Source organism: Lientehia hominis (genome assembly GCF_021044755.1).
Classification (GTDB): Bacteria; Bacillota; Clostridia; order Lachnospirales; family Lachnospiraceae; genus Lientehia; species Lientehia hominis.
In genome coordinates this window covers 169834-227504 of sequence record NZ_JAJNOR010000005.1, presented here as the reverse complement: position 1 = coordinate 227504, position 57671 = coordinate 169834, and the positions used below count along the sequence as shown (strand labels likewise).

Below are 57671 nucleotides of genomic sequence, written 5' to 3'. Positions count from 1 at the left end.
GCTTGGCCATTTGAGCTGGGTCGAGATGACGATAGAAGCGATTATCGGCAATCTGGTCGGAATATACATTTCCCTGTTCTTCTTTGGCCTCGTGACTACGATTACGGAGTGGAAACAGATTCACTGCAGTGGACGGAAGAAGATCCTGTATATGTTCAGCTTCCCTATTTTCATATTCACATATGTACCTATTGCGATCGCGGCACTGTTTAAAAAGGTAACATGGGTGCCCATCCGCCATACGGTCGTAAAAAGCGTACAGGAAATTCGTGGCTGATGAAAAAATTGAAATGATTAACAGCGCCTGGATAAATTCCAGGCGCTGTTTTGCAATAAATACAATGGCAGTTTATTATTGACATATGCCAATAAAGATGATATATTGTTTTCAATGGCAATGAAAACAGATAATAGGATGTCAGAAAGGATGCACGCCATGCCAAGACCAAGCAAATGCAAGTGCGTAGGCAGGATGCCCAGGTTCAGCAGCTTCGGGCCGGTAGAGCGGGGGGACTCGTGCCGAAGAAACCGGATTATCCTCAGTGTGGAAGAATATGAAGTGCTTCGCCTTATTGATTATGAGGGACTTACCCAGGAAGCCTGCGCCGCACAAATGGATGTAAAACGGGCGACCGTTCAGGCGCTTTATGCGGAAGCGCGGAAAAAGACGGCCAGATTTCTGGTAGAGGGCTCTTCTCTTCATATTGAAGGAGGAAGCTACCGGATTGTGGAAACACATTTGGCTGAGGCAGGGGTGCAGAAAGGTGGAAAGAAAATGAAACTTGCAGTGACTTATGAAAACGGCCAGATATTTCAGCATTTCGGCCATTCGGAGCAGTTCAAGATTTATGAGACAGAAGACGGAAAGATCTTGTCTTCGGAAGTTGTAGATACCAATGGAACCGGCCATGGAGCCTTGGCAGGCTTTTTAAAGGAGCGGGGAGTAGAGGTGCTCATCTGCGGAAACATCGGCGGCGGCGCCAGGAATGCTCTGGCAGAAGCCGGTATTCGCCTGTTCCCTGGCGCAGCCGGGGAAGCAGACGCTCAGGTCAGGTCATTTTTGGCCGGCTCCCTGTCTTATGATCCCGATGCCATGTGCACTCATCATGGACATGAAGAAGGACATTCCTGCGGTCACGGAGACGGACACGAAGGCCACGGCGGCTGTGGCGGACATGATCATCATGGCTGCGGAGGAAATCACTGAAGGAGGGGATGGTATCCGGAGGTGGTATTAAAAAAGGCGTCTCACAAGCGGAATAGAAGCTTGTGAGACGCTTTTTTGCTGTCTCAAAGGGATTCAGATGCTTTTCTTTTGCTGTCTGGCAGAAACAGCTTTGACCGTCTCCCGGATCGTGCGTATTGCTTCTGCCAGAATATGGGAATCTCCTGTTAAGTTCAAAGCATCGCAAGATCAGATAAGTTGGCAATATTGGCCTTTGCACTGCTTTCCGGCATGAAATGGTCAAACAAGACACAATTTAAAGTTTCAGTGGTTCAGTTTCCTCCACAAGGTACTTCGGCTTATCCCGAGGCGCTCTGCGGCTTTTGTCTGGTGCATATTTTCTTCCATCAGGACGAGATTAATGACATCCTTTTCAATCTCATCCAGAGTTTTGGACAGATTCAGGTTCTGCAGCTGTACCGTGTCGGAGGTCCGCTCATTCAGCGCATATTTCACTTCCTTTAAGGTGATGTAAAAAGAAGTGGAGGAAACGGCCAGCTGTTTGACGACACTGTGCAGCTGAAACAGATTCAGTTTCCAGCTGCAGTTTTTAAGGTATTCCAGCGCATCCTGTTCAAATCCGATGATTTCCCTGCCGAGGAGACTGTTGAAATAGCTCAGACACAGTGTGGAGAGGACAGGAATGTCCTCTCTTCTTTCTGCCAGAGAAGGGACATGAAGGATGACACCAGCCAGCTGCTTATACAGGCTGGTGTTATATTCCCGTCCGGCGATCAGATCCTCCGCCGGCAGGGCGGAGGAAGAAAGGACCAGACAGCGGGAGGAGAGCGCTGTGTCCTTCAGATATTCATTCAGGATTCCCTGCATGGCAGAAGACAGCAGATGAACATCCTGAAAAAATATCGTGTAGCCGTTTCCGTTCAGAGGTGAAGCAGAATTCTCCACCAGAGAATTCCAGGCGGACGGTGTGATCAGCTGGCAGTTGATGGAGATCATACTGGAGCTTTTACTCTCTCCGGTTTTGTGGATGTGCTGGGCGATGGTCTCTGTGCCGGAGCCGTATTCCCCATGGATAAAGACAGGAAACTGCCGTGGGCCCAGCTGTCCGATCTTCTTCATGAGGAGGGACATGGAGGAGCAGCCGGTGGCGAGAAGCATCAGATCGTCTTTGTAGGTGTCAAAGGAATCGAAAAGGAGGGTGGGGGCAGAGTGGGATTTTGCGACGATACGGGTCATATAAAACGCATAATAGATTTGGGAATGGAGAGAGATCTTCTTCCCATATATTTGAAACAGCACTTTTTTCTGCCGTTTGATCATTCGCAGTTCCTGTTCCTCATCCAGCCTGGGGATGGAAGAACGAAGTGTTTCTTCCAGGGAAAGGAAAGAGGAATCCTGAGAAAAAATATTGTCATAGAACAGTCCGCCTGCCTGGTCAAAGAGCATGATGCAGATATTTCCATTGTCGATCACAGAACGGAAGATACTGCTGTCTGCCTGGGTCAGGACAATATTCTGATAGTAGTCGATGGCCTTTTGGTAGGCTTTTTCCACGCTTTCTCTGCCAGAAGTAATGAGGATATTCAGAAGTCCGAGCCGGGAAGCCGTTTTGACGGTAATGGAATCTCCCAGAACAAGGGAAACCCCAGACGACTTCAGATCCGATAACTTTTGCTGAACATCTTCTACGGACGTAATCTCCAATATTTCAAAATCCAGTTTCAGGATGTTTTTTAGGAGGGAGGCAGAGGTCGTTATGCTGGAAAAGCCGACTACCGCAAAGGGCATCTGGTACTGTCTGGCAGCCGTGATGGTACGCAGCATATCATAGGCGGAGGTCTCAACCTCCACAATGGGTACGCTGGCTGTCTTCTGAAGCAGCTCTGCCGTGCCTCCTCTGGAGATGATGACATCATATTTGGACGCGGGGAACTGATGAAGATAATGGAGTCCCTGCTCCAGATCCCCTACAAAGACATCAATATCGGCAGAATTTGAAAAAGAAAGGGAAACAGCCTGAAGGGTTTCCTTCAGGCTTTCGTAAGGAGCGATGGCTAAAATCGATGCTTTTTTCATATAATGGTCACCTCATGTTTCATTTTTAAACAGTTAAACCATATCATAAAAAAGCAAATCTTTCAATCTCACTCCAATTCAAACTGTCCGGTATAGAGTTTGTAATACCGGCCTTTCTGCTCCAACAGCTCTTCGTGGCTGCCGCGTTCGATGATCTCTCCGTGTTCCAGCACCAGGATGGCCTTGGAATTGCGTACTGTGGAAAGCCGGTGGGCGATGACGAAGACGGTCCTTCCCTCCATCAGGAAATCCATGCCCCGTTCGATGAGCCGCTCTGTACCGGTGTCAATGGAGCTGGTCGCCTCATCCAGAATGAGGACAGGCGGCTGGGATACGGCGGCCCTGGCGATGGCGAGGAGCTGACGCTGGCCCTGGGAAAGATTTCCGCCGTCGCTGTGAAGCAGGGTGTCATAGCCATTGGGCAGACGGCGGATAAAGGAATCCGCGCCCGCCAGGACGGCAGCCTCCCGGACTTCCTCATCGGTAGCGGACAGGCGGCCGTAGCGGATGTTATCCGCAATGGTGCCGGTGAAAAGATGAGTGTCCTGGATGACGAGGGACAGGGAACGGCGCAGGTCGTCTTTTCTTATGTCTCGGATATCCAGACCGTCATAGGTGATAGTTCCCCGGTCGATTTCATAAAATCGGTTTATCAGGTTGATGATAGTCGTCTTACCCGCTCCGGTGGAGCCGACAAAGGCGATTTTCTGTCCGGGCTTTGCGTAAAGGTCAATATGGGACAGGATGGTCTTCTCCGGCACATACCCGAAGGAGACATCGTGGAAGCGCACATCGCCCCGGAGAGGAATCAGGGTATGACCGCCTTCCGGAAGCGGCTGCTTCCAGACATAGCGTCCCCTGCCGTCAGTGCATTCCCGGAGCGTACCGTCCTCCGCTTCTTCCGCATGGCAGAGGGTCACCGTGCCTTCATCTATTTCCGGCGTCACATCCATCATTTCAAAGATTCGTTCCGCTCCGGAGAGGGCAGCCAGCAGGAAATTCACCTGCTGGGTGAACTGATTCATAGGCATGGCGCTTTGCCTTACGTATACCAGATAGGAAGCCAGACTCCCCAGGTCAATTAAACCGGACAGGGCGAAAAGCCCGCCGACACAGGCGGAGACCGCGTAATTGAAATAGGAAAGGCTTACAATGACCGGAATCATCATGCCGGAATATGTCAGGGCCTTGGTCGAGGATTTTCTCAGAGCCTCATTCCGGCGGCAGAATTCTTCAAAATCCTTTTCCTCATGGTTGAATACCTTTTCAACCTTCTGGCCGGTGACCATCTCTTCCGCGAAACCGCCGATGCTTCCCAGCCATTTTTGCTGTTCCGCAAAATATTTCCTGCTCCGTCTGCCGTTATATTGAATAAATAGAAACATCAATGCCATGAACACCAAAACAATCATGGACAGGCGCCAGTTGAGGATCAGCAGCATGGTGACGGTGCCGGTCACTACTATGGTGCTTTGAATCAGCATGGTGAAGCTGCCGTTTAAAGCCTCGGTGATGGTATCCACGTCATTGGTAAAACGGCTCATCAGCTCTCCATGGGTGTGAGCGTCGAAATAGGACAGAGGAAGGGACTGAGTGTGGACAAATAAGTCATGGCGGATTTCGCTCACCACTTTTTGGGACATCCGAACCATCAGCTGATTGTAGCCCCAGGTGGCCAGGACGCCGGTGAGGTACATGACCGCCATGAGGAGAAGCATCCGGAGAAGGCCGGATACATCGCCTGGCAGGATATAATTGTTGATGACCGGCTTTAGAAGATAAGTCCCCATGATATTGGCCAGGCTTCCAACGGCGGTCAGGAAAATGACAAGGGCCAGAAGGGCTTTGTGCCCGCCCAAATAGTGGAACAGGCGGCGTATGGTCTTTTTTGTGTCCTTGGGTTTTTTATATCCGACGTATCGTGCCATTAGAGACCAACTCCTTCCTGCTGGGAATAATAAAGCTCCTGATAGGTTTGATTGGAAGCCAGAAGCGTTTCATGGCGTCCGGTGGCCTGGATTTCGCCGTGTTCCAGGATGAAAATCTGATCGGCGTGCATCACCGAAGTGATTCTCTGGGCGATGATGATCTTGGTAGTGCCGTTCAGATACCCGGAAAGACCCTCCCGGATCTTTGCTTCCGTAGCAGTGTCCACGGCGCTGGTGGAGTCATCCAGGATCAGGATCTTTGGATGCTTTAGAAGAGCCCTTGCAATACAGAGACGCTGCTTTTGCCCGCCGGATATGTTTACGCCTCCCTGTCCGAGCTCTGTATCGTAGCCTTTGGGAAGCTGGTTTATGAATTCGTCGGCACATGCTATCCGGCAGGCCTCGCGGATTTCTTCTTCCGTGGCGTCTTCTTTTCCCCAGCGCAGGTTATCCAGGATGCTCCCGGAAAACAAGGTGTTTTTCTGAAGGACCATGGCTACGGCATCCCTCAGGTGAGAAAGCGGATATTCACTGACGGGGTGTCCATCGATGGAAAGGGTTCCGGAGGTGACATCGTACAGTCTGGGAATCAGCTGGACGAGTGTACTTTTGGCGGAGCCGGTACCGCCAAGGATTCCGATAGTCTGGCCCGCTTTTATGGAACACGTTACGTCGGATAGGACATATTCTTTGGCCTCGGGGCGGTATTTAAAGTAAACGTGCTCAAAAGAAACTGAACCGTTCGTTATCTGGATATCCCTGGCACCTTCTTCTGTGATGTCGATCTCCTCATCCAATACCTCCACGATACGGCGGCAGGAAGCGAGAGAACGGGTCATCATCATGAATACGTTGGATATCATCATCAGAGAATTGAGCACCTGGAGCACATAACTCAAGAAACCGGTCAGCTGTCCGACCTGCATGTCGCCGACGAAGATCAGATTGCCGCCTATCCAGAGGATGCTGAGGATTGTCGCGTACATGACTAGCTGCATGGCCGGCATGTTGAGGGCAGCCAGGCCGAAAGCCTTTTCCGAGGTGGTGCGGAGGGCCATATTCCCTTCGTTGAATTTTCCAATCTCATAATCTCCGCGGACGTAGGATTTGACTACGCGCACGGCGGTCAGGTTCTCCTGGACGATTCGGTTCACCAGGTCAATGGAGCCCTGCATTTTGGAATAGAGGGGACGTACATTCTTGATGATAAAAAAGAGGAGTGTTCCAAGAATGGGAGACGCCACGCAGAATACCAGCGCCAGTTTCCAGTTCATCAGGAACGCCATGATCAAGGAGATGAGCATCATGATGGGCGCTCTGCAGCCGGGCCTCATGCCGGTAGCCACGGAATTCTGGATGGTGGTAACGTCGCTGGTGAGCCTTGTCACCAAGGAGGAAGTCCGGAAATGATCGATATTGGAAAAGGAGAAGCTCTGCAGCTTTTTATACTCCGCTTTCCGCAGCTCTGCTCCCAGCCCCTGGCCGCAGGTGGCGGAAAATTTGGCGCTGCCGATTCCGAGAAACAGGGAGAGGAGCGCACAGAAGATCATGAGGATTCCTTTCTGGAAAATGATGGCCTTGTTTCCGGTGGCCACGCCGACATCGATGATATCCGCCATGATCAGAGGGATGATAAGTTCAAACGTGCCTTCCAGAGTAATACAGATGACAGCCAGGACAGCGTATGCTTTATAGGGCTTCATATAGGAAAAAAGTCGCTTTAACATAATAATCGTTCCCTTCTTAGGTGTCTTTTCTGAGTGATAGATCAGGACTCCCGTCATTCATTATATTGTAGGACGAAAGCAGAAAGACTTCAAGATTAAAATGCCGAAAAATAAGATACGCCGCGGCATAAAAAGCCGCGGCGTCCGGTTTCTGTTTTATTATTGCAGCTCTGAGATCCAGGTTCTTCCGGGTACGTTCTCCATTTCACAGAACATCTCCCAGACGAAGCCGAAGGGCATGGTCTTGAGTTCCTCATAGTAGGCCAGTCGTTTGGTCAGATTCCCTTCTCTTTCTATCTGGATCAGTTCCTTCGTCGGCTGAAGCAGGGCCAGAAGCAGGGCCTTTCTCGCGTTTCTCGCGCCGATGGCTGTGGCGGCGATCCGGTTGATGCTGGCGTCAAAATAATCCGTGCCGATATGGATCCTGTCCAGAGCGTCGTAGCGGACAATTTCTTCCATGATGGCTTTTGTCTCATCATCCAGCATGACTACGTGGTCACTGTCCCAGCGGACCGGACGGCTCACATGGAGCATGAGCTCCTGCCCGAAAGCCAGGTAGGAAGAAAATTTCGCGGCGATGCTTTCCGTAGGGTGGAAATGACCGGCGTCCATGCAGACGATGCAGTTCTTCTTAGTCAAGGCATAGTTGGTATAAAATTCATGGGAGCCCGGCACATAGCTTTCGCTGCCGAGTCCGAATACCTTGCTTTCCACGGAGTCGATATTATATCGGGAATCGATGGGGTCAGCGAATATCTGATCCAGGGAGTCCTTTAATATCAGGCGGGGAGTCAGCTTGTCAACGGTGTAATCTTTGTTGCCGTCACCAATCCAGTGATTAGTGATGCAGGGCTGATTCAGCTCTTTCCCGAAATATTCTCCGATGCGCCTGCAGCATTTTCCATGGTTGATCCAGAACTCTCGAACTGATTCATCACGGCTGGTCAGAGTATAGCCGCTGTCGGACATGGGATGGGAAAAATAAGTGGGATTAAAATCCAGACCAATATTCCGGCCTTTGGCGAAATCCACCCACTCGGAGAATTCCTCAGGGCCGATTTCATCCCGGTCAATGTCTTTTCCGTGTTTATCCAGGTAGATGGCGTGGAGCGCCAGCTTTGTGGCGCCGGGAATCAGATCCAGCGCCTGGTTCAGATTTGTCATATATTCTTCCCGGTTCTCCGGTTTGCCGGGAGCGTTCCCGGTGGCGGCGATACCGCCGGTCAGGACGGCGTCGGGATTTTCAAAACCCTGCAGGTCGTCGATCTGCCAGCAGTGCACGGAAATAGGTGTTTTTTTCAGGGTTTCCAGAGCCTTGTCGGTGTCCACACCGATGGAAGCGTAAAGTTCCTTCGCGGCCTGATAATTCTTTTCTGTCTGACTCATAAGAAATACCTCCATAATTATGTAGTGAAATTAAGATTCTGAGAAGTAAAACCATCCCCCATAATTAAAGTATCACAGGAACATTTGAAAGTAAATGGAAATATGGAAAGACCATGGAAAAAGCCCGCCTGCATTTGATTGACAAATGAGAAGCCTCCGGTTATAATACACGGAGATAAGGGAGTAATTGGCGCCTGCGGTGTAATGAAGTCAACATACTGATGAGCCTGGGATGCGGGCTGTCTGGCTTTGTTTTAAATGATGAGACTTATCTGTACATTTGTACAGATGGGTCTTTTTTGTATAATAAGAAGTCCGCAGGACTCCTATTATATGGAAAAACGCAAGGCGCCGGGTGCACACGATGTAAAGAGGAAGACGGCTTTGCGGGATTCTTTGGCCCCACAAGATTCTTTATCCTGCCAGTCGTACGTATATTTAAGATAGTATGGCTGCGGGCGAACAGGAAGGAGAACGATACATATGGCTATTTGGGAATTGTTTTTGATCGCGGTGGGATTGTCCATGGACGCGTTTGCAGTGTCTGTCTGTAAGGGGCTTACAATGCAGAAAATGTGCTGGAAAAATGCACTGCTGGCCGGCGTCTATTTCGGGGGCTTTCAGATGCTGATGCCGCTCATAGGGTATTTTCTTGGAACCGGATTTCAGGATAAGATCGTCCATATCGACCACTGGATCGCTTTTATTCTTCTGGGAGCCATCGGAGCCAATATGATCAAGGAGTCTTTTTCCAAAGAAGAAGAGATGGACTGTTCCTTCGGGTTCCGGACCATGCTCTTATTGGCAGTCGCCACCAGCATTGACGCTCTGGCGGTGGGCGTGACCTTTGCCTTTCTGAAAGTAAACATCCTGATGTCAGTGTCCCTGATTGGGATCACCACCCTCTGCCTGTCGGTGGCGGGCGTTCTGGTGGGAAATGTCTTTGGGAGCAAATATAAATCCAAGGCAGAACTCGCAGGCGGAATAATCCTGATTCTGATGGGGACAAAGATACTGCTGGAGCATTTGGGGATTCTATAATAATACCTTTGAAGTCCGCTTCCATCCAGACGGGTCACTGGAAGCCGTAACCAGAATCTTTGCGGCCTCCGGTCGGTCCTTTCCAACTAACATGGATAAATCGATATTTTTCCATGTCACAATCCAACAAAAATCCGCATGATATGCGATTTTTGCCTCCCTTCGGCCGGGAAGATTCTGCCAACGCCTTTGCGGCGCTCCCCTTACGATGGAGTCGGATTCTTCCTCCTGCTCCTCTTCCCGCACCGAAATAACCTCCAGTTTGTTTTGAAAGCCATTGGAGCGGCCACGGAAGCCCGCTGCCGTAAGGCGTGCGGGCCCTGGGGATATCCGATCCTTTTCTGGAATCAGGAAAATGGAAAACATTCATAACGGTGCGGCAGAAAGAAAACCGGCAGAACGATTCCGGGCCGGCCTAAAGGAGAGCGCCGCAGGGCAGCGGCCGGTGTTCCCCAGGCGGAGGGAGGCAAAAACGGAAAATCCGATTCCGTTTTTGAGCGAACAGGAGACGGGAAATCATAAAGATTTCCTGTCGACATGTGAGCGGTACTGCCAAAGCGGGGATAAAGCGGCCCCTGCATCGCCAGCGAACCGAAATCGTGACGGCTCGGAACTTCTGCCGGTGCTGAACTGGAGCTTGATTGGAGTTAACTATAAATGATTCCAAAAAGTATTTAGTATCATACCTTTTAAACAAACGTATTTCCATAACTAGAGGAGACAGGAAGGAATCCGTTTCTGGAATCAGGAAAATGATGAACATTCATAACAGTGCGGCGGGCAAAAAAACAGCAGAATGATTCCAGGCCGGCGAACCAAAATCGTGACGGCTCGGATTGGGAAAGGAATGCTTGTAATGGAATGGATTTATGCCAGGATGGCAGACGGAATCCGCATATGCGGAGCTTTGGGGGAAAAGGACAGGCTGGAGGTTCCGGAGGAGATCGGAGGATGTCCGGTGACGGAGATCGGTCCGTATGCTTTTTCCGCTTCGGAGACGCCGCGGAGGTTCCTGATGGAGGAAACAGCCCGCTGCCGGGAAAAGGATGAAGGCATCTTTGAGAAGGCAGATGCGGAGAAAACAGCAGGGATGCAGAGAGCGGTAAAAGGAGACAGGCTGTCAGCTGTTTCCCTGCCGGATACAGTGAAGGTAATCGGGGATTACGCTTTCTATGGATGCGGGAATCTGGAGACCATATCATTCACGGACTCGTTGAAACGGATTGGAAGCGGCGCGTTAATGGGATGCAGCGCGGTGAAAGAGCTGAGAGTTATCAGGAAAAGAGAGGGGGCCATGAGCCTCTGTCAAATGCTCTCGGAGCTTCGGTATGCTCTGGCGGTGACGATACAGGAACGGGACGGAGAAATCCGGCTGATATTTCCGGAATATTATGAGGTTTCTGTGGAGAATATTCCCGCCAGGATCTTTGAAACGCACGTTCATGGTACCGGCTACCGCTACCGTCAGTGCTTTCGGGGCGGAGAAGTTGATTATCGCACATACGACGGGCTGTTTTGCCTGGCGGTGAGCCAGGAACCGGCGCAGGTGGTGACAGAGCTGGCCTTGAGCCGCCTCCGATACCCGAAAGAGCTTTCGGCAGAGGCAAAGAACGGATATCTTTCGTATTTCAGCTCCCATGTCCGGGAAGCGGGGGAATATCTTTTAAAACAGGACGATCTGGATTCCATCCGTCTGATAGCGAAAGAGGGAGGATTTGGAATGGACGCCCGGGAAATGGAAGAGGTTTCCTTGCCCGCTTATGGGACAGAGGATGAGCCGCCCGCGGACGGCGCCGGGGATTTCTATATGGCTTCCCTCGGAGAAGGCGGATTTGGAGGAAGTCCGGTAGATAAGGCTGAGTCCTATAGGCTGAGAGAAACGGCAGAACATAAAGCTGCCATAGACGTCATGCTGGAAATGGCAGGGCAGATGGGGAGGACGGAATGCCTGGGATTTTTGATGGATTTCCGGCATAGAAAAGGAACAGGAGACAGGGCGAAGAGAGTATTTGAATTGTGACGGCCATATGGCGGACTGACTTGAAAGCGAAGAGAAAATAAGGCATAATAGAAGCAGACGGCGTTAAGATACTTTGGACAGAAAGAGGGAAAAAAATGCTTAAAGAGCTGAGGAAAACACTGCTTGATAAAGCGGACGGCGGATACAAAGAATTCAACGACAGGCTGGTTCCGGGCACGGGGAAGACCATCGGGGTCCGGGTGCCGGATGTGAGGAGTGCGGCCAAGGCCATAGCCAGAGAAGATTTCAGCCAGTTTTTGACAGAGATCGAGGAGGCGCTGCCGGAAAGCCTATATCAGGAAGAGCTGATGGTACAGGGGATGGTGATCGGATACGCCAAAATGTCCCTGGAAGAGCGTTTTTTACATCTGGACGTTTATGTTCCCCGGATCAACAGCTGGGCGGTATGCGACTGCGGAAACGACGCTCTTAAATTCATGGCGAAAAATCCAGAGGAGAGCTTTGCGTATGTCTGCAAATATCTGGAAAGTCAGAAGGAATATGAGGTCAGATTCGCAGTCGTGACATTAATGCAGTATTTTACCACAGAACCCTATATTGACAAAGTCCTGGAAATATACTGCCGGGTCAGCCATGAGGGTTATTATGTGAAGATGGCGGTGGCCTGGGCGGTCTCCGTTTGTTATGTGCGGTTTCCGGAAAAGACCCGGATGGTTTTGGAGCGGCGGGAGCTGGAATCCTGGACCCACAATAAGGCGATTCAGAAGATCAGAGAGTCGAGAAGAGTCTCTCCGGAAGAAAAGGAAATGCTGAACCGGCTGAAAGTAAAATAACGCACTGTAAAACGGTGTACTGGTGTGACCAGTACACTGTTTTAAGCTATGAACCGAGTTTAAACTGCCTGGAGGTAAAACGATGTCGAAGGAGCTTACGGAGAAATGGGACCGCATTGGGAAAGAGATTTTGGAAACAGCCAGGAATGAGCTGTATCTGAATATGAGATTTCTGGACCTGGCGCTTTGCAGCCTGTCCTTTCTTTTGGATACAGAAGTAAAGAGAGCCGGGACCGACGGCTGCGCTGTTCATTTTGAACCATACGCCCTGGCGGAGCTTTATCAGAGCGACAGGCGTTATTTAAACCGGTTGTATCTGCATATGGTGTTTCACTGCCTTTTCCGCCATTTGACCAGAAGGGGAAAGCGGAGGGAGGATTATTGGAATCTGTCCTGCGACATTGCCATGGAATCCATTATTGACGGACTTTTAAAACGCAGCGTCCGGCGGGCCGTCGATCCGGTGCGGAAAGAGACTTATGAGATGCTTGAAGGCCGGCTTGAGGTATTCACGGCGGAAGGGATCTACCAAGTGCTGATGGAGCAGAGGCTTACAGAAAAGCAGATGGAGCGTTTAGAGCAGGCATTCTGGGTGGATGATCACAGCTTCTGGCCGCGGGAGGAAAGCGGGGAGCCGCCGGAACTCAAAGAGCAGCTGGAACAGAAGTGGCAGGATATCGCAGAGCGGACAGAGACCAGGATGGAGACGATCGGAAGAGATCAGTCGGAGGAATCGGGGAATCTTTTGGACCAGATTAGGGCGGAGAACCGGAAACGCTGTGATTACCGGGCTTTCTTAAAAAAATTTGCCGTGCTGCGCGAAGAGATGCAGGTGGACACGGATTCTTTTGATTATGGGTTTTACAGCTATGGCCTGAGACTTTACGGCAATATGCCGCTGATCGAACCTCAGGAATTTAAAGAAGTGAAGAAGATACAGGACTTTATCATAGCGGTCGATACTTCCATGTCCTGTTCCGGCGAGCTGATAAAGAGCTTTCTTTTCGAGACCTATGGGATCCTTTCCGAGACGTCCAGCTTTTTTAAAAAGGTGAACGTCCATATCATTCAGTGCGACGAAGCGGTCCGCTCGGATGTGGAGATCACCTGCGGAGAAGAACTGGCGGATTATATGGAGAATCTTGAGATTCGTGGAGGAGGAGGCACGGATTTCCGCCCGGTGTTTTCTTATGTAGAAGAACAGAAGGAAAAAGGCAGGTTCGGCAGCCTGAAGGGCCTTCTGTATTTTACAGACGGCCGTGGGATATTCCCGAAGAAAAGGCCGGACTACGATGTGGCGTTCCTGTTTATGGAAGAGGACTACAGTGACGCTGCCGTACCGCCCTGGGCCATCAAGCTGATCCTGGAACCTGAGGACCTTAAGCCGGAAAGGAAACGGCTGGACAAACATATCAGATTTGTATAAAATGAAACTGTAAAGGATAAAAATCCGTATATAAGAGCAGAAAAGAAGAGGCAGAAACGTGAATATCAAGCGGGCAAAGGAAGAAATCAAGAACACCATCAAAGCATATCTATTAAAGGATGAGTTCGGAGAATATGTGATTCCGTCCATCAGACAGCGGCCTGTTCTTTTGATGGGGCCACCCGGCATCGGGAAGACTCAGATCATGGAACAGACGGCCAGAGAATGTCATGTAGGGCTGGTGGCATATACAATCACCCACCATACAAGGCAGAGCGCGGTGGGACTTCCCTTTATAAAGGAAAAAGAATACGGCGGAAAAGCCTGCTCCGTGACAGAATATACCATGAGTGAGATCATTGCGGCTATATATGATAAAATGGAAAGGACAGGCATTAAAGAGGGGATCTTGTTCATCGACGAGATCAACTGTGTTTCAGAGACGATGGCGCCTATGATGCTCCAATTTTTACAATGTAAGACCTTTGGCAATCAGCAGGTGCCGGAAGGATGGATTATCGTGGCGGCCGGGAATCCGCCTGAGTACAATAAATCGGTCCGGGATTTTGACGTGGTGACGCTGGACCGGGTGAAACGTCTGGATGTGGAGGCAGATTACGGAGTATGGAAGGAATATGCCTACAGGGAAAAGCTTCAAGGGGCTATTCTTTCTTATCTGGATATCCGTAAGGATCATTTTTACCGGATAGAGACAACGGTGGACGGCGTGTTTTTTGCTACGGCGAGGGGATGGGAGGACCTGTCACAGTTTCTTTCCGTGTACGAGGAGCTGGGTCAGCCGGTGGATGCCCAGGTGATCGGACAGTATATCCAGCATCCGAAGATCGCCAAGGATTTTGCCAATTATCTGGAGCTCTATCACAAGTATCACCGGGATTATCAGATAGATGAGGTGCTCGCCGGGCGCGTACAGCCGTCGGTCATTTCCAAGCTTCACTTTGCGGAATTTGATGAAAGGATCAGCGTCATGGGACTTCTTCTGGACAGGCTGGGAGAAGAATTTCGAAAAGCATACCTGCAGGACCGTGTGGTGACGGAGCTGTTCGGCCATCTTAGGTCGGTCAGAGTCAGGCTTGATAAAATGGTGGCAGATACCGGAAATCCGGCAGAGACGGACAGAGAGCTGCGGGATACTGTGCGGTGTCTGGAAGAGGAACGGCAGCTGGCGGAGAAAGCGTTTCAGAGGGACCGGGAGGCGGGGCAGCTTGACAAGCTGTCGGAGATCACGGCTTTTAAAGTCCAGGATAAACTGGAATATATGAAAAAATATGTGATGAACGCAGCAGAGGACACCAAGACAGATACGGGGTTTTCGCTTGTCAGGGAAGCATTTGCGGAGGAGACCCAGGGCCGGCAGGAGCTGCTTGATAAAACAGCGGAAAAGCTTGATTATGCGTTTGATTTTCTGGAGGCAGCCTTTGGACAGGGCCAGGAGCTGGTGGTTTTCGTGACGGAGCTCACGGCGGGATATTACAGCGCCTGGTATATTCAGGAAAACGGCTGCGACCGGTATTACAAATACAATAAGGGGCTTCTGTTCGCGGAAAGACAGCAGGAAATCAGCAGCCAGATAGAAGAAGCGAAGGATTGGATGACGGGGGCGGATCTCATATGACAGAAGCGGTTATCTTTGATATGGATGGTCTGATGTTCGACTCAGAACGTCTGGTGCAGCTATCCTGGACTCTGAGCGGCCGGGCTCTGGGCTATGAAGAGGAAGACCTGGGGCAGAATATCTATCAGACCCTGGGGATGGGAGTAGCCGGCAGGAGGGCTTATTTCCTGGAACATTACGGGGAAGCGTTTCCATTTGATACATTCCGCCGGTATACCAAGCAGTTTTTCTGGGAAAAGGCGGAGGAGGAAGGCATCAGCGTCAAGCCGGGCCTTTATGAGCTTTTGAAGTATCTGAAAGAAAACGGCTATAAGATTGGCATGGCCACTTCTTCCAGCTATGATTATGCGGCAGGAAATCTGGAACGCGCGGGAATCCGGGGATATTTTGACGCCATAGTCTGTGGAAATATGATAGAGAGGACGAAGCCGGCGCCTGATATCTATCAGAAAGCGGCCAGCTTGCTTAGGGAATCGCCGTCCAGCTGCCTGGCTTTGGAGGATGCCCCGAACGGGGTGCTTTCGGCTGTCCGGGCCGGCATGCCCGTGGTCATGATTCCGGACCTTCTGGAGCCGAAACCGGAAATAGAGAGGCTTTTATATGCCAAATGCGGTGATTTGTCGGAGATAATGCCTCTTCTTGAAAAGAAGAGATGTAATGCGGAGGTCCATCCGGTTATATATTGACCAGTTTCAAGGAGATTATGGGAGAAGGAGGAAATTGTATGGAGAAATCCAAAGTGTATTTTACCAGCATGAGAGCAAAGGTGGGGGAAAACCTGCAGATGAAGCTTCAGAGGCTTCTGAGGAGGGCGGGGATTGAGACCATTGATTTTGAGGACAAATATGTAGCGGTAAAGATACATTTCGGAGAAAGAGGAAATCTTTCTTATCTGCGCCCCAACTATGCCAGAACCGTTGTGGATATGATAAAGGAGCTGGGGGGCCGCCCGTTTCTGACCGACTGCAATACGCTTTATATAGGCGGAAGGAAGAACGCACTGGATCATATTGAGACGGCTTACATAAACGGCTTTTCCCCATTTTCCACAGGATGCCATATTCTTATCGGAGACGGCCTGAAGGGTACAGATGATGTGGAAGTGCCGGTAAATGGGGACTGGGTGAAGAAGGCTAAGATCGGCAGAGCGATCATGGATGCGGATATTGTCATCTCCCTGACTCATTTTAAAGGGCATGAAATGACCGGCTTTGGAGGAACTCTGAAAAATCTGGGCATGGGCTGCGGCTCCCGTGCCGGGAAGATGGACATGCACAGCACGGGGAAGCCATATGTGGATCAGGAGCGCTGTATCGGATGTCATCAGTGCGAAAAGATCTGTGCCCATGGCGCGCCGGAATTCCATGAAGGAAAAGCGTCCATTAACCATGAAAAATGCGTGGGCTGCGGCCGCTGTATCGGCGTGTGTCCGAAGGATGCGGTCTGTGCGGCGAAGGATGCCACCAATGAGATTGTGAATCAGAAAATCGCGGAATACAGTCTGGCGGTCGTACAGGGCAGACCACAATTCCATATCAGTCTGGTGGTGGATGTTTCACCCTACTGCGACTGCCACGGTGAAAACGACAGGGCCATCGTTCCCAACGTAGGGATGTTCGCTTCCTTTGATCCAGTGGCCTTGGATGTGGCATGTGCGGATGCGGTAAACGCACAGCCGGTTATTGCGGACAGCATCCTCGGCGAAAGCCATGGGCATGAGGATAGGGACCACTTCGGGAGAGTCAGCCCCAACACCAACTGGAAGGTGGGGATTGACCACGGGGTAAAGATAGGACTCGGAAGCAAAGACTATGAATTGATCGAGGTATGAGAGAATGCTCTATTTAGAATGTTATTCCGGAATCAGCGGAGATATGGCGGTGGCAGCCCTCCTGGATCTGGGGGCCAGCAGGGAAAAGCTGGAACAAGGGCTTGCCAGCCTCAAGGTAGACGGATATGAGATTAAAATCGGGCGGCGGATCAAATGCGGTATCGATGCCTGCAGCTTTGATGTGATACTTTCCGGAAAAGAAGACGGCCAAAGCCATGATTATGCGGAACACAGTCATGGAGAACACGGCCATGAAGGAGAACATATCCATGGAGAACATGCCTGCGGCCATAGCCATGAGGGAGAACACAGTCATGACGGGCACGGCCACGGTGCACATGACCATGTTCATCGAAACCTGGAGGAGATCGCCGGAATCATAAATGGGTCTGGCATGACGGAAAGGGCGAAGAAAACAGCACTCCGTATCTTCCAGATCGTGGCGGAAGCGGAAGGAAAGGTGCACGGAAAGCCGGTGGAGGAAGTACACTTCCATGAAGTGGGAGCAGTGGATTCCATTGTGGATATTGCGGCGGCGGCGATTTGTCTGGATGACCTGGACATAACGGAAGCGGTGGTCTCCGAGATCAGTGAAGGAAGCGGGCATGTCCATTGTCAGCATGGGATTCTTCCGGTTCCGGTGCCGGCGGTGACAGCCATTGCAGAGCGGTACGGACTGTTCCTGAGACCGACGGATACGCGGGGCGAAATGGTGACGCCGACAGGCGCGGCCGTTGCGGCAGGCATCCGTACCAGAGAAGAGCTTCCCTCCTCTTATCGAATTGTGAAGACAGGCATGGGCGCCGGGAAGAAGGACTTTGCAAAAGCAAATATCCTCCGGGCGTATCTGATTGAAGAGAAGAAACAGCCGGAAGCTATGTGGATGCTGGAGACCAATATAGACGATGTCACGGGAGAAGCTTTGGGATATGTGATGGAGAAGCTTTTTCGTGCAGGAGCCAGGGATGTATGTTATGTTCCCGTCTTTATGAAGAAAAACAGGCCGGCGTATTTGATGAAGGTTGTTTGTGATGAAAAGGACAGAGAGCCGCTGGAGGAGCTGATCTTCCTGCATACTACCACCATAGGGATCCGCAGATACCGGCTGGAAAGAACGGTGCTGTCCCGAAAGCTTTTGACAGTGGAAACACCATATGGCCAGGCAATGGTGAAACAAGTATCCAGAGGGGAGATGACGTTTTACTATCCGGAGTACGAGGACGCGGCCCGATATGCAGACGCTTCTGGCATTTCCTTTCAGGAGGCGTATGAAGAAATCCGGAGAGCTGCCGGCTGCATGTGACCGGGAAGGCTCTGGAAAAGCAGAGGGAGCCTGGCCAGAGGAAAGGAAGGGAACAAGAGAAAATGGATGAATACGAACAAAAGAAGCAGATGCTGACCAACATGATACAGAATGCAGTAAAGGAAGGCGTATGCATCGCGTTTTCCGGAGGGGTCGACAGCAGCCTGATTTTGGCAGCTGCCTGCCGGGAACAAAAGAAGAATGGCGGAGTGGTTTTTGGCGTGCTGTTCGATACGTTTCTCCATTCGAAGCGGGATGAAGAGGCGGCAGAAAAGGTAGCACTTGAATGCGGAGCGGATTTTGCTGTGATTCCCGTCAATGAGCTGGATAATCCGGCGATCCTCGATAATCCTGTGGACAGGTGCTACCAATGCAAAAAATTTCTGTTTACCAGGCTGAAAGAATTCGCGGCAGAGCATCAGTGCACTGTTGTGATGGACGGAACCAACAAAGACGATGGAACGGCATACAGGCCAGGGCTGCGGGCACTTTCTGAACTGAAAATCCTGAGTCCTCTTAAGGAAGCCGGCTTCAGTAAAGAAGAAGTACGGCGTTTGGCCGCTGAGTATGGAGTTTCTGTGGCGGAAAAACCGTCCAACTCCTGTCTGGCCACAAGGCTTCCCTATGGTACCAGGCTGGAACCGGAGCTTTTGGGACGGATAGCCGCAGGAGAAAATTATCTGGCGGAGCTTGGCTTCCGGAGTGTCAGAATCCGGGTCCACGGGAATATCACGAGGATAGAGATAGATCTGGACCAGATTTCTTCTTTTATCACATTAAGGGAGGACATCGTAGCCCGATTAAAGGACTTGGGCTTTGTTTATATTACACTGGATGCCGAAGGATTCCGTTCCGGAAGCATGGATTTACTGTGAATGGCAGCCCGTATTAGCTGGACAGGAGAGAGGACATGGAAATAAGAGAAGTTCTGGAACAGGTGAAAAGCGGAGAGCTTCCTTTGGAGGAAGCGGAGATCATGCTGGGCGGCCAGGAGTACGAAGATATCGGCTGCGCTAAGATCGATTTTCACAGAAACAAACGAAGAGGCTTTGGAGAAGTGATTTTCTGCAGGGGGAAAAAGCTCCCGCATCTGGTCCATATCTACGAGACCTTCCGCGACAGGCAGGTGAATGTCATGGGGACCAGAGCCTCAAGGGAACAGTATGACGCCGTGCGGCTTGCGGTGCCTGAGGTGGTATATGATGAGATTTCCGGAGTATTGAAATATGAGCCGTTTCCCATGGAAAGGATGGGCCTTGTGGCCGTATGTACCGGAGGCACCGCCGATATACCCGTAGCGGAAGAAGCGGCCCAGACGGCGGAATTTCACGGAAGTGAGGTCCTTCGGGTATTTGATGTGGGGGTAGCGGGAATCCACAGGCTCTTTTCGAAAATAGAAGAGATAAGGAAAGCGAACTGTATTGTCGCGGTTGCCGGGATGGAGGGCGCGCTGGGAGGCGTCATCACGGGACTGGTGGATAAGCCGGTGATCGCCGTGCCGACCTCCATTGGATACGGCGCCAGCTTCGAGGGGGTAGCTCCTCTTCTCAGTATGCTGAATTCCTGTGCAGAAGGAATGGCTGTGGTGAATATTGACAATGGCTTCGGCGCAGGATATATGGGAGCACAGATCAACAGGCTGATCGCAGAAAGGAAATGAATCACTTAGCCGGACAACGACGGCGGCAGAAGAAAGAGGTGTGCGGCAATGGCAGAAGAGACTGCATTTTTAAAAGAGCAGAAAGTAGATGAAGGGTTGATAGCCGATCTTGAGGCTTTCCGTAAATTATATGATGTGGAAGAGAGTGAAAAGCAGCGTGTGGTGATACCGATGATTCCTTTTTATGGGAAAGACATCCTGGAGCAGGCGATTGCCGCGCTTTTGCAGGGGGAGAATCTGCTCCTTTCCGGCTCTAAGGCCACCGGAAAAAATGTACTGGCGGAAAATCTGGCGTATCTGTTCGGAAGACCCACTTATAATATCTCGTTCCATGTGAATACGGACAGCAGTTCCCTGATTGGCACGGATACTTTTAAGGATAATGAAGTGACTCTGAGGAGGGGGCCCGTATATCAGTGCGCCGAATACGGCGGTTTTGGGGTGCTGGATGAGATCAATATGGCAAAGAACGACGCGGTTTCGGTGCTGCATGCCACGCTGGATTATCGGAGGATTATAGATGTTCCGGGGTATGAAAAGATATCGCTTCATCCGGCCGCCAGATTCATCGGTACGATGAATTATGGATATGCGGGGACGAAAGAGCTCAATGAAGCCCTTGTCTCCAGGTTCCAGGTAATTGATATGCCGCCGGTGGATGAAGCTACTCTGATGAAGATACTGAAGGTGACGTTTCCTGATGGAAAAGACAAGGCTCTGGAACAGTTCTCCGGCCTTTTCCTGGATTTGCAGCTAAAGGCATTCAACGGAGAGATCACGACCCGGCCATTGGATCTAAGAGGGCTTTTGGCATCCATGAAGACCATGAGGAGCGGTCTTCGTCCGGCCCTGGCCGTGAAAATGGGAATCACCAATAAGACCTTTGATATTTTTGAAAAAGAGATCATCGGTGATGTGGTCATGACCAGGATTCCAGACAGCTGGACGGCAGCAGACGTATTTGAGTCCTAGGCGCGGGCAGGAGCGGCAGAAAACAGGAAGAGGTACGGGAATGAAGGAATATTGGGAAAATGAGCATCAGATGGAAGTGGAAAACCGTATCCGGAACCTGATGTGGACCGTCAGCGGCGACTATGATCTGGAAGTTTCTTTAGATGTGGACTCTTTTCAGAAGTCCAAATATATCTCTTTGTATGATGCGGTCAAACAGGGGGCCTTTGCCAGATATTTTGACAAGGACGCCCTGGCCCTTTACGTGCTGAAAAAGACATTCTTAGGGGCAGAGCAGAAAAATCTGATGAGGCTGGCCCAGACTTGTGTAGACGCGGCAGTCCACAGAAAAGTTGAGGAAGAGCGAAGCGGTGTGCGGGAGATCCGCCGGCAGGCATTTACCGACATTTTGGAATATGGCGGCAGAAGACTGGCGGAGTCCATGACCGGTATGCTGAGAATAGCGTATATAAAAAAGGCTCTGGCGCCGGAATACCGGACGACCAGAAAGCTTGAGCAGGCGCTGACTGACGTGCTGAGCCTTGAGGAAGCTTCCGATACCATGGATATCATCCGGGTGGTAGACGGCTTGTATAACCGTCTTCTGGACAGGAGCTTTGAGGAGAAACAAGGCGGTCTGGACGAGGTGCTCGCTGTGACCCTGGAGGAACTTGCAGAGTTTGGCTGGAGGGACTTTCTGAAGGAAAACGCTTCCGAGGAGAGCTTTGACGATTATATGAAGCGGGTTTCCCGGGCTATGACGAGGACGGCCCAGGAGGATGAGGAGGAGAAAAGGGAAAGGAATACCCATATAGTCCGGGTAAAAGAAGAGGATCTGCAGAAGGTGTATTCGTATGTGGAGCTTAACTTCGGAAGGTCCTATTTGAGCCGTTTGGAAGGAAAGCGGCTGGATTATCAACTGTGCCGGGGAGCCCATGGAGACTGCAGCCTGTATTTTACGGAAGGGATTCTGAGAAGCCCGGTGAAAAATAACTATCAGTACCAATACGCTCTGCGGCAGGCGGAGCAGAATAAAAGAGTATATTATCAGAACCATAATCTGGCCAGGAAGAATATAACGATCCTGACGGGAGTTCTGAAACAGGCGCTTATGCGGCGTAGCGAAATGGAATACGTCAGAGATGACCACGGCCATGTGACGCCGAATCTGCTCTGGAAGGTGGGAAGGACAGAAGACAAGAGACTCTTCACCAGGACGATTAATCGGAATTCGACTGACTTCGTCGTGGATGTGCTGATCGACGCCAGCGGCTCCCAGAGAGTAAGGCAGCCGAAGGTAGCCTTGCAGGGATATATCATCAGCAGGGCGCTGAGCGGCGTAGAAATCCCCCACAGGGTCATGAGCTTCTGTACCTTTTGGGATTATACGGTGCTGCACCGTTTTCGGGACTATGAAGACGATAAATCCGCAGATAAGAATATCATGGAATACACGACCTCGTCCAACAACCGGGATGGTCTGGCCATTCGGGCGGCCGCGGACGGGCTTTTAAAGCGGCAGGAAGAAAATAAGATCCTGATCGTATTAAGTGACGGAAGGCCCAACGACATAATCGTGAACAGACCGAACAGTAAAAACCCTCACACCTACGGTGGAGAATACGCGGTCACAGATACGGCCAGGGAAGTGCGGCATGCCAGGAACATGGGTATATCTGTCCTTGGAGTGTTTGCGGGGAAAGAAATTGACCTGAGCGCGGAGAAAAAGATATTTGGAAAGGATTTTGCCTATATCCGGGATATCGCCAATTTCTCCAATGTGGTGGGAACTTATTTAAAACGGCAGCTGGATGCGGACAGCTGAAGCAGATCACACAAGAGGAAGATAACAGCAAAAGTACAGGAAGAGAGGAACGTAAAAAGTGGAAAATAAACTGGAATTTCGTTTTGCGGAGGAAAAAGATACGCCGCTGATCTTATATTTTATCAAGGAACTGGCAGTATATGAGAAGATGCTTGAGGAGGTAGTAGCTACCGCAGAGACGCTTGAGGAATGGATCTTTCAGAAGAAAAAGGCGGAAGTGTTTTTCGCCGTGGCGGACGGAAAAGAAGTGGGATTTGCCCTGTTTTTCCATAATTTTTCTACCTTCTTAGGAAAAGCGGGTCTCTATCTGGAGGATCTGTTCATCCTGCCGGAATACCGGGGAAAAGGATATGGAAAGGCAATCTTTAGAAAATTGGCGCAGATTGCAGTGGAGAGGGGATGCGGTAGGATGGAATGGTCCTGTCTGGACTGGAACAGCTCCAGCATCCGTTTTTACCGTTCCCTGGGAGCAGTGTCCATGGACGAGTGGACGACGTACCGGCTGGCGGGAGACGCCCTGGAAAAATGCTCATGTACGGTAAGGAAGCAAGCAACCGAAAACAAGAGATAGACCGCCAGCACTACACTATTCCGAACCAAAGACCAAAAGATAAGCATTGTGGGAAAATCTAAACTTTTGGATTTTCCTACAATGCCGACTACGGCGGAATCCTTCCCACTCCTTATATCTTTATTTCCGTATACATTGAATTTGTATTTAGTAAATGCTATAATGTCCCTATTCAAATTATAAATGTGTTGAATTAGTTACATGTACATATTTTTTGTGCCGCATAAATACCCTGTTGAGGTTGTCGTTCTTTGTCCAGATGTGGAAACAATAAAAGGAAGGGAACGATACAGGGAGAAAACAGGCTATTCCGGCTTTACGGTTGAAACCTTATACGATACATTTATGCAGACAACACCACGGATCGGCTTTTGGCTGGACAATTCCAACCAAACACCACAGCAGACAGCAGAAACCATTCTGAACGCCAGAAAGTCGGTATGATTGTTACATATAAGGGGAAGAAAAATTTCTTTTAGGTACTTTCTTTCCTAAAACTAATGTGATATAATAGCATCATTCCAAAAAAGGAGTAAAAAATATGCGGCAAGGTATTCTTAAATAAAACTATAATCAAATAGTGGGAACAAAGGATTATGATAGTCCCTTTTGTGGGGGCTTGGTTTTTTGTACCCAATTTAAAAATACTTTTGCCTTATCAATTTTGACATATCCGAAAAACAGCAATCACAAACAGGTGTATGCTGTATATGTGTATGTCCGCAAATTATAATCCCCAGTGGTAAAAGTATTTTACTGCTGGGGATTTTTATGCCCTTTTGGGGCTGTAAAAGGAGGACAATCACATGAAAATAATCAATATTGGAATTCTCGCCCATGTAGACGCAGGAAAAACAACATTGACGGAAAGCCTGCTGTACACCAGTGGAGCGATTGCGGAACAAGGAAACGTGGATAAAGGAACTACAAGAACAGACACTATGATTTTGGAACGGCAGCGCGGAATTACCATTCAGACAGCGGTTACTTCTTTTTGCTGGAATGATTATAAAATCAATATCGTGGACACTCCCGGTCATATGGATTTTTTAACCGAAGCATACCGCTCTTTATCTGTCCTTGACGGAGCTGTTTTAGTCATTTCGGCAAAAGACGGCGTACAGGCACAAACCCGTATATTATTCCATGCGCTTCAGAAAATGGACATTCCGACAATTATCTTTATAAATAAGATAGACCAAAATGGGATCGACCTGCGGCGTGTTTACCAAAGCATTAAAGATAAACTTACCAGTGATATGATTGTCATGCAGGAGGTTTCCCTGTCGCCAAAGATAACCATGACCGATATTTCTGATTTGGACAAATGGGATATGATTATTTCCGGAAGCGATGAACTATTAGAACGATATGTTGCAGAGGATTCTTTGGATATACAGGAATTACAATATGAAAAGTGCAAAAGAACCAGATGCTGCTCTTTGTTTCCTGTTTATCATGGGAGTGCAAAAGACAATTTAGGAACAGAAAAACTGATTGAAGCGATTACAGAAACTTTCATTACAGAAACAGACGATATTCAGTCTGAATTATGTGGATATGTTTTTAAGGTTGAGTATACAGAGCGGAAAAAACGGCTTTCTTATTTACGCCTGTATCATGGGACGCTCCATTTACGGGATACCCTGCTGCTGTCAAAAAAGGAAAAAATAAAGATTACAGAAATGTGTATTCCGTCAAATGGTGAAATCGTCCCGGTTGACCATGCCTGTCCGGGAGAAATTGTTATTTTAGCTGATGATACTTTGAAACTGAACGACATTCTGGGAAATGAAAAACTCCTGCCTCACAAAACACGGATTGATAATCCCATGCCATTACTTCGGACAACGGTAGAGCCGCAAAAGCCGGAGCAAAGGGAAGCCCTGTTAAATGCCCTCACAGAGATTGCTGATACAGACCCTCTTTTGCATTTTGACATTGATACTGTTACACATGAGATTATATTATCTTTTTTGGGAAAAGTACAGTTAGAAGTTATTTGTTCGCTATTAGAAGAAAAATATCATGTGGGCGTGGCTATGAAAGAGCCTTCGGTTATTTATCTGGAAAGACCGCAAAAAAAAGCGAGCTACACGATTCATATTGAAGTGCCGCCGAATCCGTTTTGGGCATCTATTGGTTTGACTGTAACACCGCTTCCTGTTGGAAGCGGAACACAATATAAAAGCGAGGTATCTCTCGGCTATTTAAACCAAAGTTTTCAAAATGCCGTCATGGAGGGTGTGCGTTATGGAATGGAGCAGGGCTTATATGGCTGGGGAGTGACAGACTGCCAAATTTGTTTTGATTATGGAGTTTATTACAGCCCGGTCAGCACCCCCGCTGATTTTCGTTTTCTTGCGCCTGTCGTGTTGGAGCAGGCATTGAAAAAAGCAGGAACACAACTGTTGGAACCATACCTTTCCTTTACCCTTTTTGCACCGCAGGAATATCTTTCACGGGCTTATAATGACGCACCAAAGTATTGCGCAATCATTGAATCAACCAGACTTGAAAAAGATGAAGTTATTTTTAAGGGGGAAATCCCTGCCCGTTGTATTGGTGAATATAGAAATGATTTGAATTTTTATACAAATGGAAGAAGTGTCTGCATTACAGAATTAAAAGGGTATCAGGAAACTTCCGGCGAGCCTGTGTTTCAGCCACGCCGCCCGAACAGCCGTTTAGACAAGATCCGGCATATGTTTCAGAAGATAATGTAACATCTTGCGCAATGCAAACGTTCATTGCTGGCTATTGCGAAATATCATTGATAAAATCAGCATCAGAGAGGAGGAACCATTTTGAACCAGAAACAGACGGATATTACAACAGGAAAGCAAATACGTCATCTGCGAACACAATCGGGAATGACACAGGAAGAACTGGCTGGGAAATTGAATGTTACCCGGCAGGCGCTATCGAATTGGGAGAGAGATGTTAATGAACCCGATTTAAATACGTTGAAAAAAATTTGTTTTCTTTTTGGAGTCCACATGGACGATTTTGCGAAGGAGGTAATAACAAAAATGGAAACATGTGAAAAAAAGAGAAACGACAATTTAATAAGTATGATATGGCAATTGGACTTTTTTATGGTGTCGGGATATTTCTTGGCATTGGTATTTTCTTTGTTGGCGGTTTTATGACAATGTCGGGTGCAGGGTGGGGAGCATCACTATTTGGCGGTGGCTGTTTTTCTCTTGTATTTGGCTTGATATGCCATGCAGTTATTACATTGAGAAGAAATGACAAATGATGACATATCCTGCTTTCTAGTCTTTTCGGTCATATCGCGTAAAAAAGCCGCTGCTTTTGGCTTTCCAATAGCGGCGGCAAAGGGAAATATCCTTTGAATACCTTACAGAAGAAAAGTTTTGCAGCATTATAAAAATAAAAGCCTATACCATTTTGGAAAGAAAAGATACATAATAGTCAAGACGGCAACAATCAGAAGTTATGGAGGGTAACAATGGAATATAGTAAGGAAGATTTAATGGAAGCAAAAAGGCAAATTTTGGGAGTGGGAGAGAACATGGGAACAGAGGAAAGCAAAAAGATCTGGGAGAAAAACGCACAATTTTGGGATGATGCAATGGGTGACGAATCCAATGAATTTCACAGAGAGGTAGTACGTCCCAAAGTAACGGAACTTCTCTCTCCTGATCCTTCGGATTACATTTTGGATATTGCGTGCGGCAATGGAAATTATTCTTCGTATCTTGCACAGAGAGGCGCTTCGGTCGTCGCTTTTGATTACAGCAAAAAAATGATAGAATTGGCTAAAAGACGGCGATCACAATATGCAAAACAAATTGAGTTTTGCGTAGCGGATGCGACCAATAGAGAAAGCTTATTAGGATTAAAAAGAAATCGAGCCTTTACGAAAGCAGTTTCTAATATGGCAATTATGGATATTACGGATATTGAACCGCTTTTTATGGCTGTTTATGAACTATTGGAGGAAAACGGGATTTTTGTCTTTGCAACGCAGCACCCTTGTTTTATCACATTGACTGAAAAATATATGACACCGCACAGTTACTATGATATAGCGATCGAAGGGCAGCCGGAGGAGCAGATTTATTATCATCGTTCCATACAAGATATTTTTAACCTTTGTTTCAGAGCTGGATTTGTCATTGATGGATTTTATGAAGAATGTTTCAAAAACAATAAAGAAATTCCTATGGTAATGATAGTAAGGCTTAAAAAGGTAAAACGTGATAGCTTAAAATAAATTCAAGTTTGCCGGATAAATAGCAAACCCGGCCGAGCCAGTCAACGGTCAAGATGAACGGGCTTCGCCCGCCGTTGACAGCCCCGCCCGGTTTTGCAGTTAGGCAGTCAAGGAGCGACAGCCTAAAGTGCTGCCGCCCCTTACTATCATAAAAAGCAACTACTAACCAGCCACAGCCCTTTTGGGAGGAAAGGGGGATTTTCCATGACCTGTACAGAAGAATATCGGGAACATATCGAGTACACTTTCCATGCCTTTTGCAAAGTCGTTATCCGAAATGCAACGATCAACGCAGCGAGGACACGGAGCAGGAAGCACAAAAGAGAAATATCCCTTGAATACCTCACAGACGAAAAGCACTACCCTTTAGGCACGACAGATGAATATTTCCAAGCCCCGGAGCCGGACGAGGAATACATACTTACCCTTTGCGGCGATACGGTCATTTTCAGCAGCGGTTTACTTGCGGAAGCCCTGTCACGGCTGGACGAACGGGAGCGGGAAATGATTTACCTGTCCTTTTTCAAGCGTATTCCACAGCACGAAATTGGCAGACAGTACGGGCGCAGCCGCAGCACAGCGGGCTACCATATCCGAAAAGCCCTACGGCAGCTCCAAGCGGAAATGGAGGGAATGGCATATGAGAAATAATAGGCTTCTCCCCTATGAAACAATCGTCCAAGCCGCCAGCGGGGAGCCGGAAGCGGTGGGAACTGTATTGCAGTATTACCGCCGCCGCATACAATGTGCCGCCCGTGTGAATGGACGGGTAGACCAAGATACAGAGGACTACATCACCCAGACGCTTCTCACAGCTATTTTCAAGTTCCGCTTTGGGAGATAGCCCTACCGCCTACAACTGAATAACCGCCGCTTCGCCGGCAACCAGAAAGCAGTAAATCTATTCAACAGATTTGCTGCTTTTTTTCGTTCCTGTTTGGCATTTTTGAAAATCCCCAGTATGAAAAAACAAAAGGGAAAATAGCCGCCGCAGTTGGCAAAATCCCTTACTTATCCGTAGAGGGTATCAAAGAAAAAAATACTGCCATTGTCCGCCTATTCCGGCTTGCGTGGTGTTGTAGGGAATAGAGGGGAAATTCTAAAAATCTCCGTCCATTTTGCTTTGCGTGGTGTTGTAGGTAGTGAAAGGAAAATTTTCAAGATAAGCCGGAATAGCGGGTAGCAAAGCCCTTTTGAAACGTTTTGTTAGCGGAAAGGACGGGAGCCGGGGAACGCCGGAGTTTTTCAGAGCAAGATTCTACCGAGGTGCCAAAATTCGCTCTCCGCTTATTTTTGCCCCTGCGGGAATCTTGTTGGGGAGTGCCTTCCCCAAACCCTGCTATGCGCCCTGTCGGGCGAGAAAGGAGGTCACAGACCATGCGAAAGAAATACAATACGCCCCACCGCCGTCATGTGGTAAAGACCCGCATGACCGATGAAGAATACGCCGACTTCACCGGGCGGCTGGCGGCTTATGAAATCAGCCAGTCCGAGTTTATCCGGCAAGCCATACGGAAAGCGACCATACGCCCCATTGTCACCGTTTCCCCGGTCAATGACGGGCTGCTTGCCGCCCTCTCCAAGCTCACGGCAGAGTACGGGAAAATCGGCGGCAACTTAAACCAGATTGCCCGGAGCCTGAACGAATACGGAAGCCCCTACCGGGGGCTGGAAAAGGAAGTGCGGGGAGCCGCCGCCGACCTTGCCGCCTTGAAGTTTGAAGTCTTGCAGAAAGTAGGTGAAGCCGTTGGCGATACTCAAACATATCAGCTCTAAAAATGCCAACTACGGGGACGCTGAAAAATACCTCACATTCGAGCATGACGAGTTTACCATGAAGCCCACCCTTGACGCAGACGGGCGGCTCATACCGAGGGTAGACTACCGCATATCCTCTCTGAATTGTGGCGGGGAGGATTTTGCCGTTGCCTGTATGCGCTCCAATCTCCGCTACGGCAAGAACCAGAAACGGGAGGACGTAAAGAGCCACCACTACATCATCAGCTTTGACCCACGGGACGGCCCGGACAACGGCTTGACCGTTGATCGGGCGCAGGAGCTGGGCGAGAAGTTCTGCGCCGAGCATTTCCCCGGACACCAGGCCCTTGTCTGCACCCACCCGGACGGACACAGCCACACCGAAAATATCCATGTGCATATCGTCATTAACAGTCTGCGGATTGCGGAGGTTCCCATGCTGCCCCACATGGACAGGCCAGCGGACAGGAAAGCAGGCTGCAAGCACCGCTGTACGGACGCAGCTATGAACTATCTGAAAGCCGAAGTCATGGAGATGTGCCACAGCGAGGGGCTTTACCAGATAGACCTTTTGAACGGCAGCAAAGAACGCATTACCGAGCGTGAGTATTGGGCGCAGAAGAAAGGACAGGCTGCCCTTGACAGAGCCAACGCCCCTATTGCTGCGGACGGTATCGCGCCCCGGCAGACCAAGTTTGAAACGGATAAGGCGAAGCTGCGCCGGACTATCCGGGAAGCCCTTGCCGCTGCTTCCGGCTTTGATGAGTTTGCCGCCCTGCTTCTCCGGCATGGTGTGACCGTCAAGGAGAGCCGGGGGCGGCTAAGTTACCTCACGCCGGACAGGACGAAGCCAATTACCGCCCGGAAGCTGGGGGACGATTTTGACCGGGCTGCTGTCCTCTCCGTTTTGGAGCAGAACGCCGCCAGAGCCGCCGAAAAACCCGCAGCCATAGCGGAATACCCCGGCAGTATCAAAGACCGCTTACGGACGAAAAAAGAAGCGAAAAACGCCCCGAACAATGACGCTGTACAGCGCATGGTAGACATAGCCGCCAAGCGAGCCGAGGGGAAAGGACGGGGCTATGAGAAGTGGGCGACCATGCACAACCTCAAACAGATGTCGGCTACCCTCATGCTCTACCAGCAGTATGGCTTTTCTTCCCCGGACGAGCTGGACGCTGCCATTTCCGCAGCCAACACCGCCACGCAGGAGAGCCTTGCCGGACTGAAAGGGCTGGAAGCCGCTATCCGGGAGAAAAAGGAATTGCAGCGCAACCTTTTGGGCTATATCGGCACGAAGCCCGCCCGTGACGGTCTGAAAGCGCAGAAATCGGAGAAAGCCCGGAGAGCCTACCGGGAACAGCACGAAAGCGATTTTATCATAGCGGACACAGCCGCCCGTTATTTCCGGGAGCATGGAATAACCAAGCTGCCAGCCAGCAAAGCCCTGCAAAGGGAGATTGAGCAGCTTACCGTCCAGAAGAACGCCGGATATAACGACTACCGGGAGAAACGCCAGCGGGCGCAGGAGCTTCAGACAGTCAGACGCAATATCGACCAGATTTTAAGGGGCGCACCGAGCCAGCAGAAAAAGCGTGAACAGGAGCGTTAAAGACCGCCCCGAAATGATACCGAAACCCTACAAAAATACAGGTATGATATGAACCCTTACCGCAATACTCCCCGACTTCCAAACGGGGCTTACAGGGCAGAAAAAGCCCGAAAATGATACCGAGAACATACAGAAAATGCCCCCTATCCCGCTACACCGATAGGAACGGCAGAAAGGAGCTTACCATTGCCGAGAATGAGCAAGAAGCGGCGGCTGGAATGGTCTTTCTTCCTCAACCACCGCAACCGTATCACTTACAACGACCTATGCCGGGGCTGCACCCGTGACTGCAAACAGAGCTTCCGGGCGGTTATCATACTATGCCCTCGCTATTATTCCAAACGCTGGAAAAAGGAGGACGCAGCCTATGGCAGATAACCGCAAATATTACTACCTCAAGCTGAAAGAGAGCTATTTTGACGATGATGCAATCGTTCTGCTGGAAAGTATGCAGGACGGCGTTATCTATTCCAACATTCTCTTGAAGCTGTACTTGAAATCGCTGAAAAACGGCGGGAAATTGCAGCTTGACGAGAATATCCCCTACACCGCCCAGATGATTGCGACCATTACCCGCCAGCAGGTAGGTACCGTAGAGAGAGCTTTGAAAATCTTTATGAAGCTGGGGCTTGTGGAGCCTTTGCCAAGCGGCGCACTCTACATGAGCAACATTGAGCTTTTAATCGGCCAGTCCTCTACCGAGGGGGAGCGCAAGCGCAGGGCGCGGCTGGCTTTGCAGGAACAAAAAGCCCTGCCGCAGACAGGGGCGGACAAATGTCCACCATATCGAGCGGACATTTGTCCACCAGAGATAGAGATAGAGAAAGAGATAGATATAGAAATAGAAAAAGAGAGAGAGTTAGAAACGGGACACCCCGCCCCCGCCGCCTATGGCAGATACCACAATGTCATTCTTTCCGATACGGAGCTTGACGGGCTGAAAACAGAGCTTCCCGGCAAGTGGGAGTATTACATTGACCGCCTATCCTGCCATATCGCTTCCAGCGGGAGGAAATACAAGAGCCATGCAGCCACGATTTTCAAGTGGGCGCAGGAGGACGCAGCCAAGAAAGCCCCGAAAAAGGGCATACCCGATTATACCTGTAAGGAGGGCGAGAGCTTATGACGAATGGATTTGATGAAATGATTTTGAATATGACCGACACCACGCCGGAGCCGGAGGACTACACCGGCGAGGACGGGCTTTTATACTGCGGGAAGTGCCACAAGCCCAAAGAGGGCTATTTCCCCAAAGAAACCGCCGCATGGCTGGGGCGTGACCGCCACCCGGCAGAATGTGACTGCCAGCGGGCAGAGCGTGAGGAACGGGAAGCCGCAGAGAAACAGCGCAGTCACCTTGAAACTGTCGAGCGGTTGAAGCGGCGGGGCTTTACAGACCCGGCTATGCAGGGCTGGACGTTTGAGAACGACAACGGCAAGTGCCCGCAAATGGAACACGCCCATTTCTATGTGGAGAACTGGGAAACCATGAAAGAGCGCAACATTGGCTATCTGCTATGGGGCGGCGTTGGCACAGGCAAGAGCTATTTTGCGGGCTGTATCGCAAATGCCCTTATGGAGCGTGAAATCCCCGTGTGCATGACAAACTTTGCATTGATATTGGGTGACCTTGCCGCCAGCTTTGAGGGCAGGAATGAATATATCTCCCGACTTTGCAGCTTCCCGCTGCTTATCCTTGACGATTTTGGAATGGAACGGGGAACGGAATACGGCTTAGAGCAGGTCTACAACGTGATTGACAGCCGTTACCGCAGCGGCAGGCCGCTGATCGTCACGACTAATCTCACGCTGGAGGACTTGCAGCACCCGGAGGACACCGCCCACGCCCGCATTTATGACCGTCTGATTGAAATGTGTTCTCCTGTCCGCTTTACCGGGAGCAACTTCCGAAAAGCCACGGCGCAGGAGAAAATGGGACAACTGAAAAAGCTGATGAACAGAAAGGAGAGCCGCCTATGACCAACACCCCAAAGAATGACCGCAGCACCCGCCGCCCGGATTGCGTGACGGAAATCCGCATAGGTAATTCTGTCCTTGTCGTTTCCGGCTATTTCAAGCAGGACACCACCGCCACCGCCGCCGATAAAATGCTGAAAGTGCTGGAAGCGGAAGCTGCTACACAAAAATCGGCAATTTGACGGGACGTAAAGAAGCAGAAAGGACTGTACAGCCAGCCCCGGCGTGTGGTATGATAGTCATACGGAATAGTGGGGCTGGCTGTCGGAAATGGAGGACACTATGTTAAGACAGACCACCCGAAACCTTATTACCGCCCTTTATCCGAGATTATCCCACGAGGACGAGCTGCAAGGTGAGAGCAATTCTATTTCAAACCAGAAGCGTATTCTTGAAACCTATGCGAAGCAGAACGGCTTTTCCAATCTGCAATGGTACACAGATGACGGTTATTCTGGGGCGAACTTCCAAAGACCCGGTTTTCAAGCCATGCTTGCGGACATTGAAGCCGGAAAAGTCGGCACCGTTATCGTCAAGGATATGTCACGGTTAGGGCGAAACTATCTGCAAGTGGGAATGTATACGGAAATGATTTTCCCACAGAAAGGCGTCCGCTTTATCGCTATCAATGACGGAGTGGACAGCGCACAGGGCGACAATGATTTTGCCCCTCTGCGGAACATTTTTAACGAATGGCTGGTGAGAGATACGAGCAAGAAAATCAAAGCAGTAAAACGGTCTAAGGGTATGAGCGGGAAGCCCGTCACGAGCAAACCCGTATACGGCTACTTTATGGACGAGGACGAAAATTTTATCATTGACGGGGAAGCCGCCCCTGTTGTGCGGCAGATTTACAGCTTGTGCCTTGCCGGGAACGGGCCGACCAAGATAGCCCGTATGCTCACAGAGCAGGAGATCCCCACGCCGGGAACGCTGGAATACCGTCGGACGGGAAGCACCCGCCGCTACCACCCCGGCTATGAGTGCAAGTGGGCGACCAATACCGTGGTACATATCCTTGAAAACAGGGAGTACACGGGCTGTCTGGTAAACTTCAAGACGGAGAAGCCGTCCTACAAGACCAAGCACAGCGTAGAGAACCCCATTGAGAAACAGGCGATTTTCGAGAACCACCATGAGCCTATCATTGACACCCAGATGTGGGAGCGTGTGCAGGAGTTACGCAAGCAGCGCAAACGCCCGAACCGCTATGATGAAGTGGGCTTATTCTCCGGCATACTCTTTTGTGCCGACTGCGGCAGCGTCCTTTACCAGCAGCGTTACCAGAACGCCACCCGCAAGCAGGATTGTTATATCTGCGGGAGCTACAAGAAGCGTACCCGTGACTGTACGGCGCACTTTATCCGCACCGACCTGTTGACCGCCGGAGTGACCGACAATCTGCGGAAAGTCACCAGCTATGCAGCGAAGCACGAAGCCCGGTTTATGAAGCTGCTGATCGAGCAGAACGAGGACGGGGGCAAGCGCAGGAACGCCGCAAGGAAAAAGGAGCTGGAAGCCGCCGAGAAGCGTATCAGCGAGTTATCCGCTATCTTCAAGCGGCTGTATGAGGACAGCGTGACCGGGCGCATTTCAGACGAGCGTTTCACGGAGCTGTCGGCAGACTATGAAGCCGAGCAGAAAGAACTGAAAGAGAGAGCCGCCGCTATCCGGGCAGAGCTTTCCAAAGCGCAGGAAGCCACGGTAAACGCAGAAAAGTTTATGAATGTTGTCCGCAAGTACACCAGCTTTGAAGAACTTACCCCTACCCTTTTGCGTGAGTTTGTGGAGAAAATCGTTGTGCATGAGTGCAGCTATGACGAGAACGGCACACGCAGACAGGACATTGATATTTATTACTCTTTCGTTGGCAAGGTAGACCTGCCCGAATGACCGCCCGACCTATCCGGCGCAATGCGCAAACGCCGGATAGGAACGGCAAAATTTTTTACACTTCTACTACTTCTTTATCACACATCAGCAAAATGGCGGGGCAGTAAACTGGAGCTTAATCGGAATAAACTAAAAATGATCTCAAAAGGTAATTTTAGTATATACGGCGAAATCTTGGTGCATACTGGAAATGAAGCGAATATTCCATCCGCCGCAGGCGGAGAAAACATTATTTCCAGGAGGTTTTGCAATGGCAAACATGAATTTAAAAGACAGTGAAACGAAACGGAATCTGCTCCGGGCTTTTGCAGGCGAGAGTCAGGCGAGAAGCCGGTATACTATCGCGGCGGGAAAGGCAAAAAAACAAAAATTGCAGGTTGTGGAACAGGTCTTCCGGTTTACGGCTGACCAGGAAAAAGAGCATGCAGAAATCTTTTATAATCATTTGAAGGAACTCACAGGAGAGAATCTTGAAATTGACGGAACGTATCCGATAGAGGTCTATGACGATGCGGAGAGCCTTTTGAATGCGGCCAGACATGATGAATACGAAGAATATGAAAATGTGTATCCTGCTTTTGCCGACGTGGCGGAAAAAGAGGGTTTTCTGGAAGTGGCGGCCAGCTTCCGCCAGATTGCAAAAATCGAGAAAATCCATGGCGACCGGTTTGGAAAGTTCGAAGAGCTTCTGAAGAAGAACGAGCTGTTTGAATCCAAAGAAGAAGCCAGCTATATGTGCCTCAACTGCGGTTATATTTACAGTGGGACAAAAGTGCCGGAAATCTGCCCTGTGTGCAAGCATGACAAGGGATATTTCATCAATGTGGAAATGGCTCCGTATTTATGATATACTGATAAGCAGATTGAGCGTGGATTCCGAAAGGCAGATGCCATGCCTGCATGAGGAGGCGGGGCGCAGTCCGCGCAGTGAACAGATGAAGAAGAGGAAGAGAGCCGTTGGCTCTTAAATTAAGGGAGAATAAGGAGATCATGGAACAGGGATTTATTCGGGTAGGGGCGGCCACCCCCCAGATTTGTGTGGCGGACCCGGTTTATAACAGGGGACAGATTGAAGCGCTGGTCAGGGAGGCTGCAGCCAGACAGGTGAAGGTGATCGTATTTCCGGAACTGTGCCTGACTGGGTATACCTGCGGCGATTTGTTCCTCCAGGATACGCTTCTGGACGCGGCAAAGGAAGAGCTGGCGGTATTGGCAGACCATACAAAGGACTGGGATATCCTGATATTCGTAGGGCTTCCCTGGGCAAAAGAAGGACAGCTTTATAATGTGATGGCCGCGGTAAAGGACGGACAGATACTGGGGCTGGTCCCCAAGACTTTTATTCCCAATTATTCCGAATTCTATGAGGCGCGTCATTTCAGAAGCGGAAGCAGGACGGTGACAATGGAACGTCTGCGTATGGCCAGCGGTATCGAGGATTTTGTACCGATGGGCGCCGATATTTTGTTTCAGTGTACGAATATGGATGGTCTGGTGATCGGTGCTGAAGTGTGCGAGGACGTATGGGTGCCGAATCCTCCCAGTGGACGCCATGCCCTGGCAGGGGCAACTCTTATCGTGAATTCTTCAGCCAGTGATGAGACTACCGGAAAAGGCGATTACAGACGGAGTCTGATCGGAAATCAGTCGGCCAAGCTGGTCTGCGGTTATGTATACGCAGATGCCGGGGAAGGAGAATCTTCTACGGATCTGGTATTTGCCGGACATAATGTCATATATGAAAACGGAACACTTTTGAAGGAGTCCGGACGATTTACTACAGGTCTTGTCTGTGCAGATATGGATCTGGAGCGGCTGCAGAGTGACAGAAGGCGTCTCACCACATTTGGCCCCATAGACGCCGGCGGCTATATGAAGGTATCCTTCAGCCTCCGGAAATACAGTCTGGACCTGGAACGCTTTGTGGATCCGGCTCCCTTCGTACCGGGAAGAAAAGAAGACAGGGACAGACGGTGTGAAGAGATATTGTCGATTCAGGCCATGGGGCTTAAAAAAAGGTTTTCTCATACCGGCTGCAAAAACGCGGTGGTGGGGATTTCGGGAGGTCTGGATTCCACACTCGCTCTTTTGGCAACAGCCAGAGCCTTTGACCTGCTGGGTCTTTCCAGAGATCATATTACCGCGGTCACCATGCCCTGTTTTGGGACCACGGACAGGACCTATAACAACGCGTGTGAGCTGACCAGAAGGCTGGGGGCAGAGCTTATTGAGGTCGACATTAAAGAGTCGGTCATGCTTCATTTCCGTGATATCGGGCACGACCCTGAGGACAGATCGGTGGCCTACGAAAACAGCCAGGCGAGGGAACGGACACAGGTCCTGATGGATATTGCCAACCGAAGCGGCGGGATGGTCATTGGCACCGGCGACATGTCGGAACTGGCGCTGGGATGGGCCACTTACAATGGGGACCACATGTCCATGTACGGCGTGAATGCGTCGGTGCCGAAGACATTGGTGCGCCATCTGGTGCGGTACTGTGCGGAGACCTGCGAAGATGAAAAACTGGCAGGAATCCTTCTGGATGTGCTGGACACGCCCGTGAGTCCGGAGCTTTTGCCGCCGGAGGAGGGAAAGATATCCCAGAAGACAGAGGATATTGTCGGGCCTTATGAACTCCATGATTTCTTCTTGTACTATATTCTGCGTTTCGGCTACCGGCCGGCGAAGATCTGCCGGCTGGCAGAGAAAGCCTTTTGCGGAACGTACCAGAAAGAAACGATCCTGAAATGGCTGACCACGTTTTACCGGAGATTTTTCTCCCAGCAGTTCAAGCGTTCCTGTCTGCCTGACGGGCCGAAGGTAGGAAGCGTAGCGGTTTCTCCCAGAGGAGATTTGAGAATGCCCAGTGATGCCAGCGCAAGGCTCTGGCTCTCGGAGGTGGAGAAGCTGGCAGGATCAGATGAGCTTAAATAGAAGAGATGCCTGCGGTGCGGCCGCAGCGGATTGTCAGTACAAAAGCCTGTGGAAAACATAGGCTTTTGCTTATATGTGGATGAGAGGCCTTTGTGCCCCGCTGTGACAGAAACGGCTGCCTGTGCTGACCAGAGTGTCAGGATGGACGGGCCTGAAAGAGTATGATATACTGGGCACAAAAGGTTAAAAGGATTTAATGGGGTCGTACATATGCTTCTCTTGGAGAATGGAATGATTTCATCCGTATTCGCCGGGAATATGAAGGCTTCAGGCGGGTGCCGGAAATGAACGGGTTCCGGGCGGAGGGAATCTTGAGGAAGAATACGAAGCTATGGAGAGGAGAAAGAACAGTGAAACAGGAGTCGGGGTGTGAATACTGTGCCAACTATACATATGAAGAAGAATATGGCTGTTACGTATGTGACGCCGATCTGGATGAAGACGAGATGGAGCGTTTTTTGAGAAGCGATTTCGTGGGATGTCCTTACTTTCAGACGAATGATGAATATAAGATAGTCAGAAAACAGATATAGGAAGAAAAGGAGAATGAACGATGGAAAATGTGTTTATGATGGATCATCCGCTGATTCAGCATAAGATATCAATGCTGAGAGACTATCAGACCGGCACCAATGAATTCCGGAAGCTGGTGGAAGAAATCGCGGTATTGATGGGATATGAAGCTTTCCGGGACCTTCCGTTAAGGGAAGTTGAGGTGCGGACTCCCATTGAGTCCTGCAGGACGCCGATGATCTCCGGAAAAAAGTTGGCGGTCGTACCGATTCTGCGGGCCGGACTCGGCATGGTGAGCGGTATCCTGACCCTGGTCCCTTCCGCAAAAGTGGGGCATATCGGGCTATATAGAGACCCGGTCACCCATGAGCCGAAGGAATATTACTGCAAGCTTCCCGAATTCATAGAACAGCGGGTGGTGACAGTCGTCGATCCTATGCTGGCGACGGGAGGGTCCGCGGAGGCTGCCGTCAACTTCATTAAGGAAAAAGGCGGTAAGCAGATCAAGTTCCTCTGTATTATCGCCGCGCCGGAAGGCCTGGAGCGCCTGCACCGGGCGCACCCGGACATTCAGATCTACTGCGGCCATCTGGACAGGGGGCTGGATGAAAATGCCTATATCTGCCCTGGGCTGGGAGACGCGGGAGACAGGATATTCGGGACCAAGTGATATGGAAAGGAAGCGTCAGAGCATGTTCGGAGAATGTCACGGACATATATTTATGAACGGCGTCAATTATAAGGACGCCGTGGCACGACATAAAAACGGGGTGGATAAAGAGGAAGTGAAGAAACGCCTGGAGGAGTACCGGAGATCAGGAATAAGCTTCTTCCGGGAGGGAGGAGATTATCTGGGAGTTTCTTCTTTTGCGGCGGAGATCGCGGAGGATTACGGAATCGATTACCGGACGCCGGTCTTTGCGATCCACAAAAAGGGACACTATGGGAGCATCGTAGGTTTGGAATACGATACCCTTCCGGATTTTGCGGCGCTGGTGAAAAAAGCGGGCCGGGAAGGGGCGGATTTTATCAAGATCATGTTCTCTGGACTACTGGATTTTAATACATATGGCCGAATCACCGGCACCGGACTGGAGCTTTCGGAGATGAGGGAGCTGGTGCACATCTGTCATGAGGAAGGGTTTTCCGCAATGGTGCATGTGAACAGCGCGCAGACAGTGTACGACGCCATTGTGAGCGGAGCGGACAGCATTGAACACGGAGCCTATATGACGGACAGAGAGCTGGAGCTTTTGGCCGGAAGGGAAACTGTGTGGGTGCCGACGGTAGCCCCCGCCGGAAACTTGAGGGGTACAGGACGGTTTGATGAAAAGACCGTGGATGCCATTGTCCGGATGCAGATAAACAATGTGAGAAAGGCCATTGTCCTCGGCGTCCATGTGGCGCTGGGGAGCGATGCGGGCGCCGTCACGGTGCCGCACTGTACCGGGCTTTTTGACGAATATAAATATCTGCTGGAAGCGGCAGACGGGGATAAAGAGAGACTGGACCATGTGCTTGCCCGGTCGGAGGATATAGTGAAAAGAAAGTTCAGGAGAGGCTATTAAGCGGACCAGGAGACGGCAAAAGCGTTTCCCGGCAGCAGTGAAATCGGAAGTAAAAGGAAGGAAACAGGAATATGAACAGCCAGGCAGAATTTAAAGAGGCTTTAGGGGATCTGCTTTTGATCGCGGAAGCGTCCGGTCATCAGGTGACGGAGCGGCAGATAAAAGATTGCTTTTCCGGCTGGAATCTGACGGAGGAACAGTGGAAACTAATATACAGTTACCTGGAATTGAATCAGATCAAGGTGGAGGACCATGAAATGGATACAGCGGGCCTTTCCTATCTGAAGGGAAGGAAAATGCCGGAAGATAGCGCCGATGAATCGGAAGGCAGACGGAAAAAGGACTCAGGGATGACCGGAGAGGATTCCCGCTGCTATCAGATGTATCTGGAAGAACTGGAAGCGGTGAAAGCCATAGGGAGAGAAGAGCAGGAAATGCTCTTAAACAGGCTGGGAGACGGCGACAGGTATGTAAGAGACCGTCTGGCGGAAGGCCATCTCAGACGAGTGGTGGAGCTGGCGAAGGAATATGCCGGAAGAGGAGTCCTGATGGCGGATCTGATACAGGAAGGGAATATGGCGCTCCTGATGGCCATGGAGTCTTTTTCCGGCGGAGATTTTGGTGTCCATATCACGAAAGAGATCTGCAGCGCCATGGATGCGGCGATAGCGGAGCAGACGGGACAGGAGGATACCGGCAGCTATCTGGCCTCCCAGGCAAATGCGATGATGAACGCAACAGAAGAACTGGTGGAAGAATTAGGGCGCGAAGCAACCCTGGCAGAGGTGGCAAAGAGGATGAACCTGAGCGAGGAGATGACAAAGGATATCATGAAAATATCCATGGACGCTCTGTCTCTTGTGGAAGCGAACGGAAGCGGAGAAGTTTTTTCGGGTGCAGAAGATTCCGGAGAACATTCTTAGGACAGGCCATCTCAGTCCCGGCGGATATCCCGTATTTTGTGATAGAGCCATGCGGCGGCGATGCCGGATAAGCCCAGAACCGGGACGGAGAAAATCAGCTCCTTTTGGGCTGTTGTGCCCAAAAAGGAGAAAGAGGTCAGATTAGCCGCGCAGTGAAAGAGGACTGCAGCGAGAAGAGTCCTGTAGTGCTCAGTCGTATGGGCCAAAAGCAGGCCCATGCAGAAGCCGTAAAAAATCTGCGGCGCGTTTCCATGGAATAAAGCGAATGTAACGGAAGTAAGGAGAGCCGTGGACAGATATCCCATGTATTTCCGAAGTAACAGAAATCCCATGCCCCGGAAAATGAGCTCTTCTGCCACCGGGATCAGCAGACAGGTGCAGAGGCCTGTCAAGAGCCAGTGAGACTGGGCGGTGGCTGCCTCTATGGATTCACTGGCAGGAAGCAGCTCCGGAAGTCTGGAGAATTCCATGAGAAGGTTGAAGAATATGGCTCCGGCGACTCCAAAAAAGACGGCATATCCGTACTGGGACACCCGGAGCCTTTGCCCGTCTGCCGGTCTGAGAGAACGCTTCTTCAAAACATGGTAAACAATCCCGAGGACAGCGCTTATGAAAATGGCGCCGATGCTGGAATAGAGGATGACCATATTTTCTTTTAGAAAGGAAATGGACGGAGAGTCTGGAGTGGTGTTATCCAGGGAAGAGCAGAGACCGTTCAGAATTTTGGCAACAAAAAACACAGCCTGTTCATAAAATAGAATAGGAAGCGCCAGACAGCAGAGGACTGCTGTCAGTTTTTTTATGGCCTTGTCCATATGATTCCCCCGGAATGAAAATTTGTCGTTTGCCCGCCGGGCCGCGGTCTGAGCCCCTTACCTCTCAAACCGCATCCGCATCGGGACGCGAGATATTCTCTTGCGTTTATCATATCGGACTTGAAGCTGTGTGTCAACGGAGGGGCGTATTTTCTGTGAGTGGAAATTGACTTTCACGGAAAAATGAAATATGATATTAAGAAGAAAAATGCAATACGTGGTATGTGAATTGATAAAACACAAGAAGGCATGGAGGTACCTATGAGCGTAAGACGTATTTATGTGGAAAAAAAGAAGCCTTTTGCGGTCCAGGCGAAGGAGCTTAAAGAAGAGATCGGCAGTTATCTGGGAATCCGCACGGTAAAGGATGTCCGCATTCTTATCCGGTATGATGTGGAGAACCTGTCTGAAGACACCTATGCAAAGTCAAAGGGGACGATCTTTTCCGAGCCGCCGGTGGACATCCTTTATGAAGGAGATTTTGAGAAGAAGCCGGAGGATACTGTTTTTTCTGTGGAATATCTGCCGGGACAGTTTGACCAAAGAGCGGACTCCGCAGAACAGTGTGTGAAGCTGCTCAATGAAAACGAAGAGCCTGTTATCAAAAGCGCGACTACGTATGTAATAGAAGGTACCCTGACGGAGAAAGAAAAGAAAGCAGTAAAGGAGCACTGCATCAATCCTGTCGACAGCCGTGAGGCGTCAGACGTGCTTCCTGAGACACTGATCACGAAATTCAATGAGCCTGCCGATGTGATCATCCTGGAAGGCTTTCGTGAAATGGGTGAGGCAGAGTTTAAGTCACTTTATGATTCTTTGAATCTGGCCATGACATTTAAGGATTTTCTTCATATCCAGAATTATTTCCGGACGGAAGAGAAGCGGGAGCCTTCCATGACGGAGATTCGTGTTCTGGATACGTATTGGTCGGACCACTGCCGCCATACCACATTCCAGACAGAGCTCAAACATGTAGCGTTTGGAGAAGGAGACTACAAAGAGCCCATCGTAGCTTCTTATGAAAAATATATGTCTGACCGGGCGGAGATTTTTAAAGGCAGGGATGATAAATTTGTCTGCCTGATGGACCTGGCCCTGATGGCCATGCGCAAGCTGAAAAAAGAAGGGAAGCTTGACGACCAGGAGGAATCTGACGAGATCAATGCATGCAGCATCGTGGTTCCTGTGGAGATCGACGGCGTTACCGAGGAATGGCTTGTGAATTTTAAGAACGAAACACACAACCATCCTACGGAGATAGAGCCTTTCGGCGGGGCAGCTACCTGCCTGGGCGGAGCGATCCGGGATCCGCTGTCTGGGCGTACCTATGTATACCAGGCGATGCGTGTGACCGGTGCGGCGGATCCGACCGTCCCGGTTTCTGAGACGATGAACGGGAAGCTGCCTCAGAAGAAGCTGGTACGGGGGGCGGCCCATGGCTACAGCTCATACGGAAACCAGATCGGACTGGCGACCGGCCTTGTAAAGGAGATATACCATCCCAACTACGCGGCGAAGCGCATGGAGATCGGAGCGGTCATGGGAGCTGCGCCCAGGCGCGCAGTCATTCGGGAGACTTCCGATCCGGGGGACATCATCATCCTTTTGGGCGGCCGTACCGGACGTGACGGCTGCGGCGGAGCCACCGGTTCATCCAAAGTCCATACGGAGAAATCCATAGAGACCTGCGGTGCGGAGGTACAGAAGGGAAATGCGCCCACAGAGCGTAAGATCCAGAGACTGTTCCGCAGAGAAGAGGTCAGCAGGATCATTAAGAAATGCAATGACTTTGGCGCGGGCGGCGTATCGGTGGCCATCGGCGAGCTGGCGGACGGACTGATCATCGACCTGGATAAAGTGCCAAAGAAGTATGCCGGCCTGGACGGTACAGAGATTGCCATCTCCGAATCTCAGGAGCGTATGGCAGTGGTGGTGGATAAAAAAGACGTGGACAAGTTCCTGGACTTTGCGGCCGAAGAAAACCTGGAGGCGGTCCCTGTGGCGGAAGTGACGGAGTCTCCCCGCCTTAAGATGTCATGGAGAGGGAAGACTATCGTGGACATCAGCCGCGCATTTTTGGATACCAACGGGGCGCACCAGGAGACCGATGTGGAGGTGAAGATACCGGCGCGGGCCGGGAATCCCTTTGATAAAAAAGAAGCAGGAGATGTGAAGTCCCAATGGCTTGACATGCTTAAGGATTTGAATGTCTGCTCCCAGAAGGGATTGGTGGAGATGTTTGACAGCTCCATCGGAGCGGGTTCTGTATATATGCCCTACGGCGGAAAATATCAGATGACAGAGACACAGGCCATGGTGGCGAAGCTTCCTGTTCTGGAGGGAAAGACTGATACAGTGACGATGATGAGCTATGGCTTCGATCCGTACCTGTCTTCCTGGAGCCCTTACCATGGGGCAGTTTATGCGGTGGTGTCATCCATTGCGAAGATTGTAGCCGCCGGTGGAGATTATAAGAAGATCCGCTTTACTTTCCAGGAGTATTTCCGCAGGATGACGGAAGACCCCTCCAGATGGGGAGAGCCTTTTTCCGCACTTCTGGGGGCCTATGACGCCCAGCTCGGTTTTGGTCTGCCTTCCATCGGAGGAAAGGACAGTATGTCCGGCTCCTTTAATGAACTGGATGTACCTCCTACTCTGGTCTCGTTTGCAGTGGATGTGGCCAGCGACAAGACGATCATCACCCCGGAACTGAAACAGGCGGGAGACAAGCTGGTTCTGTTCACCATTGACAGAGACGAATATGATATGCCTGTATACGCTCAGGCCATGGACCAGTACGGCGGGATATTCTCTGATATCAAAGAAGGAAAGATCATTGCGGCTTATGAGGTGGAGCGCCACGGTGCAGCGGAAGCAGTCAGCAAGATGGCTTTCGGAAACAGGATGGGCGTGAAGATTGAGCACAATGTATCGTCAGAGGATCTGTTTGCCGCAGGCTGGGGCAGTATTGTGGCGGAAGTACCGGCGGATAAGGTATCTGCTCTGTCCGGCCGCTATACGGTCATCGGAGAAGTGACGGATGCCGGAGCCATCGAATACGGCAGTATGAAGATCAGCCTGGAGGAGGCACAGAAGACATGGGAAGCGCCGCTTGAAAAAGTATTTCCGACGGTATCCGGTGTGGAAGAGAAAGAGGTGGAAGAGCCGCTGTATAATGCGGACAATATCCACGTATGCAGACATAAGGTGGCCAGGCCTGCGGTATTCATTCCGGTATTTCCCGGTACGAACTGCGAATATGACAGCACGAAAGCATTTGAGCGCGCAGGCGCAGAGGTAATCACCAAAGTGTTCCGGAATATTACGGCAGAGAATATCCGGGATTCTGTGGAGGCGTTTGAAAAGGCCATCGCGCAGGCTCAGATCGTGATGTTCCCGGGAGGCTTTTCCGCGGGTGACGAGCCGGAAGGCTCTGCGAAATTCTTTGCTACGGTTTTTCGCAATGCACGGATGAAAGAATCCATAGAAAAGCTTTTAAATGAACGGGACGGCCTGATGCTGGGAATCTGCAACGGTTTCCAGGCACTGATCAAGCTGGGCCTTGTGCCGTATGGAGAAATCCGTGAGCAGAAGGAGGATTCTCCCACTCTGACGTATAATACCATTGGACGCCATGTATCGAAGATGGTTTATACGAAGGTGGTATCCAATAAATCTCCCTGGCTGCAGAATGCGGAGCTGGGCGGCGTATATTGTACGCCTGCTTCTCACGGAGAAGGCCGATTCGTGGCAGGAGATGAGTGGCTGAAAAAGCTGTTTGAAAACGGCCAGGTGGCGACCCAGTATGTGGATGACATGGGAAAAGCGACTATGGACGAAGCATGGAATCCCAACGGCTCTTACTGTGCGGTGGAAGGCATCACCAGCCCTGACGGACGGATCCTGGGCAAGATGGCACATATTGAACGGCGCGGGGAATCCGTTGCTGTCAATATCTATGGAGAACAGGATATACGGATATTTGAATCAGGAGTGGAATATTTCAAATAGAGATACAGAAAACAGAGAGCCTCCCTTAGCGGAGGCTCTCTGTTATTGTCATGATGATCTGGCGCACTGCGGTGCGGGATTCCGGGAAACAGTCCAGCATCCAGTCATGCACCATATGAGGGTATGTGTAGATATGATAAGGGGTCTTGGCTTGATGCAGTGCTTCCTTTAGGAGCAGCGCGTCCGCGTAGAGCATGTCATTGGAGCCGGTCCATACGGTGATTTTGGGAAGCTCCTTCATGGAACCAAAAATGGGACTGATGACGGGATTATCTAAAGGTGTGGTTCCGGCGTATAAAAGTGCGGCTTCGCGTCCGCCGTCCGGTTCCAGGACAGGGTCTCTGGGCGCCAGGACATTTTTGACGGGGTTGCTCCCCGTGGCATCCAGGAACGGCGACAGGAGCAGAATCTGCTTTGGAAGAGGCAGTCCAAGCTTTACTGCCTGCTGAGCGAGGACCAGGGCAAGGTTGCCTCCGGCGGAATCGCCCATCAGGATAATGCCGTGGGGACATTGGGGAATCAGGGAAGAATAGACCTCCATACAATAGGAGGTTATCTTTTTATGGGTGTGTTCCGGAATCAAAGGATAATCCGGCACGACAGCCGGACAGCCGGTTCCCCAGAGAATGGAATCCAAAAGCTTCCAGTGGCGCTTAGTGAGTCCGGTCAAAAACGCGCCGCCGTGGAGATAAAGGACACAGGGCCTGTCCGACGCAGATTGAAAGTTCATATAGTATACAGGCCGTTCCGATAGGGATTCCGCCTGGATATGGTGATTTTTTTTCATGGCGCGTGGAGGGATCATTTCCGACAGCTTTCCATGATTGCCGTATGACAGCTGTTTTTTCAGGTCACTCTTTGCGTTTGTCTTCATCCTGTAGTGATAAGACAGGGTGCTTCTGATGCTGGCCATATGCGCTCCTTTCTTTATGTCTGTTTCAGTTTTGTGCCTTACAAGAAAACTGTCTTACTTCCACGTAGAAGACAGATACGGAGGGAGTTGCTTTTTCTTCTATAACGAAGTTCCTTCCAGTCATCTTCTTCATGAGAAGAGACAGGACCGCCGCTTTTTCATGCGGATCGGAAAGAAAGGATACGGTCCCGGTACCCATGATGCAGGAATAACGATATCCGTATTCACAGGGACGGTCATGGGGGATCAGCTGATGTCCGCAGTCCATCTCAAAGGTGACGCGGAGACATCTTGAGAGCAGATCGATTTTCCGCCCTCTCCGGGCGCTGTGAAAATAAAGGAAAAGCTTTCCTTCCTTCATTTGATAAGCGAAGTTCATAGGTACGATATAGGCCTCTTCATTTGTCGGATCATAGATTCCCAGGCGGCAGACAGTACAGCTGTCAAGAATCTTGAGGATTTTGGTCATATCAGTGACTTCTTTATCTTCCCGTCTCATAATCTTCCTCACTTTTTCTTTCGGATTTTATATTCTGATCAGATGGTAAATTCAATTTCAGTATACCACAGGTTAAAGGAAATTAACAGCCATAGCATATTTTTCTGCCTGTCCTCATATCCATTGAGTATAGCGTCGCATACAAAGAGCAGCACGGCGCTGATGTTGCCAATATGACTGTGAAAAAGAAAACGGGGCGCCCGTTCATTTCGGTTTTTTCGCGGATAATATTTTGGGGAGGAATAAAGTGGCAGATAAAAATAAAGAACCGGCAGTTTATAAAAGAGGCTGTAACGTGTTGGAGGAGGAAAGGCATAAGTCGGTCTTTGCCAGTTTTCTGGAACAGCTGAACAGTCCGCTTATTTACATACTTATGGTGGCTTCTGCCATATCTCTGTTCTTGAAGGAATACAGCGATATGGCGATTATTGTTGCAGTGATTCTAGTGAATTCCGTGATAGGAGTCATACAGGAAGGAAAAGCACAAAAAGCGCTGGAAGCTCTGAAAAAGATGACGAGCCCGAAAGCGCTGTTAAAAGAAGGGGATAAGATCAGGGAAGTGCCGGCCGGCGATCTGATACCGGGAGATATCGTCTGCCTGGAAGCGGGGAGACAGATACCGGCAGACATAGAACTCATCACCGCGGTGAACCTCAAGGTAGAGGAGGCTGCTCTGACCGGGGAATCCGTGCCGGTCCTCAAGGATACAGGAAGGAACAATAAGGCCTTTATGTCCACTACCGTGACTTATGGCAGAGGAGAGGGCGTGGTTACATCCATTGGAATGGATACGGAGATCGGCAAGATAGCCAAGATGATCCAAAATGCACCCATGGAGAAGACGCCACTGCAGAAGCGGCTGGCGGATTTGGGAAAAATACTGAGCGTGGTCTCGGTAGTCCTCTGTGTCCTGCTGTTTCTGATTGCGGTCCTGCAGAAGCGGGATGTTATGGAAATGCTGATCACTGCCATTTCTCTGGCCGTGGCGGCGGTGCCGGAAGGGCTTCCTGCCATTGTTACCATGGTCCTGGCGCTCAGCGTTTCCCGGATGGTGAAGGTAAACACCATTGTAAAACGTCTGCCCAGTGTGGAAACGCTCGGCTGTGTCAGCGTGGTGTGCTCAGATAAGACGGGGACCCTGACTCAGAACCGTATGACGGTCTCCAGATGTCTTGTGGATGGGAGGATATGCAGTCCCTCTACCTTAAAAATACAGAGGGACAGACATTTTCTTTATGGCTTCACGCTGTGTAATGACGCGGAATTATCTTCGGAAACCCGTCTGGGGGATCCGACAGAGCTGGCTCTTTTGGATATGGCGGCTTCCTTTGGGCTTTACCGTCATGAACTGGAAAGGCGCATGCCCAGAAAAGATGAGATATCATTTGATTCCAAGAGAAAAATGATGACGACGCTCCACAGAGAAGGAAAAAGCTCGGTGTCTTATACAAAAGGCTCGCCGGATGAGATTCTGCAGCGCTGCCGGTACATTCTTTCGGGAGGCCAGGCAGTCCCCATGAGTCAAAGGGACCGCACGGAAATAAAAAGCGTACTGAAACAGTTCACCGGAGATGCACTGCGGGTACTGGCCCTGGGTATGCGGATGGACGTGGAAAAGGCCAGGGAAAAAGAGCTGGTCTTTGTGGGGATGGCCGGCATGGCCGATCCAGTCCGGCCGGAGGCTGCCGGAGCCGTCTCGGAGTTCCGGAAAGCCGGGGTGAAGACTGTAATGATCACCGGGGACCGGGAAGACACGGCCTTTGCCATTGCCAAAGAACTGCATATTGCGTCCCGGATGGAAGAGTGCTTATCCGGGGAAGAGATGGAGAAAATGGATGACGGGGAATTCGCCCGCCGCATACCGAAGGTCCGGGTGTTCGCCCATGTGTCCCCGGAGCATAAGGTGAGGATCGTATCGGGTTTCAAAGCTGCCGGCGAGATCGTCGCCATGACCGGGGACGGGGTCAATGACGCGCCGTCTTTAAAATCAGCGGACGTGGGCATCGCCATGGGGATGGCGGGGACAGACGTGGCGAAGAATGCCGCGGATATCGTGCTGACCGATGACAATTTTGCGACGATCACCAAGGCTATCGCCCAGGGGAGGAGTATATATGAGAACATCAAGAAATCGGTCCTTTTCCTGTTGTCGTCCAACTTCGGTGAGATCATTACGATGCTGGCTGCCATAGCCCTTGGCCTGGCATCTCCTTTGAAGCCCAGTCATATATTGTGGATAAACCTGATCACGGATTCTCTGCCCGCCTTGGCTCTGGGCGTGGATGTGAATGGAAATAAGAACTATATGAGAAGGCCGCCCCGATCTAAAAATGAAAGTCTTTTTGCCGGAGGCGGGCTGAGCTGTACCATCCTTTACGGTCTGCTCATCGCTATCATCAGTACCACCGCGTTTCTTCAGCTTCCTCTTACGTTTCTTTCTTCCGCGGGGATGCCTGTTACTCTGGAAAATCTGAGGGGGCTCATGGCAGATCCGGCACTGCTCAGCCGCTGCCAGACGTATGCGTTTACAGTACTGGGCATATCTCAGCTTTTTCATGCCATAGGCATGCGGGATGTGGAGACTTCAGTCTTCCGTATGAAGCATTTTAATAATAAATTGATGATTGCGGCATTTGTCGTCGGCATAGGACTGCAGCTCCTGGTTACAGAGGTGCCGTATTTCATAGGGGTATTTGGAACTTGTTCCCTGGCTCTGCAGGAATGGATACTCCTGCTCATCCTTTCCGCAATGCCGGTGCTGGCCCATGAAGTGCTGATACTGCTGCCATAATATATAAGATCCGCCGGACTTTCTGTGCAGGGTCATAAGAAAGTAAATAGGATTGAAATGGAATCGGCGTGGCGAAAGTCATGCCGGTTCTGCTTGGCTCAGGGCATCCTGTCCAATCTGGAGCGGGAGCCTGCGATGAAAAGGCCAAATACGCCCAGCTGTCTTTTTGCCATTCCCATCAACATGCTCCAGTGCAGCCCAAGATGCAGGCTCGTCAGGACACGCATGGGCATATTTGCCGTGCAGCAGATTTTTGTGCCAGCTTCCGTTGAGAAGATGGTGGATGATAAAGAGCACGAACATCCCTGTGCCCACCCATTCGTGCGGAGTGTCTCCCCAGAACTGATAGCCCATCAGAAAGAGCAGCGCCAAGGTCATAAGAACATCGAGAACGATTTTTATAGTCACTTTTGGTTTCATTTCTTCACCTGCCAATCTTCTTTCCCAGCTCATAGGCCAGGCGGGGAAACTCTGTTTATGTGGGCTGCTTTGAATCACTAAAATGTTCATTCGTTCTCCCTCCGCTAGTTCAGCTTGGCATATACCGCGTCATCAACAGCCTCACACCATTCATTGGAAGTGTTTTTGCCGGGTACCTCCAGCGCAAGGTGTGCAAACCAGCTGTCCTTTGCCGCGCCGTGCCAATGCTTGACCTCAGGCGGGATAACCACCGCATCACCGGGATGCAGCTCACGCGCCTCTTTTCCCCATTCCTGATACCAGCCCCGGCCAGACATACACAGCAGGATTTGCCCGCCGCCCTTGCCGGCATGGTGAATATGCCAGTTGTTGCGGCAGCCCGGCTTAAAGGTGACATTGAAAATACCGATTCCTTCTGTGGTGACAGGGTTCAGATAGCTCTGTCCAATAAAATACTGCGCAAAGGCATCGTTGGGCTGTCCCAAACCGAAGAGGCCCGCTTTTTCCATTTCATTGTTCATGATAAGTCCTCCGTTTCTTTTTGCCCTTCGCTCTTCAAAGCGAAAGACTGCTTACTCACTCCTGGGCGCCATATACTTCTTTTGCCATTTTAAAGGCCGCCCACGCATTGGGCCAGCCTGCGTAGAAGGCTGCGTGTGTCAAAATCTCCGCCATTTCTTCTGCAGTGATGCCGTGATTTTTCGCATTATTTATGTGATATTGCAGAGAGCTGTCTAAAATTCCTTTCGTCATCAGCGCGGTCACAGTCACAATTGAGCGGTCACGGACGGAAAGCTGGTCCTCTCTTGCCCATACCTCTCCAAACAGTATATCGTCATTCAGTTCCGCAAATTTCGGAGCAAAGGTTCCAAGGGCCTCGCGCCCCGCAGTCTGTTTTTCCATACGTTTATCCAACCTTTCTATTTTTTGCAGGTAATTTCTTTTATTGGTTACAAAATCAAATCCATGAAATCAGTTTATGAATTAGAGAGAAAGACGAAGCGGCTGCTCTATTTCGGCTATTTCCTCTCTGCTGAGGGTGATGCTTGCCGCCTTTACCGCATCCGTTACCTGTGCGGGATTCGTCACGCCGTTGATTCGTTTGAATACTGTTCGTTTCCAGCCATGCGCTCACATCGCTGGCAAGGCTGGAACCGCCGGAATAGTGGATGTCCAATGCATCGCCCATCACAGCATCGGACGCAAGCTTTGCAATGGCTGTCAGACTTTGGCCGAAGCGGCCTCCGCCGTGGCTGCAAAATGGGATAATCGTCCTGCCGCTAAAGTCATATTCCTCCAAAAAAGAGGCAATCGGCATGGGGATGGACGCCCACCAGTTGGAATAGCCCAACAGAACGGGGTCATAGTCGCCGGAGTAGGGATTCACCAGCGTGATTTCAAACAGTTCCGCTCCGGTCTGGCGCTCGATCTCCTCGGCAGCGCCCTTGGTATTGCCTCCCCAGGAGAAATAGGCGATCAACACTTTTCCGCCTCTTGTGCTGTTTTGGTTTTGCGTGCCGGCTGTGTTGACGCTGACTGTTCCTGCCACTGCTAACCGATTCATATTCCGCCTTTCACCAAAACAAAATGTCCGGGGCATTCACGGAAAGGGGTTCAGAATCCGGCACCCCGGAGGCTTGCGGAGACGAAGAAACCGGGGCGGAAGACGATAAGAAAGAGCTTTCGCCCTTTTGGCTGCACGCCGTGAATGAGAGAAGCATCAGCAGAGAGATAAGAAAAGCCATGCTTTTTTTCATCACGGTTCCTCCTATTCTGCAAGCCTAATGTCGGCAAGCCAATCTGTTACAGCGCTGCCGGGATTTTTAGACGCTTCACTGGAAAGGGAAAGGCCATCTGTGATGGCTGCGCCCGGCTCCGCGTCTGCTATTGCTTTTAGCGTACCCGAAAATCCGCTGCCGCCGCTGGAGACAAAGGGCGCGATGGTTTTACCGGAGAGATCATATTCATCCAGGAAGCTGTAGAGGATCATCGGCATATCGCCCCACCAGTTGGGGAAGCCGAGGTAGATCACATCATAGCTGTCGAAATTTTCGATACTGCCCGAAATCTCCGGGCGGGCATCGACACGCTGTTCTGCCTGCGCTTCGTCGAGGAGGGCATTATAATCGGTGGAATAAGCTGTCGTCGGTTCCAGATTGAAAATATCCGCACCGGTCGGGGAGGCGATTTCACCGGCAATGGTCTCGGTATTGCCAGACCAGGAGAAATAAACCACCAGTTCAGTTGTTCCGGTCTTCGGTTCCGATATATTGTCCGGCGTGCTCTCCGGGGCGCTGGATGCTGTGGAAGATTCCTCCGAGTGTGGTGACGACTGCCCGCTTGTCTGCGGTTCTCTGGACTCTTCGCTGAGCGTGGGATTTGTGCTGCCGCAAGCCGCCAGAGTGACGAGCAGCGTGCAGCTTGATATCAATGCAAATAGCTTTTTCATTTTAATTAAATCCTTCCTGTGGCTGCACAAACATGATTTCCTTTGGGATTCGCTCCATAGACTGTTTCCATTCTTCTATGGGGATGTCCTGTTTCATCGCCAAAGCTTTTTTGGCCTCATCGTCCCGGCCAGGGAGCATTGTGATCGCAACGTGCGTCATATGTTTTTCCTCCTTGTCAATCTGTTCATTTAAACGCTTTGCCAAGGCCATTGCATTTCGTAAGCGTTTCACCGGTTTTTAAATAGATGCAGCCCGGCATCTCAAATAATACCGGATTGAATTTGCCAAAGTCCGGTTTTGTACCGTCCCTGGTCAAAATGGATTCATCTGCAAATGTATGGATGATTTTGAGCATGGTTTCTCCTGTTCTTTTTCATTTTGAATCGAAGATAGTCCAGCCGGTCCAGCTGTCTTTCCCGGAAATGGATTTCGTCCAGCGTATTGCTGCGCTTATCGCTCAGCATCCGCAGCCGCTCCTGTTCGGTGGAATCTCCCTCCAGCATCAGCCGCATATAGATTTCAATATCTTTATTGCTGAAGCCGATGTCATGCAGAGTCATGATCATGCTGAGGCGCTCAATGTCCCTGTCGTCATATTGCCATGCGCCCATGATTTTTTTGACTTCATCACAGAGTCCCCAGCTTTCATATTCGTCTAATATCTCTGCAGGGATGTTGTAAAATTCACTTGCTTCTGTCTTTGTCATTTCGTGTTTGGCTCCTCTCCAAGCGCAATAAAAAATAAAAGCGTGCCCTTTCGGGTACGCCTTTATTATAAAACCCATCTGTTGCTATGTCTAATACCTATATCGTATTCGAAGAAATACATTTTACGCATTTCTGCAAATGCTCGAGAAATGCAGCTGTAGTTGGGGAGGTCATCTGATCTTTCTTCCACACCAAAACAGACCCGCTCTCCATAGGAGGTGAAAACGGAATAAAGCAGGTATCGTCATAGGTGCAATCCAGCTTAATGCAGATGGCCGCTCCGATTTTGTTTCGCACCAGGATTGCCGCGTTGTAAAGCAGGTTATAGTGACCCACGATACGCAGATCATCAAAATCGACACCAAACCAGTCGGCGATCAGCCCCCGGATCAGACTACGGTTGGAGGTCATCAAGGGGACATGTAACAGGTCAGACGGGCTGACGGACTGTTTCCCGGCAAGTTCAGAATCCTTGTGAATCAGTACGCCCCAGGTTTCTTTCTGTGGCACATGCAGAAAAGCATATTTTGTCATATCCACTGGCTCGGGCACAAGCCCCATATCCAAAAGTCCGTTTTCGATGCGCTCCTTAATGCTGTCCGCATTTCCACTGAAAATATTCATTTGGACAAGAGGATGCTCTGCTTGAAATTGGGCCAGGAGCTTCGCAAGAAAATCTACGCTTTGCAGCTCACCGCAGCCAATCGAGATTTCACCCGTCAGTTCTGCATCCCTCTGCATCAAATCCTGCCTCGTTTTTTCCGCCAGACTGATCAGTTCTTGTGCCCGCCGCTTTAAGAGCATTCCTTCCTCCGTGAGGACAATACAGTGATTGCTCCGCTGAAACAGCTTTACCCCCAATTCCCCCTCCAGCTGCATGAGCTGGCGGGATAAGGTAGGCTGGGTTATATGCAAAAGCTGAGCCGCCTTTGTAATGTTTTCCTCCCGGGCTACCATCAAAAAATAATTTAATACACGCAGTTCCATAGGTTCACCTCTTTGCCCTTAGTATAGCACAGCGGCCACACGCATTCTACATATCTTGTATTAAGAAATGTAAAATATCTATGTCTGCCGCTGCCAGATGGGCAGAGGAAAAATGCCTCAGAGTGCATGTTTTCCAATAGACCAGGTGGGCGCAGCCCTTAATAATTTTTCATTGTTTTCCGCCATAACGCCCACCAGCTTGTGGGGAATATAGGCTTCCTCCAGATAGCTGATTTCTTCATTTGACAAGGTGAGCTCTGCGGCCTTTCCCGCCTTTACGATGCGGTTGAGTCCGTCCATGATTTCATAGAGCGGCGTCGCAAAATCCCACATGTGATAAATATACAGGTCCACATAGTCCATGCCGAGATTTTGGAGGCTCTTGTCGATCATCCGTTCAATGTGCTGCTGGCCGCTGACGCCTGCCTCGATGTCCGCAGAGGTGCGCGGTAAAAACTTGGTAGCCACTACCACTTCATCGTGTTTAGCATAGTCCCGCAGCGCCCGGCCCACATATTGTTCGCTGGTGCCGCTCTGATAGGCAATGGCCGTATCATAGAAATTCACACCCAATTCCAATCCGCGCCGGATAATCTCTCTGGAATGTTCCTCATCCAAAGTCCAGGTGTGCTGGCCTTTTGCGGCATCGCCAAAGCCCATACAGATTTTTGACACGTTTAAGTCGGAACTGCCAAATTTTCTATATTTCATTTTATTCCGCCTTTTCGCACACATAAAAACATGCTTTTGACTTATCATGCGGCTTCACTGCCATTAGTCCGCCGGATCTTTTTTTGGCAGGCCTTTATTAATGCTATCGAACAAAGGGAGCCACACAGCCCCCTGACAGCCGCACGATCAATTCCGCCATCTCATGGGCGGATTTTTTCATGCCGTTTTTCAGCCAGCTCTGGATCAGGCCGATACTTCCGTTGACAATGAACAGGTAGATATCGGTGGCGGTATCTTCTTCAAGGCGGTTTCGGGTGACCAGCTCCGTGACATAGGATTCGTGGGCGATCATCAGAATCTGCCTCTGAAAATGGACGTCCCCCTGTTCACTGAGCAGGATGCGGCAGGCGCGGCTGTTGTCCCGGATGTATTCAAAGATATATGCCAGAATCTGCATGAGCTTGGAGTCGTATTTTTGATATTCGCAATCGGCCAGCATCGTGTTCACATCGTCAATGATTTCTTCTTCCATTTGCTGCAGCAGGTCATACTGATCCGAATAGTGGTTATAGAAGGTGGAACGGTTGATATCCGCTTTTTCGCACAGCTCGGATACGGATATCTTATTGATGGGCTTTTCTTCCATGAGCTCAATGAGACTCTCTTTCAGAAAACGTTTGGTATAGCGGGAACGGCGGTCATTTTTCTGCTCTTTCATAGGGAGTCCTTTCTGTTTATAAAAAATTAATAAGGAGTTTTGATGATTAACCGACAAAATTTGAAAAATTGTCTTACACACGACGAATTATAAAAAACTGATTGTTGATAATGCAACACTATGTTTATTATAATAAAACCAAACAAGAAAAGCAACTGGAATCGGTATTTGACAGGAGGTAAACGAGCGCCATGGATAAGGTCAGAGAATGGATATTGGCACACAAAAAATTAGTGGTGGCGGTCTTTTTGACGGCCACGGCGCTCTGCACGGCCTTTTGGCCTTTTGTGAACGTAAATTACAATATGGTTGATTATCTGCCGGAGGATGCACAGTCCACGAAAGCTCTCAAATTGATGGAAGAGGAATTTGAGGGAGGAGTGCCGGGCACCCGGGTCATGGTAAAGGATATTTCCATACAGGAGGCGCTGGATTATAAAGAAAAGCTCAGTCAGATAGAGGGAGTGTCGTCTGTTCTGTGGCTGGACGATGCGGCGGACCTTAAGACACCGCTGGAAGTCATGGATCAGAAGACCGTGGAGACCTATTATAAGGACAACACAGCTCTGTTCTCTGTTGCCATAGAAGACAGGATGGAAGCAAAGGCTGTAGCGGATATTTATGAACTCATCGGAGAAGAAAACGCGGCGGCCGGCGATGCAGTCACCACTGCCGCGTCGCAGACCATGGCTTTTACGGAATGTATGAGGGCAATCCTCATCCTGGTGCCCATCATCCTGCTGATCTTGATATTGTCCACGGAATCCTGGCTGGAGCCCCTGTTTTTTCTGGTGGCGATCGGGGTGTCTGTCCTTATTAACATGGGTACCAACCTATTCTTTGGGGAGATATCCTTTGTGACCCAGTCGGTCAGCCCAATCCTGCAGCTGGCGGTTTCCTTGGACTATGCCATCTTTCTGCTCCACAGCTTTGACCGGCACAGGAAGGAACTGGCAGATTCTGATGTTTCCAGAAGTGAGGGAGGACCGATCGTGAATCGGGCCATGAAAATGGCCATGAAGGACTCCTTTACGGCCATCGCCGCCAGTGCGGCTACCACCTTGTTTGGATTCCTGGCGCTCACCTTTATGAACTTTCAGATTGGCGTGGATCTGGGTATCAATCTGGTTAAAGGGATTGTCCTGAGCTTTTTAAGTGTCATGTTCTTTCTTCCTGCATTTACGCTCTGCTTCTATAAGTGGATAGACAAGACCCGGCACAGGCCGTTTCTCCCAAAGGGGAAGAAGCTGGGAAAAGGAATATTAAAAGCGAGGATTCCCGTGGGAATTCTTGCGCTGCTGCTCCTCCTGCCCTGCTATCTGGCCCAGGGACGGACCGATTTTACATATGGTATGGGAAGCATGCCCGACAGTATCCGGTGCGGACGGGATGAACGGATGATCACGGAAGCCTTTGGAGAATCTAATCCCATGGTACTTCTGGTGCCAAGGGGAGAGCCTGCCAAGGAAAAGGTTCTGACAGAGGAGCTTAAAGAGCTTTTGCATGTCAGCGGCGTTATGTCCTATGCGGGGACGGTCGGCGCTGCCATTCCTCCTGAATATCTGGGAGAAGAGATCACGGGCCAATTCTATTCGGAACATTACAGCCGTTTTATTATTTACGGAGATACGCTTCAGGAGGGAGATGAAGCCTTCCTCCTGGTGGAACAGATACAGGATACTGCAAAAGGATTATACGGAGAGGAAGAGGTCTATTCCTGCGGAATGAGTGTGAACCTGTATGACATGAAGAATACAGTGGAGACAGATAACAGCCGGGTAAACCTGCTTGCCGTCCTTTCCATCGGACTTGTGCTTCTGGTGACCTTTAAGTCCCTGACACTGCCTCTGCTTCTTTTACTGAGTATAGAAACGGCCATATTCATCAATCTGGCTGTCCCGT

The 57671-nt window shown here is 50.3% G+C and carries 56 protein-coding genes and 2 pseudogenes (2 of these 58 only partly in view); 38 read left to right on the top strand and 20 right to left on the bottom strand.

Annotation, left to right across the window (positions count from 1 at the left end; genetic code table 11):
* Together LQE92_RS09970 and LQE92_RS09965 are read left to right on the top strand one after the other, a co-directional pair.
* Window positions 1–277 carry the final stretch of a glycosyltransferase family 2 protein gene (locus tag LQE92_RS09970; protein ID WP_231062821.1) on the top strand. Its footprint begins 980 nt before the window's first position, so the window shows 277 of its 1257 coding nt (coding positions 981–1257); the start codon falls outside the window, past its left edge; its stop codon occupies window positions 275–277.
* A gap of 159 nt (window positions 278–436) precedes the next feature.
* Complete coding sequence (locus LQE92_RS09965; protein ID WP_231062820.1) at window positions 437–1207, top strand: NifB/NifX family molybdenum-iron cluster-binding protein; 771 nt, start codon at window positions 437–439, stop codon at window positions 1205–1207.
* A 282-nt stretch (window positions 1208–1489) separates the two neighbouring features.
* On the opposite strand, the gene LQE92_RS09960 is transcribed toward LQE92_RS09965, so the two are convergent.
* The 4 genes from LQE92_RS09960 to LQE92_RS09945 form a co-directional block, all read right to left on the bottom strand.
* Window positions 1490–3262, bottom strand: a complete 1773-nt coding sequence (locus tag LQE92_RS09960; RefSeq protein ID WP_231062819.1) for a sigma-54-dependent transcriptional regulator — start codon at window positions 3260–3262, stop codon at window positions 1490–1492.
* A gap of 68 nt (window positions 3263–3330) precedes the next feature.
* The gene (locus tag LQE92_RS09955; protein ID WP_231062818.1) at window positions 3331–5190 is read right to left on the bottom strand and encodes an ABC transporter ATP-binding protein; all 1860 of its coding nucleotides are present in this window, start codon (window positions 5188–5190) and stop codon (window positions 3331–3333) included.
* Complete coding sequence (locus LQE92_RS09950) at window positions 5190–6917, bottom strand: ABC transporter ATP-binding protein (RefSeq protein ID WP_231062817.1); 1728 nt, start codon at window positions 6915–6917, stop codon at window positions 5190–5192. Before LQE92_RS09950 ends, LQE92_RS09955 begins: the two co-directional genes overlap by 1 nt.
* A 159-nt stretch (window positions 6918–7076) precedes the next feature.
* The gene (locus LQE92_RS09945) at window positions 7077–8303 is read right to left on the bottom strand and encodes an L-rhamnose isomerase (RefSeq protein WP_231062816.1); all 1227 of its coding nucleotides are present in this window, start codon (window positions 8301–8303) and stop codon (window positions 7077–7079) included.
* Between the two features lie 483 nt (window positions 8304–8786).
* Here LQE92_RS09945 and LQE92_RS09940 point away from each other — a divergent pair, with 483 nt between their 5' ends.
* Complete coding sequence (locus tag LQE92_RS09940) at window positions 8787–9344, top strand: manganese efflux pump MntP (protein ID WP_231062815.1); 558 nt, start codon at window positions 8787–8789, stop codon at window positions 9342–9344.
* On the opposite strand, the gene LQE92_RS09935 is transcribed toward LQE92_RS09940, so the two are convergent.
* Window positions 9339–9590: a hypothetical protein gene (locus LQE92_RS09935; RefSeq protein ID WP_231062814.1), complete on the bottom strand. Its 252-nt coding sequence runs from the start codon at window positions 9588–9590 to the stop codon at window positions 9339–9341. The two genes, LQE92_RS09940 and LQE92_RS09935, sit on opposite strands and share 6 nt — an antisense overlap.
* A 109-nt stretch (window positions 9591–9699) precedes the next feature.
* Between LQE92_RS09935 and LQE92_RS09930 the strand changes: the two genes are divergently transcribed.
* From LQE92_RS09930 to LQE92_RS09780, 32 genes and pseudogenes are all read left to right on the top strand, one after another.
* Window positions 9700–10005 carry a hypothetical protein gene (locus tag LQE92_RS09930; protein WP_231062813.1) on the top strand — a complete coding sequence of 102 codons (306 nt, stop codon included), beginning with the start codon at window positions 9700–9702 and terminating at the stop codon, window positions 10003–10005.
* A gap of 195 nt (window positions 10006–10200) precedes the next feature.
* Window positions 10201–11364, top strand: coding sequence for a leucine-rich repeat domain-containing protein (locus LQE92_RS09925; protein ID WP_231062812.1), 1164 nt, complete (start codon window positions 10201–10203; stop codon window positions 11362–11364).
* 95 nt (window positions 11365–11459) lie between these two features.
* Window positions 11460–12158: a DNA alkylation repair protein gene (locus tag LQE92_RS09920; RefSeq protein ID WP_231062811.1), complete on the top strand. Its 699-nt coding sequence runs from the start codon at window positions 11460–11462 to the stop codon at window positions 12156–12158.
* An 82-nt stretch (window positions 12159–12240) separates the two neighbouring features.
* Complete coding sequence (locus tag LQE92_RS09915) at window positions 12241–13584, top strand: vWA domain-containing protein (protein WP_231062810.1); 1344 nt, start codon at window positions 12241–12243, stop codon at window positions 13582–13584.
* Window positions 13585–13642: 58 nt separating this feature from the next.
* Entirely contained in the window at window positions 13643–15220 is a 1578-nt protein-coding gene (locus LQE92_RS09910; RefSeq protein WP_231062809.1) for an ATP-binding protein, read from the top strand.
* Complete coding sequence (locus tag LQE92_RS09905; protein WP_231062808.1) at window positions 15217–15906, top strand: HAD family hydrolase; 690 nt, start codon at window positions 15217–15219, stop codon at window positions 15904–15906. The genes LQE92_RS09910 and LQE92_RS09905 overlap by 4 nt, the downstream gene beginning before the upstream one ends.
* A 38-nt stretch (window positions 15907–15944) precedes the next feature.
* Window positions 15945–17051 (top strand): DUF362 domain-containing protein, encoded by a 1107-nt coding sequence (locus tag LQE92_RS09900; RefSeq protein ID WP_231062807.1) that lies wholly within the window; start codon window positions 15945–15947, stop codon window positions 17049–17051.
* 4 nt (window positions 17052–17055) lie between these two features.
* Complete coding sequence (gene larC, locus LQE92_RS09895) at window positions 17056–18354, top strand: nickel pincer cofactor biosynthesis protein LarC (protein WP_231062806.1); 1299 nt, start codon at window positions 17056–17058, stop codon at window positions 18352–18354.
* 62 nt (window positions 18355–18416) lie between these two features.
* The gene (larE, locus tag LQE92_RS09890) at window positions 18417–19229 is read left to right on the top strand and encodes an ATP-dependent sacrificial sulfur transferase LarE (RefSeq protein WP_231062805.1); all 813 of its coding nucleotides are present in this window, start codon (window positions 18417–18419) and stop codon (window positions 19227–19229) included.
* 35 nt (window positions 19230–19264) lie between these two features.
* Window positions 19265–20014, top strand: a complete 750-nt coding sequence (gene larB / locus LQE92_RS09885) for a nickel pincer cofactor biosynthesis protein LarB (protein ID WP_231062804.1) — start codon at window positions 19265–19267, stop codon at window positions 20012–20014.
* 48 nt (window positions 20015–20062) lie between these two features.
* The gene (locus tag LQE92_RS09880; RefSeq protein WP_231062803.1) at window positions 20063–20986 is read left to right on the top strand and encodes an AAA family ATPase; all 924 of its coding nucleotides are present in this window, start codon (window positions 20063–20065) and stop codon (window positions 20984–20986) included.
* A 40-nt stretch (window positions 20987–21026) separates the two neighbouring features.
* Window positions 21027–22790 (top strand): cobaltochelatase CobT-related protein, encoded by a 1764-nt coding sequence (locus LQE92_RS09875; RefSeq protein WP_231062802.1) that lies wholly within the window; start codon window positions 21027–21029, stop codon window positions 22788–22790.
* A 58-nt stretch (window positions 22791–22848) separates the two neighbouring features.
* Entirely contained in the window at window positions 22849–23361 is a 513-nt protein-coding gene (locus LQE92_RS09870) for a GNAT family N-acetyltransferase (RefSeq protein WP_231062801.1), read from the top strand.
* 806 nt (window positions 23362–24167) lie between these two features.
* A complete protein-coding gene (gene tet(32) / locus LQE92_RS09865; protein WP_002602099.1) occupies window positions 24168–26087 on the top strand; it encodes a tetracycline resistance ribosomal protection protein Tet(32) in 1920 nt (639 codons plus the stop codon).
* A gap of 81 nt (window positions 26088–26168) precedes the next feature.
* Window positions 26169–26623 (top strand): annotated as a pseudogene (locus LQE92_RS09860) (helix-turn-helix domain-containing protein).
* Window positions 26624–26836: 213 nt separating this feature from the next.
* Window positions 26837–27604: a class I SAM-dependent methyltransferase gene (locus LQE92_RS09855; protein ID WP_002602097.1), complete on the top strand. Its 768-nt coding sequence runs from the start codon at window positions 26837–26839 to the stop codon at window positions 27602–27604.
* 204 nt (window positions 27605–27808) lie between these two features.
* Window positions 27809–28255 (top strand): RNA polymerase sigma factor, encoded by a 447-nt coding sequence (locus tag LQE92_RS09850; protein WP_002602096.1) that lies wholly within the window; start codon window positions 27809–27811, stop codon window positions 28253–28255.
* A complete protein-coding gene (locus tag LQE92_RS09845) occupies window positions 28245–28448 on the top strand; it encodes a helix-turn-helix domain-containing protein (RefSeq protein ID WP_002602095.1) in 204 nt (67 codons plus the stop codon). The genes LQE92_RS09850 and LQE92_RS09845 overlap by 11 nt, the downstream gene beginning before the upstream one ends.
* A gap of 533 nt (window positions 28449–28981) precedes the next feature.
* Entirely contained in the window at window positions 28982–29380 is a 399-nt protein-coding gene (locus tag LQE92_RS09840; RefSeq protein WP_002602094.1) for a plasmid mobilization protein, read from the top strand.
* Window positions 29352–30974, top strand: a complete 1623-nt coding sequence (locus LQE92_RS09835; RefSeq protein ID WP_002602093.1) for a relaxase/mobilization nuclease domain-containing protein — start codon at window positions 29352–29354, stop codon at window positions 30972–30974. The genes LQE92_RS09840 and LQE92_RS09835 overlap by 29 nt, the downstream gene beginning before the upstream one ends.
* Window positions 30975–31160: 186 nt before the next feature.
* Complete coding sequence (locus LQE92_RS09830) at window positions 31161–31352, top strand: hypothetical protein (RefSeq protein WP_006058351.1); 192 nt, start codon at window positions 31161–31163, stop codon at window positions 31350–31352.
* Complete coding sequence (locus LQE92_RS09825; RefSeq protein ID WP_002605636.1) at window positions 31342–32100, top strand: phage replisome organizer N-terminal domain-containing protein; 759 nt, start codon at window positions 31342–31344, stop codon at window positions 32098–32100. Before LQE92_RS09830 ends, LQE92_RS09825 begins: the two co-directional genes overlap by 11 nt.
* A complete protein-coding gene (locus tag LQE92_RS09820) occupies window positions 32097–32954 on the top strand; it encodes an ATP-binding protein (RefSeq protein WP_002605635.1) in 858 nt (285 codons plus the stop codon). Before LQE92_RS09825 ends, LQE92_RS09820 begins: the two co-directional genes overlap by 4 nt.
* Window positions 32951–33133, top strand: coding sequence for a transposon-encoded TnpW family protein (locus LQE92_RS09815; RefSeq protein WP_002605634.1), 183 nt, complete (start codon window positions 32951–32953; stop codon window positions 33131–33133). The genes LQE92_RS09820 and LQE92_RS09815 overlap by 4 nt, the downstream gene beginning before the upstream one ends.
* Before the next feature lie 100 nt (window positions 33134–33233).
* The gene (locus tag LQE92_RS09810) at window positions 33234–34844 is read left to right on the top strand and encodes a recombinase family protein (RefSeq protein WP_002605633.1); all 1611 of its coding nucleotides are present in this window, start codon (window positions 33234–33236) and stop codon (window positions 34842–34844) included.
* Between the two features lie 21 nt (window positions 34845–34865).
* Window positions 34866–34952: pseudogene (locus LQE92_RS14735) on the top strand (Maff2 family mobile element protein); the annotation flags it as partial.
* Window positions 34953–35094: 142 nt separating this feature from the next.
* Window positions 35095–35691, top strand: a complete 597-nt coding sequence (gene rbr, locus LQE92_RS09805) for a rubrerythrin (protein ID WP_231062800.1) — start codon at window positions 35095–35097, stop codon at window positions 35689–35691.
* 143 nt (window positions 35692–35834) lie between these two features.
* The gene (locus LQE92_RS09800; RefSeq protein WP_231062903.1) at window positions 35835–37781 is read left to right on the top strand and encodes an NAD(+) synthase; all 1947 of its coding nucleotides are present in this window, start codon (window positions 35835–35837) and stop codon (window positions 37779–37781) included.
* Window positions 37782–38131: 350 nt separating this feature from the next.
* Window positions 38132–38314, top strand: coding sequence for a DUF6472 family protein (locus tag LQE92_RS09795; RefSeq protein ID WP_231062799.1), 183 nt, complete (start codon window positions 38132–38134; stop codon window positions 38312–38314).
* 20 nt (window positions 38315–38334) lie between these two features.
* Complete coding sequence (upp, locus tag LQE92_RS09790; protein ID WP_231062798.1) at window positions 38335–38964, top strand: uracil phosphoribosyltransferase; 630 nt, start codon at window positions 38335–38337, stop codon at window positions 38962–38964.
* Window positions 38900–39862, top strand: a complete 963-nt coding sequence (locus tag LQE92_RS09785) for an amidohydrolase family protein (protein WP_231062797.1) — start codon at window positions 38900–38902, stop codon at window positions 39860–39862. Before upp ends, LQE92_RS09785 begins: the two co-directional genes overlap by 65 nt.
* A 71-nt stretch (window positions 39863–39933) precedes the next feature.
* Window positions 39934–40785: a sigma-70 domain-containing protein gene (locus LQE92_RS09780; protein ID WP_231062796.1), complete on the top strand. Its 852-nt coding sequence runs from the start codon at window positions 39934–39936 to the stop codon at window positions 40783–40785.
* A gap of 11 nt (window positions 40786–40796) precedes the next feature.
* Here the strand turns inward: LQE92_RS09780 and LQE92_RS09775 are convergent, their stop codons facing one another.
* Entirely contained in the window at window positions 40797–41600 is an 804-nt protein-coding gene (locus LQE92_RS09775) for a CPBP family intramembrane glutamic endopeptidase (protein WP_231062795.1), read from the bottom strand.
* Window positions 41601–41861: 261 nt separating this feature from the next.
* On the opposite strand from LQE92_RS09775, the gene LQE92_RS09770 reads away from it, so the two are divergent.
* Window positions 41862–45611, top strand: coding sequence for a phosphoribosylformylglycinamidine synthase (locus tag LQE92_RS09770; protein WP_231062794.1), 3750 nt, complete (start codon window positions 41862–41864; stop codon window positions 45609–45611).
* Between the two features lie 25 nt (window positions 45612–45636).
* Here LQE92_RS09770 and LQE92_RS09765 read toward each other — a convergent pair whose 3' ends face one another.
* Both LQE92_RS09765 and LQE92_RS09760 read right to left on the bottom strand, forming a co-directional pair.
* On the bottom strand, window positions 45637–46524 hold the full coding sequence (locus LQE92_RS09765) for an alpha/beta hydrolase fold domain-containing protein (RefSeq protein ID WP_231062793.1): 888 nt from the start codon (window positions 46522–46524) through the stop codon (window positions 45637–45639).
* Between the two features lie 25 nt (window positions 46525–46549).
* The gene (locus tag LQE92_RS09760) at window positions 46550–47023 is read right to left on the bottom strand and encodes a pyridoxamine 5'-phosphate oxidase family protein (protein ID WP_231062792.1); all 474 of its coding nucleotides are present in this window, start codon (window positions 47021–47023) and stop codon (window positions 46550–46552) included.
* Between the two features lie 247 nt (window positions 47024–47270).
* Between LQE92_RS09760 and LQE92_RS09755 the strand changes: the two genes are divergently transcribed.
* The gene (locus LQE92_RS09755) at window positions 47271–49814 is read left to right on the top strand and encodes a cation-translocating P-type ATPase (protein ID WP_231062791.1); all 2544 of its coding nucleotides are present in this window, start codon (window positions 47271–47273) and stop codon (window positions 49812–49814) included.
* A gap of 78 nt (window positions 49815–49892) precedes the next feature.
* Here LQE92_RS09755 and LQE92_RS09750 read toward each other — a convergent pair whose 3' ends face one another.
* The 12 genes from LQE92_RS09750 to LQE92_RS09695 form a co-directional block, all read right to left on the bottom strand.
* On the bottom strand, window positions 49893–50324 hold the full coding sequence (locus LQE92_RS09750) for a hypothetical protein (RefSeq protein WP_231062790.1): 432 nt from the start codon (window positions 50322–50324) through the stop codon (window positions 49893–49895).
* 14 nt (window positions 50325–50338) lie between these two features.
* Window positions 50339–50755 carry a cupin domain-containing protein gene (locus LQE92_RS09745; RefSeq protein ID WP_231062789.1) on the bottom strand — a complete coding sequence of 139 codons (417 nt, stop codon included), beginning with the start codon at window positions 50753–50755 and terminating at the stop codon, window positions 50339–50341.
* A gap of 55 nt (window positions 50756–50810) precedes the next feature.
* On the bottom strand, window positions 50811–51137 hold the full coding sequence (locus tag LQE92_RS09740; protein ID WP_231062788.1) for a carboxymuconolactone decarboxylase family protein: 327 nt from the start codon (window positions 51135–51137) through the stop codon (window positions 50811–50813).
* Window positions 51138–51192: 55 nt separating this feature from the next.
* Complete coding sequence (locus tag LQE92_RS09735) at window positions 51193–51798, bottom strand: flavodoxin (protein WP_231062787.1); 606 nt, start codon at window positions 51796–51798, stop codon at window positions 51193–51195.
* Between the two features lie 10 nt (window positions 51799–51808).
* Window positions 51809–51991: a hypothetical protein gene (locus LQE92_RS09730; RefSeq protein WP_231062786.1), complete on the bottom strand. Its 183-nt coding sequence runs from the start codon at window positions 51989–51991 to the stop codon at window positions 51809–51811.
* 11 nt (window positions 51992–52002) lie between these two features.
* Window positions 52003–52683 carry a flavodoxin gene (locus LQE92_RS09725; RefSeq protein WP_231062785.1) on the bottom strand — a complete coding sequence of 227 codons (681 nt, stop codon included), beginning with the start codon at window positions 52681–52683 and terminating at the stop codon, window positions 52003–52005.
* Window position 52684: 1 nt separating this feature from the next.
* Entirely contained in the window at window positions 52685–52843 is a 159-nt protein-coding gene (locus tag LQE92_RS09720; protein ID WP_231062784.1) for a hypothetical protein, read from the bottom strand.
* 25 nt (window positions 52844–52868) lie between these two features.
* Window positions 52869–53039 carry a hypothetical protein gene (locus LQE92_RS09715; RefSeq protein ID WP_231062783.1) on the bottom strand — a complete coding sequence of 57 codons (171 nt, stop codon included), beginning with the start codon at window positions 53037–53039 and terminating at the stop codon, window positions 52869–52871.
* Window positions 53008–53391 carry a MerR family transcriptional regulator gene (locus tag LQE92_RS09710; RefSeq protein ID WP_231062782.1) on the bottom strand — a complete coding sequence of 128 codons (384 nt, stop codon included), beginning with the start codon at window positions 53389–53391 and terminating at the stop codon, window positions 53008–53010. Before LQE92_RS09710 ends, LQE92_RS09715 begins: the two co-directional genes overlap by 32 nt.
* 97 nt (window positions 53392–53488) lie before the next feature.
* Entirely contained in the window at window positions 53489–54379 is an 891-nt protein-coding gene (locus LQE92_RS09705; protein WP_231062781.1) for a LysR family transcriptional regulator, read from the bottom strand.
* A 117-nt stretch (window positions 54380–54496) separates the two neighbouring features.
* Window positions 54497–55090, bottom strand: a complete 594-nt coding sequence (locus LQE92_RS09700) for an aldo/keto reductase (protein WP_269141914.1) — start codon at window positions 55088–55090, stop codon at window positions 54497–54499.
* Between the two features lie 103 nt (window positions 55091–55193).
* Entirely contained in the window at window positions 55194–55769 is a 576-nt protein-coding gene (locus LQE92_RS09695) for a TetR/AcrR family transcriptional regulator (RefSeq protein WP_231062780.1), read from the bottom strand.
* Between the two features lie 191 nt (window positions 55770–55960).
* Here LQE92_RS09695 and LQE92_RS09690 point away from each other — a divergent pair, with 191 nt between their 5' ends.
* Window positions 55961–57671, top strand: partial view of an efflux RND transporter permease subunit gene (locus LQE92_RS09690; protein WP_231062779.1) — the 5' portion only. The gene runs 380 nt beyond the window's last position; the window shows 1711 of its 2091 coding nt (coding positions 1–1711); its start codon is at window positions 55961–55963; the stop codon falls past the right edge of the window.

Coding starts and splice junctions, on each gene's coding strand:
- LQE92_RS09965 (WP_231062820.1), top strand. CDS start 437: ATGCCAAGACCAAGCAAATGCAAGTGCGTAGGCAGGATGCCCAGGTTC.
- LQE92_RS09960 (WP_231062819.1), bottom strand. CDS start 3,262: ATGAAAAAAGCATCGATTTTAGCCATCGCTCCTTACGAAAGCCTGAAG.
- LQE92_RS09955 (WP_231062818.1), bottom strand. CDS start 5,190: ATGGCACGATACGTCGGATATAAAAAACCCAAGGACACAAAAAAGACC.
- LQE92_RS09950 (WP_231062817.1), bottom strand. CDS start 6,917: ATGTTAAAGCGACTTTTTTCCTATATGAAGCCCTATAAAGCATACGCT.
- LQE92_RS09945 (WP_231062816.1), bottom strand. CDS start 8,303: ATGAGTCAGACAGAAAAGAATTATCAGGCCGCGAAGGAACTTTACGCT.
- LQE92_RS09940 (WP_231062815.1), top strand. CDS start 8,787: ATGGCTATTTGGGAATTGTTTTTGATCGCGGTGGGATTGTCCATGGAC.
- LQE92_RS09930 (WP_231062813.1), top strand. CDS start 9,700: ATGGAAAACATTCATAACGGTGCGGCAGAAAGAAAACCGGCAGAACGA.
- LQE92_RS09925 (WP_231062812.1), top strand. CDS start 10,201: ATGGAATGGATTTATGCCAGGATGGCAGACGGAATCCGCATATGCGGA.
- LQE92_RS09920 (WP_231062811.1), top strand. CDS start 11,460: ATGCTTAAAGAGCTGAGGAAAACACTGCTTGATAAAGCGGACGGCGGA.
- LQE92_RS09915 (WP_231062810.1), top strand. CDS start 12,241: ATGTCGAAGGAGCTTACGGAGAAATGGGACCGCATTGGGAAAGAGATT.
- LQE92_RS09905 (WP_231062808.1), top strand. CDS start 15,217: ATGACAGAAGCGGTTATCTTTGATATGGATGGTCTGATGTTCGACTCA.
- LQE92_RS09900 (WP_231062807.1), top strand. CDS start 15,945: ATGGAGAAATCCAAAGTGTATTTTACCAGCATGAGAGCAAAGGTGGGG.
- larC (WP_231062806.1), top strand. CDS start 17,056: ATGCTCTATTTAGAATGTTATTCCGGAATCAGCGGAGATATGGCGGTG.
- larE (WP_231062805.1), top strand. CDS start 18,417: ATGGATGAATACGAACAAAAGAAGCAGATGCTGACCAACATGATACAG.
- larB (WP_231062804.1), top strand. CDS start 19,265: ATGGAAATAAGAGAAGTTCTGGAACAGGTGAAAAGCGGAGAGCTTCCT.
- LQE92_RS09880 (WP_231062803.1), top strand. CDS start 20,063: ATGGCAGAAGAGACTGCATTTTTAAAAGAGCAGAAAGTAGATGAAGGG.
- LQE92_RS09875 (WP_231062802.1), top strand. CDS start 21,027: ATGAAGGAATATTGGGAAAATGAGCATCAGATGGAAGTGGAAAACCGT.
- LQE92_RS09855 (WP_002602097.1), top strand. CDS start 26,837: ATGGAATATAGTAAGGAAGATTTAATGGAAGCAAAAAGGCAAATTTTG.
- LQE92_RS09850 (WP_002602096.1), top strand. CDS start 27,809: ATGACCTGTACAGAAGAATATCGGGAACATATCGAGTACACTTTCCAT.
- LQE92_RS09845 (WP_002602095.1), top strand. CDS start 28,245: ATGAGAAATAATAGGCTTCTCCCCTATGAAACAATCGTCCAAGCCGCC.
- LQE92_RS09840 (WP_002602094.1), top strand. CDS start 28,982: ATGCGAAAGAAATACAATACGCCCCACCGCCGTCATGTGGTAAAGACC.
- LQE92_RS09825 (WP_002605636.1), top strand. CDS start 31,342: ATGGCAGATAACCGCAAATATTACTACCTCAAGCTGAAAGAGAGCTAT.
- LQE92_RS09820 (WP_002605635.1), top strand. CDS start 32,097: ATGACGAATGGATTTGATGAAATGATTTTGAATATGACCGACACCACG.
- LQE92_RS09815 (WP_002605634.1), top strand. CDS start 32,951: ATGACCAACACCCCAAAGAATGACCGCAGCACCCGCCGCCCGGATTGC.
- LQE92_RS09810 (WP_002605633.1), top strand. CDS start 33,234: ATGTTAAGACAGACCACCCGAAACCTTATTACCGCCCTTTATCCGAGA.
- rbr (WP_231062800.1), top strand. CDS start 35,095: ATGGCAAACATGAATTTAAAAGACAGTGAAACGAAACGGAATCTGCTC.
- LQE92_RS09800 (WP_231062903.1), top strand. CDS start 35,835: ATGGAACAGGGATTTATTCGGGTAGGGGCGGCCACCCCCCAGATTTGT.
- upp (WP_231062798.1), top strand. CDS start 38,335: ATGGAAAATGTGTTTATGATGGATCATCCGCTGATTCAGCATAAGATA.
- LQE92_RS09785 (WP_231062797.1), top strand. CDS start 38,900: ATGAAAATGCCTATATCTGCCCTGGGCTGGGAGACGCGGGAGACAGGA.
- LQE92_RS09780 (WP_231062796.1), top strand. CDS start 39,934: ATGAACAGCCAGGCAGAATTTAAAGAGGCTTTAGGGGATCTGCTTTTG.
- LQE92_RS09775 (WP_231062795.1), bottom strand. CDS start 41,600: ATGGACAAGGCCATAAAAAAACTGACAGCAGTCCTCTGCTGTCTGGCG.
- LQE92_RS09770 (WP_231062794.1), top strand. CDS start 41,862: ATGAGCGTAAGACGTATTTATGTGGAAAAAAAGAAGCCTTTTGCGGTC.
- LQE92_RS09765 (WP_231062793.1), bottom strand. CDS start 46,524: ATGGCCAGCATCAGAAGCACCCTGTCTTATCACTACAGGATGAAGACA.
- LQE92_RS09760 (WP_231062792.1), bottom strand. CDS start 47,023: ATGAGACGGGAAGATAAAGAAGTCACTGATATGACCAAAATCCTCAAG.
- LQE92_RS09750 (WP_231062790.1), bottom strand. CDS start 50,324: ATGAACATTTTAGTGATTCAAAGCAGCCCACATAAACAGAGTTTCCCC.
- LQE92_RS09745 (WP_231062789.1), bottom strand. CDS start 50,755: ATGAACAATGAAATGGAAAAAGCGGGCCTCTTCGGTTTGGGACAGCCC.
- LQE92_RS09740 (WP_231062788.1), bottom strand. CDS start 51,137: ATGGAAAAACAGACTGCGGGGCGCGAGGCCCTTGGAACCTTTGCTCCG.
- LQE92_RS09735 (WP_231062787.1), bottom strand. CDS start 51,798: ATGAATCGGTTAGCAGTGGCAGGAACAGTCAGCGTCAACACAGCCGGC.
- LQE92_RS09730 (WP_231062786.1), bottom strand. CDS start 51,991: ATGAAAAAAAGCATGGCTTTTCTTATCTCTCTGCTGATGCTTCTCTCA.
- LQE92_RS09725 (WP_231062785.1), bottom strand. CDS start 52,683: ATGAAAAAGCTATTTGCATTGATATCAAGCTGCACGCTGCTCGTCACT.
- LQE92_RS09720 (WP_231062784.1), bottom strand. CDS start 52,843: ATGACGCACGTTGCGATCACAATGCTCCCTGGCCGGGACGATGAGGCC.
- LQE92_RS09715 (WP_231062783.1), bottom strand. CDS start 53,039: ATGCTCAAAATCATCCATACATTTGCAGATGAATCCATTTTGACCAGG.
- LQE92_RS09710 (WP_231062782.1), bottom strand. CDS start 53,391: ATGACAAAGACAGAAGCAAGTGAATTTTACAACATCCCTGCAGAGATA.
- LQE92_RS09705 (WP_231062781.1), bottom strand. CDS start 54,379: ATGGAACTGCGTGTATTAAATTATTTTTTGATGGTAGCCCGGGAGGAA.
- LQE92_RS09700 (WP_269141914.1), bottom strand. CDS start 55,090: ATGAAATATAGAAAATTTGGCAGTTCCGACTTAAACGTGTCAAAAATC.
- LQE92_RS09695 (WP_231062780.1), bottom strand. CDS start 55,769: ATGAAAGAGCAGAAAAATGACCGCCGTTCCCGCTATACCAAACGTTTT.